General features: G+C 36.5%; 56 protein-coding genes and 1 riboswitch (2 of these 57 cut by a window edge). Of the genes, 27 read left to right on the forward strand and 29 right to left on the reverse strand.

Features of this window, described 5'->3' with window-relative positions:
- From R2Q77_RS07890 to R2Q77_RS07905, 4 genes are all read right to left on the reverse strand, one after another.
- Positions 1-830, reverse strand: the 5' portion of a protein-coding gene (locus R2Q77_RS07890) for an ABC transporter permease (protein WP_316803176.1). The gene continues 373 nt to the left of window position 1, outside the view; 830 of the gene's 1,203 nt are visible here — the first part of the coding sequence; the start codon lies at positions 828-830; the stop codon falls past the left edge of the window.
- Positions 830-1,456, reverse strand: a complete 627-nt coding sequence (locus R2Q77_RS07895; protein WP_316803177.1) for an ABC transporter ATP-binding protein — start codon at positions 1,454-1,456, stop codon at positions 830-832. Before R2Q77_RS07895 ends, R2Q77_RS07890 begins: the two co-directional genes overlap by 1 nt.
- Positions 1,453-1,623, reverse strand: a complete 171-nt coding sequence (locus R2Q77_RS07900) for a hypothetical protein (protein ID WP_316803178.1) — start codon at positions 1,621-1,623, stop codon at positions 1,453-1,455. Before R2Q77_RS07900 ends, R2Q77_RS07895 begins: the two co-directional genes overlap by 4 nt.
- Before the next feature lie 88 nt (positions 1,624-1,711).
- On the reverse strand, positions 1,712-2,104 hold the full coding sequence (locus R2Q77_RS07905) for a MerC domain-containing protein (protein WP_316803179.1): 393 nt from the start codon (positions 2,102-2,104) through the stop codon (positions 1,712-1,714).
- 88 nt (positions 2,105-2,192) lie between these two features.
- Here R2Q77_RS07905 and R2Q77_RS07910 point away from each other — a divergent pair, with 88 nt between their 5' ends.
- The 6 genes from R2Q77_RS07910 to R2Q77_RS07935 all read left to right on the forward strand — a co-directional run bounded on the left by R2Q77_RS07910 (position 2,193) and on the right by R2Q77_RS07935 (position 11,631).
- Positions 2,193-3,392: a GTP-binding protein gene (locus R2Q77_RS07910; RefSeq protein WP_316803180.1), complete on the forward strand. Its 1,200-nt coding sequence runs from the start codon at positions 2,193-2,195 to the stop codon at positions 3,390-3,392.
- A 93-nt stretch (positions 3,393-3,485) separates the two neighbouring features.
- The gene (locus R2Q77_RS07915) at positions 3,486-5,942 is read left to right on the forward strand and encodes a TonB-dependent receptor (RefSeq protein ID WP_316803181.1); all 2,457 of its coding nucleotides are present in this window, start codon (positions 3,486-3,488) and stop codon (positions 5,940-5,942) included.
- A 94-nt stretch (positions 5,943-6,036) separates the two neighbouring features.
- Complete coding sequence (locus R2Q77_RS07920) at positions 6,037-6,477, forward strand: PaaI family thioesterase (RefSeq protein WP_316803182.1); 441 nt, start codon at positions 6,037-6,039, stop codon at positions 6,475-6,477.
- 100 nt (positions 6,478-6,577) lie between these two features.
- Positions 6,578-6,820, forward strand: a complete 243-nt coding sequence (locus R2Q77_RS07925; RefSeq protein WP_316803183.1) for a hypothetical protein — start codon at positions 6,578-6,580, stop codon at positions 6,818-6,820.
- Between the two features lie 190 nt (positions 6,821-7,010).
- Positions 7,011-10,196, forward strand: coding sequence for a SusC/RagA family TonB-linked outer membrane protein (locus R2Q77_RS07930; protein ID WP_316803184.1), 3,186 nt, complete (start codon positions 7,011-7,013; stop codon positions 10,194-10,196).
- A gap of 10 nt (positions 10,197-10,206) precedes the next feature.
- Positions 10,207-11,631 carry a SusD/RagB family nutrient-binding outer membrane lipoprotein gene (locus tag R2Q77_RS07935; protein WP_316803185.1) on the forward strand — a complete coding sequence of 475 codons (1,425 nt, stop codon included), beginning with the start codon at positions 10,207-10,209 and terminating at the stop codon, positions 11,629-11,631.
- A gap of 118 nt (positions 11,632-11,749) precedes the next feature.
- Here the strand turns inward: R2Q77_RS07935 and R2Q77_RS07940 are convergent, their stop codons facing one another.
- On the reverse strand, positions 11,750-13,021 hold the full coding sequence (locus R2Q77_RS07940) for a nucleoside recognition domain-containing protein (protein ID WP_316803186.1): 1,272 nt from the start codon (positions 13,019-13,021) through the stop codon (positions 11,750-11,752).
- Positions 13,022-13,322: 301 nt separating this feature from the next.
- A riboswitch (TPP riboswitch) is annotated at positions 13,323-13,413 on the forward strand.
- 51 nt (positions 13,414-13,464) lie between these two features.
- On the opposite strand from R2Q77_RS07940, the gene thiS reads away from it, so the two are divergent.
- The 7 genes from thiS to R2Q77_RS07975 all read left to right on the forward strand — a co-directional run bounded on the left by thiS (position 13,465) and on the right by R2Q77_RS07975 (position 19,511).
- Positions 13,465-13,668, forward strand: coding sequence for a sulfur carrier protein ThiS (gene thiS / locus R2Q77_RS07945; RefSeq protein ID WP_316803187.1), 204 nt, complete (start codon positions 13,465-13,467; stop codon positions 13,666-13,668).
- 62 nt (positions 13,669-13,730) lie between these two features.
- A complete protein-coding gene (gene thiC, locus R2Q77_RS07950) occupies positions 13,731-15,566 on the forward strand; it encodes a phosphomethylpyrimidine synthase ThiC (RefSeq protein WP_316803188.1) in 1,836 nt (611 codons plus the stop codon).
- Positions 15,567-15,634: 68 nt separating this feature from the next.
- Positions 15,635-16,234, forward strand: coding sequence for a thiamine phosphate synthase (locus tag R2Q77_RS07955; protein WP_316803189.1), 600 nt, complete (start codon positions 15,635-15,637; stop codon positions 16,232-16,234).
- Positions 16,225-16,881 (forward strand): thiamine phosphate synthase, encoded by a 657-nt coding sequence (locus R2Q77_RS07960; RefSeq protein ID WP_316803190.1) that lies wholly within the window; start codon positions 16,225-16,227, stop codon positions 16,879-16,881. The genes R2Q77_RS07955 and R2Q77_RS07960 overlap by 10 nt, the downstream gene beginning before the upstream one ends.
- Complete coding sequence (locus R2Q77_RS07965; RefSeq protein ID WP_316803191.1) at positions 16,856-17,632, forward strand: thiazole synthase; 777 nt, start codon at positions 16,856-16,858, stop codon at positions 17,630-17,632. The genes R2Q77_RS07960 and R2Q77_RS07965 overlap by 26 nt, the downstream gene beginning before the upstream one ends.
- Complete coding sequence (gene thiH, locus R2Q77_RS07970) at positions 17,619-18,734, forward strand: 2-iminoacetate synthase ThiH (protein ID WP_316803192.1); 1,116 nt, start codon at positions 17,619-17,621, stop codon at positions 18,732-18,734. Before R2Q77_RS07965 ends, thiH begins: the two co-directional genes overlap by 14 nt.
- A 63-nt stretch (positions 18,735-18,797) precedes the next feature.
- Entirely contained in the window at positions 18,798-19,511 is a 714-nt protein-coding gene (locus R2Q77_RS07975; protein ID WP_316803193.1) for a HesA/MoeB/ThiF family protein, read from the forward strand.
- A 167-nt stretch (positions 19,512-19,678) separates the two neighbouring features.
- Here the strand turns inward: R2Q77_RS07975 and R2Q77_RS07980 are convergent, their stop codons facing one another.
- Positions 19,679-22,537 (reverse strand): prolyl oligopeptidase family serine peptidase, encoded by a 2,859-nt coding sequence (locus R2Q77_RS07980; protein WP_316803194.1) that lies wholly within the window; start codon positions 22,535-22,537, stop codon positions 19,679-19,681.
- 328 nt (positions 22,538-22,865) lie between these two features.
- Here R2Q77_RS07980 and R2Q77_RS07985 point away from each other — a divergent pair, with 328 nt between their 5' ends.
- Positions 22,866-25,379 carry a phosphatidylglycerol lysyltransferase domain-containing protein gene (locus R2Q77_RS07985; protein WP_316803607.1) on the forward strand — a complete coding sequence of 838 codons (2,514 nt, stop codon included), beginning with the start codon at positions 22,866-22,868 and terminating at the stop codon, positions 25,377-25,379.
- A 1-nt stretch (position 25,380) separates the two neighbouring features.
- Here the strand turns inward: R2Q77_RS07985 and R2Q77_RS07990 are convergent, their stop codons facing one another.
- The 7 genes from R2Q77_RS07990 to R2Q77_RS08020 all read right to left on the reverse strand — a co-directional run bounded on the left by R2Q77_RS07990 (position 25,381) and on the right by R2Q77_RS08020 (position 32,924).
- A complete protein-coding gene (locus R2Q77_RS07990; protein ID WP_316803195.1) occupies positions 25,381-26,064 on the reverse strand; it encodes an alpha/beta fold hydrolase in 684 nt (227 codons plus the stop codon).
- An 8-nt stretch (positions 26,065-26,072) separates the two neighbouring features.
- On the reverse strand, positions 26,073-26,792 hold the full coding sequence (locus R2Q77_RS07995; RefSeq protein WP_316803196.1) for an AcvB/VirJ family lysyl-phosphatidylglycerol hydrolase: 720 nt from the start codon (positions 26,790-26,792) through the stop codon (positions 26,073-26,075).
- A 10-nt stretch (positions 26,793-26,802) separates the two neighbouring features.
- Positions 26,803-27,369: an outer membrane beta-barrel protein gene (locus R2Q77_RS08000; protein WP_316803197.1), complete on the reverse strand. Its 567-nt coding sequence runs from the start codon at positions 27,367-27,369 to the stop codon at positions 26,803-26,805.
- A 93-nt stretch (positions 27,370-27,462) separates the two neighbouring features.
- Positions 27,463-29,253: a membrane protein insertase YidC gene (gene yidC / locus R2Q77_RS08005; RefSeq protein WP_316803198.1), complete on the reverse strand. Its 1,791-nt coding sequence runs from the start codon at positions 29,251-29,253 to the stop codon at positions 27,463-27,465.
- Positions 29,254-29,273: 20 nt separating this feature from the next.
- Complete coding sequence (locus tag R2Q77_RS08010) at positions 29,274-30,890, reverse strand: CTP synthase (RefSeq protein WP_316803199.1); 1,617 nt, start codon at positions 30,888-30,890, stop codon at positions 29,274-29,276.
- A 183-nt stretch (positions 30,891-31,073) separates the two neighbouring features.
- Entirely contained in the window at positions 31,074-32,342 is a 1,269-nt protein-coding gene (locus tag R2Q77_RS08015; RefSeq protein WP_316803200.1) for a hypothetical protein, read from the reverse strand.
- Positions 32,343-32,378: 36 nt separating this feature from the next.
- The gene (locus R2Q77_RS08020) at positions 32,379-32,924 is read right to left on the reverse strand and encodes a hypothetical protein (protein WP_316803201.1); all 546 of its coding nucleotides are present in this window, start codon (positions 32,922-32,924) and stop codon (positions 32,379-32,381) included.
- A 121-nt stretch (positions 32,925-33,045) separates the two neighbouring features.
- On the opposite strand from R2Q77_RS08020, the gene R2Q77_RS08025 reads away from it, so the two are divergent.
- Complete coding sequence (locus R2Q77_RS08025; protein ID WP_316803202.1) at positions 33,046-33,999, forward strand: GNAT family N-acetyltransferase; 954 nt, start codon at positions 33,046-33,048, stop codon at positions 33,997-33,999.
- A gap of 891 nt (positions 34,000-34,890) precedes the next feature.
- Here R2Q77_RS08025 and kdsB read toward each other — a convergent pair.
- The 4 genes from kdsB to trpS form a co-directional block, all read right to left on the reverse strand.
- Positions 34,891-35,616 (reverse strand): 3-deoxy-manno-octulosonate cytidylyltransferase, encoded by a 726-nt coding sequence (gene kdsB, locus R2Q77_RS08030; protein WP_316803203.1) that lies wholly within the window; start codon positions 35,614-35,616, stop codon positions 34,891-34,893.
- Positions 35,617-35,620: 4 nt separating this feature from the next.
- Complete coding sequence (locus R2Q77_RS08035) at positions 35,621-35,818, reverse strand: DUF5808 domain-containing protein (RefSeq protein ID WP_316803204.1); 198 nt, start codon at positions 35,816-35,818, stop codon at positions 35,621-35,623.
- An 11-nt stretch (positions 35,819-35,829) separates the two neighbouring features.
- A complete protein-coding gene (locus R2Q77_RS08040) occupies positions 35,830-36,444 on the reverse strand; it encodes a deoxynucleoside kinase (RefSeq protein WP_316803205.1) in 615 nt (204 codons plus the stop codon).
- 80 nt (positions 36,445-36,524) lie between these two features.
- Positions 36,525-37,523, reverse strand: a complete 999-nt coding sequence (gene trpS, locus R2Q77_RS08045; protein WP_316803206.1) for a tryptophan--tRNA ligase — start codon at positions 37,521-37,523, stop codon at positions 36,525-36,527.
- 320 nt (positions 37,524-37,843) lie between these two features.
- On the opposite strand from trpS, the gene R2Q77_RS08050 reads away from it, so the two are divergent.
- From R2Q77_RS08050 to R2Q77_RS08070, 5 genes are all read left to right on the forward strand, one after another.
- Entirely contained in the window at positions 37,844-38,572 is a 729-nt protein-coding gene (locus R2Q77_RS08050; RefSeq protein ID WP_316803207.1) for a lysophospholipid acyltransferase family protein, read from the forward strand.
- Entirely contained in the window at positions 38,572-38,862 is a 291-nt protein-coding gene (gatC, locus tag R2Q77_RS08055; RefSeq protein ID WP_316803208.1) for an Asp-tRNA(Asn)/Glu-tRNA(Gln) amidotransferase subunit GatC, read from the forward strand. The genes R2Q77_RS08050 and gatC overlap by 1 nt, the downstream gene beginning before the upstream one ends.
- 97 nt (positions 38,863-38,959) lie before the next feature.
- Positions 38,960-39,718, forward strand: a complete 759-nt coding sequence (locus R2Q77_RS08060; protein WP_316803209.1) for an ABC transporter ATP-binding protein — start codon at positions 38,960-38,962, stop codon at positions 39,716-39,718.
- Positions 39,719-39,784: 66 nt separating this feature from the next.
- The gene (locus R2Q77_RS08065; protein WP_316803210.1) at positions 39,785-40,333 is read left to right on the forward strand and encodes a cob(I)yrinic acid a,c-diamide adenosyltransferase; all 549 of its coding nucleotides are present in this window, start codon (positions 39,785-39,787) and stop codon (positions 40,331-40,333) included.
- 84 nt (positions 40,334-40,417) lie between these two features.
- Positions 40,418-40,639 carry a DUF2795 domain-containing protein gene (locus R2Q77_RS08070; protein ID WP_010603503.1) on the forward strand — a complete coding sequence of 74 codons (222 nt, stop codon included), beginning with the start codon at positions 40,418-40,420 and terminating at the stop codon, positions 40,637-40,639.
- Positions 40,640-40,709: 70 nt separating this feature from the next.
- On the opposite strand, the gene wrbA is transcribed toward R2Q77_RS08070, so the two are convergent.
- Positions 40,710-41,921 carry an NAD(P)H:quinone oxidoreductase gene (gene wrbA / locus R2Q77_RS08075; protein WP_316803211.1) on the reverse strand — a complete coding sequence of 404 codons (1,212 nt, stop codon included), beginning with the start codon at positions 41,919-41,921 and terminating at the stop codon, positions 40,710-40,712.
- 90 nt (positions 41,922-42,011) lie between these two features.
- Between wrbA and R2Q77_RS08080 the strand changes: the two genes are divergently transcribed.
- Positions 42,012-42,800, forward strand: a complete 789-nt coding sequence (locus tag R2Q77_RS08080; RefSeq protein WP_316803212.1) for an AraC family transcriptional regulator — start codon at positions 42,012-42,014, stop codon at positions 42,798-42,800.
- Positions 42,801-42,879: 79 nt separating this feature from the next.
- Complete coding sequence (locus R2Q77_RS08085; RefSeq protein ID WP_316803213.1) at positions 42,880-43,038, forward strand: lmo0937 family membrane protein; 159 nt, start codon at positions 42,880-42,882, stop codon at positions 43,036-43,038.
- 15 nt (positions 43,039-43,053) lie between these two features.
- Here R2Q77_RS08085 and R2Q77_RS08090 read toward each other — a convergent pair whose 3' ends face one another.
- Complete coding sequence (locus tag R2Q77_RS08090) at positions 43,054-43,734, reverse strand: 2-C-methyl-D-erythritol 4-phosphate cytidylyltransferase (protein WP_316803214.1); 681 nt, start codon at positions 43,732-43,734, stop codon at positions 43,054-43,056.
- A gap of 69 nt (positions 43,735-43,803) precedes the next feature.
- Positions 43,804-44,853, reverse strand: a complete 1,050-nt coding sequence (queA, locus tag R2Q77_RS08095) for a tRNA preQ1(34) S-adenosylmethionine ribosyltransferase-isomerase QueA (RefSeq protein WP_316803215.1) — start codon at positions 44,851-44,853, stop codon at positions 43,804-43,806.
- Positions 44,854-45,053: 200 nt separating this feature from the next.
- Here queA and R2Q77_RS08100 point away from each other — a divergent pair, with 200 nt between their 5' ends.
- Complete coding sequence (locus tag R2Q77_RS08100) at positions 45,054-46,298, forward strand: ABC transporter permease (protein WP_316803216.1); 1,245 nt, start codon at positions 45,054-45,056, stop codon at positions 46,296-46,298.
- A gap of 237 nt (positions 46,299-46,535) precedes the next feature.
- Here R2Q77_RS08100 and R2Q77_RS08105 read toward each other — a convergent pair whose 3' ends face one another.
- Both R2Q77_RS08105 and R2Q77_RS08110 read right to left on the reverse strand, forming a co-directional pair.
- Positions 46,536-47,081: an isochorismatase family protein gene (locus R2Q77_RS08105; RefSeq protein WP_316803217.1), complete on the reverse strand. Its 546-nt coding sequence runs from the start codon at positions 47,079-47,081 to the stop codon at positions 46,536-46,538.
- 67 nt (positions 47,082-47,148) lie between these two features.
- Positions 47,149-48,345 (reverse strand): pyridoxal phosphate-dependent aminotransferase, encoded by a 1,197-nt coding sequence (locus R2Q77_RS08110; RefSeq protein WP_316803218.1) that lies wholly within the window; start codon positions 48,343-48,345, stop codon positions 47,149-47,151.
- A 112-nt stretch (positions 48,346-48,457) separates the two neighbouring features.
- Between R2Q77_RS08110 and R2Q77_RS08115 the strand changes: the two genes are divergently transcribed.
- The 4 genes from R2Q77_RS08115 to bioA are packed head-to-tail and all read left to right on the forward strand — an operon-like array spanning position 48,458 to position 51,991.
- On the forward strand, positions 48,458-49,444 hold the full coding sequence (locus R2Q77_RS08115; protein ID WP_316803219.1) for a cation diffusion facilitator family transporter: 987 nt from the start codon (positions 48,458-48,460) through the stop codon (positions 49,442-49,444).
- Positions 49,431-49,886 (forward strand): NUDIX domain-containing protein, encoded by a 456-nt coding sequence (locus R2Q77_RS08120; protein WP_316803220.1) that lies wholly within the window; start codon positions 49,431-49,433, stop codon positions 49,884-49,886. The genes R2Q77_RS08115 and R2Q77_RS08120 overlap by 14 nt, the downstream gene beginning before the upstream one ends.
- The gene (locus tag R2Q77_RS08125; RefSeq protein WP_316803221.1) at positions 49,876-50,748 is read left to right on the forward strand and encodes a CPBP family intramembrane glutamic endopeptidase; all 873 of its coding nucleotides are present in this window, start codon (positions 49,876-49,878) and stop codon (positions 50,746-50,748) included. Before R2Q77_RS08120 ends, R2Q77_RS08125 begins: the two co-directional genes overlap by 11 nt.
- A complete protein-coding gene (gene bioA, locus R2Q77_RS08130) occupies positions 50,726-51,991 on the forward strand; it encodes an adenosylmethionine--8-amino-7-oxononanoate transaminase (protein WP_316803608.1) in 1,266 nt (421 codons plus the stop codon). The genes R2Q77_RS08125 and bioA overlap by 23 nt, the downstream gene beginning before the upstream one ends.
- Positions 51,992-52,037: 46 nt before the next feature.
- Here the strand turns inward: bioA and R2Q77_RS08135 are convergent, their stop codons facing one another.
- From R2Q77_RS08135 to R2Q77_RS08165, 7 genes are all read right to left on the reverse strand, one after another.
- Positions 52,038-52,454: a VOC family protein gene (locus R2Q77_RS08135; RefSeq protein WP_316803222.1), complete on the reverse strand. Its 417-nt coding sequence runs from the start codon at positions 52,452-52,454 to the stop codon at positions 52,038-52,040.
- Positions 52,455-52,548: 94 nt separating this feature from the next.
- Positions 52,549-53,922, reverse strand: coding sequence for an exonuclease domain-containing protein (locus R2Q77_RS08140; RefSeq protein ID WP_316803223.1), 1,374 nt, complete (start codon positions 53,920-53,922; stop codon positions 52,549-52,551).
- Between the two features lie 153 nt (positions 53,923-54,075).
- Positions 54,076-54,705: a hypothetical protein gene (locus R2Q77_RS08145; protein WP_316803224.1), complete on the reverse strand. Its 630-nt coding sequence runs from the start codon at positions 54,703-54,705 to the stop codon at positions 54,076-54,078.
- Between the two features lie 6 nt (positions 54,706-54,711).
- Entirely contained in the window at positions 54,712-55,074 is a 363-nt protein-coding gene (locus R2Q77_RS08150) for a response regulator transcription factor (protein WP_316803225.1), read from the reverse strand.
- Between the two features lie 108 nt (positions 55,075-55,182).
- A complete protein-coding gene (locus tag R2Q77_RS08155) occupies positions 55,183-55,935 on the reverse strand; it encodes a LytR/AlgR family response regulator transcription factor (RefSeq protein ID WP_316803226.1) in 753 nt (250 codons plus the stop codon).
- Positions 55,936-56,081: 146 nt separating this feature from the next.
- Positions 56,082-57,188 (reverse strand): sensor histidine kinase, encoded by a 1,107-nt coding sequence (locus R2Q77_RS08160; protein ID WP_316803227.1) that lies wholly within the window; start codon positions 57,186-57,188, stop codon positions 56,082-56,084.
- A gap of 206 nt (positions 57,189-57,394) precedes the next feature.
- On the reverse strand, positions 57,395-57,671 hold the 3' portion of the coding sequence (locus tag R2Q77_RS08165) for a LytTR family DNA-binding domain-containing protein (RefSeq protein WP_316803228.1). 464 nt of this gene lie beyond the right edge of the window; the window shows 277 of its 741 coding nt (coding positions 465-741); its start codon lies beyond the right edge, outside the window; its stop codon occupies positions 57,395-57,397.

The raw sequence follows: 57,671 nt of genomic DNA on the forward strand, positions 1-57,671 counted from the left end.
AACCATTTTAGGGTATCAATGCCCACACCAATTAAAGAAAATAACCGCGCACTTTCCATAGCAGGAGAGGCTGCCTGCATATTGGTACTTTGATTTACCATTCTTGGAAACAATACAACCGACATTGGTGAGCGGTATTGAATCAGGATAGAAGTAATTTCTTTATTGCTGATCTCCTTATTTCCGGCTGCTTCATGATGATCTTCTTCAGCAGAAGGTTCGTGCATTTTATAAACACTGCCAATATTGGTTAAAACCAGGTTATCCGTTACGTTGCCCTGTGGTGCAAGTATGCCTTTAACGGTATATGCATGTTGTTTATGTTCATCGCTTGAATCATTTAAGCCGTGTGCACCAAAAAAAGTATTGCCAACCTTTAATTTAGACTCTTTCGCCACACTATTGCCAATTGTTACCTCAAGGTCTTTATTCCAAAAACTGCCCGACGCCAGCTTTAATCCATATAAACCAACAAAAGAAGAGTCGGTACCCACAATACGGAAACCGCTGTAATTATCGCCGAGGGCCAAAGGAACCGCCCTTTTAACCATTGGGTTTTGCATCAGTTCGTAAGCATCCTTAGCCGGAATGTTTCCCGTTGGAAAGTCGATGTGGTAAATGCTGCTCAAAATTAGTTGTAGCGGACTTCCTTTCGCACCTACAACTAAATCTATATCCTTTGAATTGCTTTCTAATTTATTGCCAATTTCGGTCGAGGCTAAAAAAAGGATTGATAATATTCCTACACCAAAGGCAACCAAAGCAACATTTAAAAACGTGGTAAGCTTGTTTCTGAGCAGGTTTTTCGCGCTTATTCTAAAAATGTTCATTATAATAAATATTCCTTTTCTATATGGGTTCTTATTCTTGTATCGTGCGTAGCAATAACCAGCGAAGCGCCACTTTCTTTAGCCTGGGTAATTAACATTTCTATAACCAGCTCCGCATTCTTATCATCAAGGCTCGAAGTTGGCTCATCCGCAATTAACAATGTAGGTTTATTAATTAAAGCCCTTGCTACTGATACGCGTTGCAACTGGCCCTGACTAAGCTCATTGGGATGTTTTTTTGCTTTACCACCAAGGCCGAGAGAATCTAAAAGTGAAAAGATTTTACTTTTATCCGCTGATAAACCTGCAAAAGAGCAAGCAATTTCAATATTTTCTGATATCGTTAAACTTTGGATGAGATGGGGCTTTTGAAAAACAATACCGATATGCTGTCCCCTGAATTTGTCCATAGCTTTACTGGAAAGACTATATAAATCTGTTTCATTTATAACAACATTTCCTTGAACAGGTTTTAATAAACCTGATATGCAATTTAAAAGCGTGCTTTTCCCACTGCCCGACGAACCTATTAATAGCCATTGTTCATTATCTTCTATAGTCCAATCAGGGAAATTTAAGATTGGCCCATTGTTGTAACGATGACTAAGCGATTGTACTTTAATCATAATTTTTTCGATGCTTTAACTTTTAGTGCAGGCTGTACCGTAATATTCTTAATAGCATAACGCCTGTAAATTTCTATTCCATCATTTGTACCATGCTTACAAGCCGGGTTCATCATGGAAATAAATGCCAGTGCCGGAATAAATAGAACTTTAATTTTTATCTGCATAATACAAATATATAATCCTTTATTTAATTGCAACAATGTTGTGTTATGAATGATACAATTAGGGTTAAACTTATTTTGAATAGTTGGTTTAATGGGCTTGGTGCTGGCAGGTTTTGGTATACTTTAAATTGATAAAGTGCGCTGCTGCAATAGCAAAGCCTCCAATAGGGATTAAAATAGGTTCTAAAAATTCAACTCCCGAGAAATGACCAAAGCCGATACAAAAGAAACCCGAGATTAAAATAATTACCGGCAAAATTTTATGATGATGGTGTCGGTAAGATTTACTCAACGACCATACACCTAAACCTAATGAAATTGCAATCATGCTAATTTCTATAGTTGGATCGGCTAAAAATTCTAATCCCCATAATGGAAGCAACGTAAGTAAAAAGGGGAGCAGGGCACAATGTATGGCACATGCGGTAGATGCAGTAATGCCCAGTTTATCCAGGTTAAAGGTAATTCTTGTTGATTTCATATAGCTAAAATTTACAGTTGCAAATATAAATGCAATTTTGTTGCATTTAAAGAAATGAATAATATATTTGCAACTTAATTGCATTTGTATGATAAAGAAATTACCGGTAACGGTTTTAAGTGGTTTTTTAGGAAGTGGTAAAACAACATTGCTTAATGCCATTCTTAAAAACAGGGAAGGACTAAAAGTAGCAGTGATTGTAAACGATATGAGTGAAGTGAACATTGATGCTGCATTGGTTAAAAATGAAAACATGCTTTCCAAAACGGAAGAAAAACTGGTCGAAATGAGCAATGGTTGCATTTGCTGTACTTTACGTGAAGATTTAATGATTGAAGTAGAAAAATTAGCCAAAGAAAACCGGTTTGATTATTTACCGATTGAAAGTACAGGCATTTCTGAACCCATTCCTGTTGCACAAACTTTTTCTTTTGTTGATGAAGTTTCGGGCATAGATTTAAGCAGGTTTAGCCAGTTGGATACCATGGTAACTGTGGTAGATGGTTTTAATTTTATGAAAGATTTTGGTACAGCAGAACGCCTGGCCGACCGCCAATTGGTAGATGATACGGCAGATAAGCGAACGATTGTTAACCTGTTGACCGATCAGATTGAATTTGCCAATGTTATTTTGCTCAACAAAATGGATCTGATTTCTACAAACGACGCCAATTTGATTGAAGCCTTAATTAAGAAGTTAAATCCGGCAGCAAAATGCTATAGAACAACTTTTGGCAATGTACAACCAGAATTATTGCTGAATACCGGTTTATTCGATTTTAATTCGGCCGCTGAAGGTGCCGGGTGGAAAAAAGAACTTGAAACGGTTCATCAACCCGAAACTGAAGAATACGGGATAGTTTCTACGGTGTTCAGATCTGAAAAACCTTTCCATCCGCAAAGATTCTGGACTTATTTAAACCACGATTTCCAATCTAATATTATCCGCTCGAAAGGGATTTTCTGGTTAGCTGCCATGCCCGATACGGCCATTAATTTCTCTCAGGCTGGTGGTTCTTTAAGGATTGACCATGCTGGTGTTTGGTGGGCAAGTATGCCTCAGGATGAACGAAATGGCTACAACGATTATTTAGAAAATAAAGAACAAATAATGGAAAAATGGAATGCTGATTTTGGAGACCGGATAAATGAATTGGTATTTATTGGCCAGGAATTAGACATTGAACAATTAAAAAATAATTTAAATTCTTGTTTATTAACGGATAGTGAATTAATTGATTATAAGATAAATAAACATTTCGATAATCCCTTTGCAGGTTTCTTTTAAGAAAATGTATTACGGATTAAATAATTATTATTTGATAAGTTTAAAATTAAATTTAGATTTGTCTAAAAATATATTTAGATTAATATTTAAACTATGAAATCTCTAATCGTCCACCTGGTTTTCTTTTTAACTTTTTTTACGGCCTCTGCTCAAACGGGTTTAATTAAAGGCTTTGTAAAATCTGATACCAAACCAGTAGAAAATATCACGGTTAAAATATTGGGTACTGATAAATCTGCAAAAACGGATTTTTCTGGTCAATATCAAATCAGGAATATCCCAAATGGAAATTATGAACTGTTATTTTCTGGAGTTGGATATCAACCTAAGAGGCAAAAGATAGAAGTAAAGGATGCCGTAACCAGTATAAATGTGACATTAGACCAGGCAGAATCTAACCTGAACGATGTGGTGGTTACTGGTGTTAACCGCGCTACGCAATTGCGTAAAAGTCCTGTTCCTATAGCGGTACTTTCTAAAAAAACAATGGATCAAAATGTAAACACCAATTTAATTGAAGCCATCGTAAAAGGTGTTCCGGGTGTTACAGCGGTTACCACAGGACCAAATGTTTCAAAGCCTTTTATACGCGGTTTGGGTTATAATCGGGTTTTAACATTATATGATGGTTTAAGGCAGGAAGGTCAGCAATGGGGTGATGAGCATGGTATTGAAGTTGATGAATTTGGAATTAGCAGGGCTGAAGTTGTTAAAGGACCTGCCAGCTTAACTTATGGATCAGATGCTTTGGCAGGTGTAATTAATATGATCCCTTTTAATCCGAATTTTGAAAATGGGCGCTTAAAAGGAGATGTAACCATGAATTACCAAAGCAACAATGGCATGGTTGGCTCTTCTGTTGGCTTGGCTTACGTAAAAGACGATTGGAAATACAGTTTTCGCGCAAGCAGTAAAATGGCGCATAGTTACACCAATAAAATAGATGGACCGGTTTACGGCACCGCTTTTAGGGAGTATAATTTTTCGGCAAGTGCCAGGATTGATCAGAAATGGGGCTTTTCTAAAACGGCTGTAACTTACTACGATAATCTGATGGAAATTCCTGATGGAAGCCGTGATTCCGTTAGCCGAAAATTTACCCGTCAGGTTTTAGATGATGGGGATGATATTAAAAACCGGCCTATTGTACCTGAAGCCGAATTGAACAGCTATAAAATTAATCCTTTGCACCAGCACATCCAGCATACGAGGTTTTATAATACCAGTCAGTTTAAATTTGGTAACAGCGATTTAAATTTACTTATTGGAGGGCAGCAAAGCATCAGGCGAGAATTTAACCATCCAACCATAGCAAAGCAAGCAGGTTTATACGTAGTATTAAATACGCTGAATTATGATTTGAAGTATAATCTTCCCGATTGCTCCGGAATAGAAAGTACTGTGGGCATTAATGGGATGTATCAGGCCAACAGAAGTAAAAATGCCACTGATTTCCCAATTCCTGATTATAATTTGTTTGATGTTGGCGCATTCTACTTTGCTAAAAAAACCTTTGGAAAGGTTGATGTTTCCGGAGGGATAAGGGTGGATAGAAGAAATATTAAATGGAATGATTTTTACGTTGGCAATAACCCTGAAACCGGTTTCGAGAGAAAAGTAACTGCGGGTACACCAAATGCCAATCTTCAATTTCCAGCGTTTGGCAAAAATTACTACGGCGTTTCGGGTAGTATGGGTTTAACATACAATGTTTCCGAAAAATTGCTGATTAAAGCCAATATTGCAAGAGGCTACAGGGCACCTAATATAACTGAAATTGGTTCAAATGGCTTAGATCCCGGTGCTCACATTGTGTATTTAGGAAACCGGACTTTTAAACCTGAGTTTAACCTGCAGCAGGATATAGGTATTATTGCTTACCTAAAGGATGCAGATGTTAGTTTGGAGTTTTTTAACAACAACATTCAAAACTACATTTATCAATCACGGCTAAGCGATGCCAATGGAAATCCGGTCGTAATTGTTCCCGGAAATCTTACCTATCAATACCAACAGTCGAAAGCCAGGCTTTACGGTGCTGAAATTAGTGTGAACCTGCATCCGTCAGGTATAAAATGGCTAACCTTTAATAACAGTATGGCTTATGTAGTTGGTTTAAATAAAAATGAAGAATTGCTGGCAAAACATGGTCGAAATGCTCGCTATCTGCCTTTTATTCCACCGTTGCAAGTCAGAACAGAACTTAAGGCAACTGCCCCATCTGCTATTGGTATTTTTAATAAACCTTATATAAAGGTAGATGCAGCTATTTTTGCGGATCAGAACCGGTTTTATGCACTTGATCATACCGAAACCTTTACCAGTGGTTATACTTTGTTAAATGCGGGTATAGGATCATCTATTCAAAATGGCTCCGGAAAAACTTTATTTGATGTTTTTATTCAATGCGATAATATTTTAAATTCAGCATACCAATCGGCTTTAAACAGACTTAAATATTTCGAATATTATGAATCCTCGCCCAATGGGCGTTCAGGAATTTACAATATGGGCCGGAACCTGAGCTTTAAAGTAATTGTTCCATTTTAACAGTTATGGAGTAATTAGAAACAGGTTGTCTAAATGAATTCTTCATTTTTCTTCTTTCCTCTAAACTTCTTTCATTTTATTTATATTTACCTGTATGGAAGAATCATTAAGTGAAAAGCGGTTAAACATATTAAGACAGTCAATAGGAGAGGTTATTAAGGCATCGCCATCAAACTTTATGAACTGGCTGGCACCTGTAATGATTAAAGCCGAAAACGGAGTTTTAGTTTGTCGCTATACCATTCGTAAAGAAATGACAAATCCGTATGGAATTTTGCATGGCGGGGTAACGGCAGGTATTATAGACGATTTAATTGGCGCTACGGTTTATACAATGGGTTTAAATGATCGTTATACAACAGTTAATAATTACATAGACTATTTTGCCCCTGCAAGTGAAGGCGATGAGATTGTTGCCGAAACCGCTATTGTAAAACGTGGGAAAACCATATTAAATTTGCAGTGCGAGATATTTTTGCCGGCAAAAAAACGTTTAATAGCTAAAGGCTATTCCAATATGTTAAACATAGGTTAAGCTAATATTTAAAATCGTCAAATTATTTATTAATTCCTTTAAATTAACAAAACATTCTCATAAAGATATTGTTGTAGTTTTACTTAAAACCCTATGAGCCATGTTAACCAATTATTCAACCCTTCAATTTATTGTTAGAGGCAAAACCTTTAAAGGTTTTTGCATGAGAATCCAGGATGATTTCCACGAAACATATGCAGTTGTATTAGATGGCTATCATTCATTTTGCATCTGGCTCGATGATAAGTCGTCGCAATGGTGTGCATCCAAGCATGTAGCCATAGAGCGCGATGCAATTGATGAAATTATCAATAGAATTTCCCTTCCGCAGCAAACTTCTTAGTTGAGCTGTAGCAATATTGTTGCAGAGTAGGTATCCGGTTTCGGTTTGCGGGTTTATGCTGTATCCTGCCGTTTTTTAACCTGTTTTTTGCGTATTTGCCTTTCCCAGTGCTATTTTAGTGAATAATGATTTAGTTAAAATTTGTATTTTAACAGGAACTTAACAAATCCGGAAACAAAATCTAATCATTATGAACAGAAAATCTTTACTAATTTTATTAGGGATTTTGACCTGCTATGTGGTTTCCTATGCTCAAACTACTGTAAAGGGCAAGGTTACCGACGATAACAAGGTTGGAATACCCGGTGTTAGTGTATTGCTAAAAGGGAGTACCACAGGAACTTCTACAAACGGAGATGGTACTTACAGCATCACCATTCCTTCCAATGCGGGTACACTGGTTTTTAAATCAATAGGTTTTACCAGCCAGGAAGCGGTTATCGGCAGCCGAACCCAAATTGATATTCAATTGAGCGCCGATGCAGAAAACCTATCAGAAGTAGTGGTTACAGCTTTAGGAATTAAGCGTTCACAAAAGTCTATTGGTTATGCTACCCAGCAGGTTAACGGAGATAACCTAACATTAACCAAAGAACAAAATGTTATTGGTTCCTTAGCCGGCAAGGTAGCAGGCGTGCAGGTAACAGGTTCTTCGGGAGCCAGCATGGGCGGAACGCAAAAAATTAAAATAAGAGGTGTAAATGCCATTGATGGTAGCGGACAGCCTTTAATGGTAATTGATGGTACGCCAACCAGTCAGGATAATTTTAGTGGCACTGCAAATGGTGTAGATTATGGAAATGTTTCTCAGGATATTAACCCCGAGGATATTGAAAGCATAAATGTATTAAAAGGCCCTGCAGCATCTGCCCTGTATGGTATAAGAGGCCAGTACGGTGTAATTTTAATTACCACTAAAAAAGGAATAAAGGGCCCAAAGAATGTTAGTGTTAGTTTAAACTCTGCGTTCTCTATTGAAAAAGTTGGAAATTTTCTTCCACTTCAGAATACTTATGGAGTAGGTAATAATCAAACCTTTTTAACCCTTGCTAACGGGCAAAAATATATTAATGGAAATGATGAAAGCTGGGGCCCGGCCATGGATGGTACGCCGGTAAGGATGTATTACAGTTTTTATCCGCAAGATCCTCAGTTTGGACAGCTTACCCCATTTGTTCCACAGCCAGATAACATTAAAGATTTTTACGAAACGGGTTACAACCTCAACAATGGTGTTTCACTAACAGGTGGCAGTGAAAATATGAATTACAGGATGGGGTATACCAATGCCTATATTAATGGTACGTATCCAAATACCTGGCTAAAACGTAATAATTTAAGTTTGAGTGCTTCGCTTGATGTAACCAAAAAATTTACTGTTGGGGCCAATGTAAACTATGCCAATAATAAAGGGCAGCGTCCTACACAGGGGTATCAAGGTTCTTTTACAGGTGCTTCACAATGGTTTCAACGAAATATCGACATTAACCGGTTAAGGGATTATCAGTATGCAGATGGAACCATTTTAAACTGGAATGTAAACCCAAATACCACAACCGGAATTATAACCAATAACCGGCCGAGCGATTGGAATAATCCTTTCTTTGATGCTTATGAAGTTTTAAACAACGACAGTAGAGACCGCCTATTTGGTGATGTAAATGCATCATATCAAGTATTACCAGAATTAAAGTTGAGTGGTTTTGTACGTTCTGATATGTATACGCAAAGCATTACCCATAAAGAAGGATTAGGTGGTAGACTGGTAGATGGCTATCAAATTGGTAAATATCAGAATACAGAGAATAACTACGAATTTTTAGGGCAATACAATAAAACCTTTAGCGATCTTTCGGTGAATGTAAATGTAGGGGCAAATTTATATACGCTCGATTATTCGGGCCAATATCAGGCTACAGTTGGCGGATTATCCAGTCCGGGTTGGTATTCGGCCGCAGCTTCTGTAGATCGCCCGGTCAGTAATTCTGAAATCAAGAAAAAACAAATCAGAAGTGTTTATGCAATGGGCTCTTTCGGATACAAGGATATTTACTTCTTAGATGCCTCCATCCGGAATGATGTTTCTTCGGCTTTGCCTGATAATAATAACTCTTACTGGTATCCATCGGTTTCGGGAAGCTTTTTGTTTAGCGAACTTACCAAATGGAAAGCACTATCTTTTGGTAAGGTAAGGGCAAGTTTTGCCGTTGCCGGATCTGATTTAAAAGTATACCAAACCACTAATACTTTTGGCCCGGGCACCAGTTATAATGCTGCAACAGGTGCAATAAATACCATTTTGGTTCCTGATAAACTTAAAAATCCTTTTATAAAACCATCTTTTGCAAACTCCTTTGAACTTGGTTTAGATTTAAAATTCCTGAAAAACAGAATTGGTGCAGAAATCACTTATTATTCGCAGAAAAATAAAGACCAGATTTTAGATTTATCAGTTTCTGGCGCCAGTGGGTATGATCAATACGTAATTAATGCTGGCTTAATTCAAAATAAAGGTGTTGAATTATCCTTAACAAGCCGCCCGGTTCAATCTAAATTATTTACCTGGGACGCGACATTTAATTTTGCCCGTAACAAAAACAAAATTATAGAATTGTATCCTGGTATTCCTGTACTGCAAAACGACGTTGCCAACTATTCCAGTCAGAATATCTACCTGAATTCAACAGAAGGACAATCATTTGGTAATTTAGTAGGGCCAGGATATAAAATAGATGCAGCAACAGGCAAAGTTTTGTTAGGAACCGATAATATGCCTTTGTTTGATGCCGCAAAAGATTTCGGGAGTGTATTGCCTCAATTTACTGGCGGTTTGCAAAATACGTTCAGGATTGGAAATTTTACACTTGCTGCAATGATTGATTTTCAAAAAGGTGGACAGTTTTTCAGTTGGTCAAAAATGCTTTCAGCCAAATCTGGTCAGGCTGCAGAAACAGCCGCAATAAATGATAAAGGTTTTAATGTACGCGATCCTTTAACCAGTGGCGGTGGATTTAAAATAAACGGTATTTCTCAGGCAACAGGACAAGAGGTAACCGCTTATGTAGATGCAAGAACTTATTACCGTACAAATTTGGGCACCCGCATTTACGATGAATGGATTTATTCGGCTTCTTATATTAAGTTACGCGAAGTAAGTTTAGGGTATAATTTAAGCTCAAAATTATTGACTAAAACCCCTTTTAAAGCGGCTAAATTTGCTGTAATTGCCCGTAACCCGGTTATGATTTGGCAAAAAGCACCAAAAGGATTGGATCCTTCTGAACTTTCTTCGGGTAGTGCAGACATTAGCTGGATAGAAAAAGGAGAATTGCAAACGGTAAGATCTTTCGGCTTTAACTTAAGCCTAACCTTTTAATTTTAAGCATATGAAAATTACATATAAAAACATATATATCGCGCTTTTAACAATTTCTGTATTAGGTGCTTGTAAAAAGTTTGATGATTCGGTAACAATTGACCCTAACAATCCAACCAAAGCAGGTACACAACTTATTGCCAATGCAGAATTATCTTTACCGGGCTTAAGTTCATCGCCTTACGGAGTACATTATCCTCAGTATTTATCCAATACTTCCTTTTCGGATAACAGTAGGTATGTAACCATTAATTTTAATTTTTATTCTTTGTATAATGGACCTTTAATCAATTTAGAAACGGTAATTAACAGTAAAACATTGGATGCCAATGAAGGCCCGGTGGTCAACCAGATTGCGGTTGCTAAAATTTTAAAAGCTTATTTCTTTTGGCATATGACAGATAGGTGGGGCGATATTCCTTACACAGATGCTTTAAAAGGAAATGAAAATTTTATCCCAAAATATGATAAACAACAGGCTATTTACAACAGTTTGTTTACTTTACTTGATGAGGCCAACGCAGCGATGATTTCTGGCAACATAAAAAACGATATTATTTATGGAGGAGACGTTGCCAAATGGAAGAGAGCAGGTAATACAATACACGCACTGATGGCTTTAAGACTTTCTAAAATTGATCCTGCAAAAGGTGGTGTGGAATTTAACAAGGCGGTGGCAAACGGTATGATGACAGATAATACGGATAACCTTACTTTTCAGCATTTGGCTAACGCAACTAACGAAAATTACTGGTACAATTCATTTACTACTTTAGGTAGAAACTGGTTTGCCGTAAGTAAACCAGTAGTTGATTATATGCAACCTTTAAACGATCCTCGCTTACCAGTTTATGCGAATAAAAATACAGCAGGCAATTATGTTGGTTTGGATTATGGTTTGCCTGGGTCGGTTACGGTAGTCATTAACAATTATTCTTTATTGGGTTCTGGTTTAAGACAGCAAAATTCTCCTGTTGCTTTGGTTACCTATGCACAATCGCTGTTTGCGATGGCAGAAGCTGCAAAAATTACCTGGATTAATGGGGGAGATGCAGTCGCAAAAGCAAATTATGATAGAGCAATAGAATACTCAATCCGTCAGTGGAAAAGTAACGACGTTAGCGGATTAGCCACTTACATGGCCAACGCCGATGTAGCTTATGACCCAACAGATGCATTAAGAAAAATTGGCAACCAGCGGTGGATTCACTTGTTTTTGCATGGTTATGAAGGCTGGGCAGAATGGAGAAGAACGGGTTTCCCTAACTTTATTAGTCCTGCGCCAAATAATAATGGTGCTCAAATTCCAAGAAGAGAAGGTTATCCAACACAAGAAAGATCTTTAAATGCAGCCAATTATAAGGCTGCTGTTGCAGGTTTTCCTTATGGAGGGGCCGATGATTTAAATGCAAGGATTTGGTGGGATAAACCATAACCAGGTTATGCTAAAAAAAACCCTGTTCATATTTTGGACAGGGATTTTTTTTTGATGTTTACAAGTTCTTATTTCCAATAAAGCACTTGAAAATCATGCAGCCGAGTTCTTTTCCTGGTTATCCAAAAAATAAATAACAAAGACCAATTGCGGTACAAACACCAACTAAATCTGCAAGTAGCATGGAACCGATGGCGTATCTTGTGTTTTTAACGCTAACCGATCCGAAATATACCGCTATCACATAAAAAGTGGTATCAGATGCACCTTGAAATATTCCGGAAAGCCTGCTTGCGAATGAATCTGCGCCATAAGTTTCCATAGTGCTTACCATCATTCCTCTGGCAGCACCGCCACTTAAAGGCCTGATTAATGCCGTTGGCAGGCCTTCAACAAATCTTGTATCGGCACCCATCCAGGCGAAGAAAGTTTTTATTCCACTAATTACAACATCAAATGTTCCACTGGTGCGTAACATACTAATGGCAACCAGCATACCTACCAGGTAGGGAATAATTTTTATAGCCGTATCGAAACCGTTTTTTGCCCCCTCAATAAAAGCATCAAAAACATCAATTTTCTTATACAGGGCACCTATAATTATTAAAAGAAAAACCAGCAAAATTAAGCCATTACTTAATACACCAGAAAAAGATTTTATGCCCTCCGCATTTAACGATGTAATGTATAAAACCAAGCCGGCTATAATGATGGATAAGCCTAAAATCCAGCCAATTACAACGGGTTGCAGTAAGTTTATTTTTTGTTTAAAGGAAACAATAAGCATGGCTGCAATCGTACCTACAAAAGTTACAATTAAGCAGGGGATAAAAATATCTGTAGGATTACTTGCATTTTGCGATGCACGAATGGCAATAACACTAACGGGAATTAAATTAAGCCCTGCAGCGTGAAGACACAGGAACATAATTTGCGAATTGGACGCAGTATCTTTGCTTGGATTTAATTCCTGCAAACTTTCCATTGCTTTTAACCCGAAAGGCGTAGCCGCATTATCCAAACCCAACAGGTTGGCAGAAAAGTTCATAATCATATGCCCCATAGAAGGGTGGCCCTTTGGGATTTCAGGAAAAAGCTTAGAAAAAAATGGTCCAACAATTCTGGATAATAAACGGATACCACCTGCTTTTTCTGCAATACTCATTAAGCCCATAAATAAGGCCAGTATACCCACCAGTTTAAAGCAAAGCTCTACCGATACCCAGCAGGTTTGGATTATCCCATCTAACTTTAAAGGATTTGCGGCATCATCAGCTTTGCCAATAACCATCCAGTTAAAAAGATCGGTTTGCCCGAAGAAAAAACACTTAATACCCGCTACTACTATAGCAACAATAATAAATGCTGACCAAATTCTACTTAATGCCATTGGGGTTGTTTAGTTATGTTGATTTTGAACCCGCAAAATACCATTTTAAAATAAAAAATGAATGTTCAGTATTAAAATAAAAGCTTTGCTTATTCTTTCCTTTGCAGCGTTTAAAAAAGATTTATTTATTTTCAAATTAGTAACATTTAAGGTAACATTCCACTTTCTGAAAATCAAATAGTCATCAAAATATCAGTCAATTTTTTATTTATATAACCATTTTAATTGGTTGATATATAGTTATTAGTGTTTTTTTATTTATTTATTTAAAAATGTAAGGCAAAATTTTATATATGTTTGTAATCAACTTTAGGGGTGCCATTGCGGCTGAGATTATACCCTACGAACCTGATGCAGTTAGTACTGCCGAAGGGAAAAGTAGAACATACTTCTGTGTGCGTTTTTGCGCCCATTCCTAAAGTTATATTTAATTTTTATACGGAATGGAAATTACATTTAACAAGCAAAAACAGTCGGTTGAGGCACAAACCTCGGTTCAAAGTTTACTTAAAGAAAAATTTGGTGATAAGCAAAATGGAATTGCTGTAGCCATTAACCAAAACATTGTACCCAAAAAACTCTGGGTTACATACGTGTTACAGCCAAATGATCAGGTTTTAGTAATTACCGCCACTCAGGGCGGGTAACCTTTATCTGCTTTCCATAGCTAATGCATCATTGAATCAACCACCAAGAAAACACAACCAGTATGAAAAAGAATGAAAATACCCCGGAACAGGCCATCATTTCCTGCGCACCATTTACAGGCTCAAAGAAAATTTATCTGAACGGAACACTGTTTCCTCAAATTAAGGTAGCTATGCGATCAGTATCACTGTCGGATACCAAGCTAAGTAATGGCGGAACAGAACAAAACGCTGCGGTTACCATTTACGATACCAGCGGAGCCTATACCGATGAAAATATTAAAACAGATATAAAGAAAGGCTTGCCACGTTTGCGCGAGCAGTGGATATTGGATCGCAACGATGTAGATCAGCTAAATTCAGTTTCATCTGCGTACGGAAGAGAAAGGAAGGAAGATGATACATTAAATCACCTTCGTTTTGAACATGTGAAAAATCCGTTGAAGGCAAAAAACGGCAAAACCGTTACACAATTACATTACGCCAAAATGGGTGTCATCACACCCGAAATGGAATATATTGCCATCAGGGAAAATCAGCGTAATATCGAATTGGATTTAAATTCGGCTATAAACCACCAACATCCAGGGTACAGTTTTGGTGCAAACACCCCCAAAAATCACATCACTCCAGAATTTGTAAGGAATGAAATTGCACTGGGACGAGCTATTATCCCAGCCAATATCAATCACCCTGAGTTGGAACCTATGATTATTGGACGAAACTTCCTGGTTAAAATTAATGCAAACATTGGCAATTCAGCTATAAGTTCTTCCATTGACGAAGAGGTAGAAAAAGCCGTTTGGGCCTGCCGCTGGGGAGCGGATAACATTATGGATTTATCTACAGGTAAAAATATCCACGAAACACGCGAATGGGTTATCAGAAATTCTCCTGTCCCTATTGGTACGGTTCCAATTTACCAGGCGCTTGAAAAGGTGAATGGCAAAGCCGAAGATTTAACCTGGGAGATTTTTAAGGATACCATTATTGAGCAGGCCGAGCAAGGTGTTGATTATTTTACCATTCACGCTGGCGTATTGCTGCGGTATATTCCTTTAACGGCCAAACGTTTAACAGGTATTGTATCACGCGGTGGATCAATTATGGCCAAGTGGTGCCTGGCACACCATAAGGAAAATTTCCTTTACACACATTTTGAAGAGCTTTGCCTGATTATGAAACAATATGATGTCTCATTTTCACTTGGTGATGGTTTGCGTCCGGGTTGTATTGCGGACGCAAATGATGAAGCCCAGTTTTCTGAATTAAAAACACAGGGAGAATTAAATCGTATTGCCTGGAAACATGATGTGCAGGTGATGAACGAGGGCCCCGGACATATTCCAATGCATTTAATTAAGGAGAATATGGAAAAACAACTTGAGTATTGCGCAGAAGCGCCTTTTTATACTTTAGGTCCGCTAACAACTGATATTGCTCCTGGCTATGACCACATTACGTCTGCCATTGGCGCTGCAATGATTGGCTGGTACGGTACCGCCATGCTTTGTTACGTAACACCAAAGGAGCATTTAGGCTTACCGAATAAAAAAGATGTTAAGGATGGTGTAATTACCTATAAAATTGCCGCACATGCAGCCGATTTAGCTAAAGGACACCCGGGCGCGCAATACCGCGACAATGCCTTAAGTAAAGCCCGTTTTGAATTTCGCTGGGAAGACCAGTTTAATCTTTCTTTAGATCCGGATACAGCGCGCGAATTTCATGATGAAACCCTGCCAGCTGATGGCGCTAAGATTGCACATTTCTGCTCTATGTGCGGACCAAAATTCTGTTCGATGAAAATTACGCAGGAAATCAGGGATATGGCAGAACAGGGAATGCTGGAACAGGCAACTTTTTTTACAGAAAAAGGTAGTGAAATTTATCTGTAGAATACATAAATATCATGAAGAAGCAATCCTATTTTATAAGGTCCATTATTTTATAATTTCAATAACAGATGCTGGTTGTAATTTCAAATCCTGTTCAAATTGAAGAAGAAGCCCGGTACATTAATGGCCTGTTTAAGGCTGGTTTGCAGTTTTTTCACCTCCGTAAGCCAGGATGTTCAATAAAGGAAACAGAATATTTGCTCGATTGTATTGACCGGGAGCATCATTCGAAAATTGCATTGCACCAGCATCATCAAATATCAGATAAACGAGGAATAAAGCGACTGCATTTTACGGAACACTTAAGAAAAGAAACCAATCCTAAAATGCTAAGCCGGTATGCAGACGAGGGCTTTATATTATCTACTTCTATACACCATATGGAAGCCTATAATACATTGCATCATTCTTTCAGTTATTGCTTTATTGGGCCATTATTTAATTCAATTTCCAAAATTAATTATCAGGCAAATTCTAAGTTAATGCGGATAGTTCAAAAAGAAACCAGCAATAACCCTAAACGGATCGCCATTGGTGGCATAGATGGTTCTAAAATAACGGAAGTAAAAGCTTTAGGTTATGGCGGAGCGGCAATTCTTGGTGCCATTTGGAGCAAGCCTGCGCAGTCAGTTTCAACATTTAAAAAAATACAGGATTTATGGATTTAAGTCATTATCATAAACTACAATACATTTCACAAGGCGATACTGTAGCCATCCAAGCCAGAAATATTAATGCCGCGCTTGATGCAGGGTGCAAATGGATTCAGGTTAGGTTTAAAAATGCAGATCAGGCACAGGTTTTAGCTTTAATAGACGTTGTAAAGCCCCTTTGTATAAGTTATGCAGCTATTTTAATTATTAACGACTATCCCGAATTGGCTAAAATAACTGATGTTGATGGGGTACACCTGGGTTTGGATGACCTTGGTATTAAACAGGCAAGGGAAATTTTAGGCAAGCATAAAATCATTGGCGGTACGGCAAATACAATACACGATGTAAAACAAAGAGTTTTTGAGGGCTGCAATTATATCGGTTTAGGTCCGCTTCGCTTTACACCTACAAAAGTTAAGCTCAGTCCGGTTTTAGGATTTGAAGGCTACAAAAATATTATTGATGAGCTAAAAAACATCGATGCAGAAATTCCGCTGTATGCAATAGGCGGACTAACGCTGAATGATATTCCGGCACTTATGGACATTGGAATTTATGGAGCTGCTGTATCCGGAGTGATTACCGCACACCCAAATAAACAACAACTAATTCAAGCATTTAATGAAGCCTTATATGAAAAAGTTAACTATAGCCGATAAAACGTTCTCCTCGAGGTTGTTTTTAGGAACGGGTAAGTTTGGCTCGGCTACCCAAATGGAAGAAGCCGTTTTAGCATCCGGGTCTGAACTGGTCACGGTTGCCCTTAAACGCATTGATTTAGAAACGGAAACGGATGATTTATTGCAGCATTTGCAGGGACCATCCATCAATTTATTGCCCAATACTTCAGGGGTCCGCAATGCAAAAGAGGCGGTGTTTGCAGCTCAATTGGCGCGCGAAGCTTTAGAAACCAACTGGGTAAAGCTTGAAATCCATCCCGATCCCCGGTATTTGTTACCCGACCCAATTGAAACGCTTAAAGCCACCGAGGAATTGGCGAAACTGGGTTTTGTAGTATTGCCTTACATTCACGCAGATCCGGTTTTATGTAAAAGACTTGAAAATGCTGGTACAGCTGCAGTTATGCCTTTGGGGTCGCCCATTGGAAGCAATAAAGGATTGAAAACTATTGATTTTCTGGAAATTATTTTGGAGCAGAGTAATGTTCCTGTTGTTGTTGATGCAGGTATAGGTGCACCTTCTGATGCCGCTTTAGCGATGGAATTGGGGGCTGATGCAGTGCTGGTAAATACAGCCATTGCCATTGCGGGCAATCCGGTTGCCATGGCCTTAGCATTTAAATTGGCCGTTGAGGCCGGCAGGTTGGCCTATGAAAGTAAAATGGGCGCAAAAGTTAAGTTTGGAATGGCTACAAGCCCTTTAACCCAATTTTTAGATGACGAATTTTAAAGAGGTATTTGATCAGTTTGGCTGGGATGAAGTTAAAATATCCATCCTGAATAAAAAAAAGGAAGATGTTGAAACGGCCCTCGCAAAATCTAAAAGAAATCTTGAGGATTTTAAAGCGCTGATTTCTCCTGCAGCACAGCCTTACCTGGAACAAATGGCCCAGTTGAGCCATCAAATTACCCAAAAACGTTTTGGTAAAACCATTCAAATGTTTGCACCTATGTATTTAAGTAATGAGTGCAATAATATTTGTACGTATTGCGGCTTTAGTATGGAGCACGGCATTAAAAGAAAAACGTTATCGGGAGCCGAAATTCTGCAGGAAATTAACGTAATTAAAAAACTGGGCTTTGATCATGTTTTGCTGGTTACCGGCGAGGCAAACCATACAGTACATGTGGATTATTTTTTGGAAGCCTTAAAAGTTATTAAACCTCATTTTTCTAATGTATCGATAGAGGTGCAGCCTTTAGATCAGCCTGAATATGAGGTGTTACAGCAGGCAGGCGTAAATGCGGTAATGGTTTACCAGGAAACCTACCACCGAGAAAAGTATAAGGACTATCATCCGAAAGGTAAAAAATCTAATTTTTATTACCGTTTAGATACGCCAGATCGTATTGGTAAAGCCAAAATGCATAAAATAGGCTTAGGGGTATTATTGGGGCTTGAAGACTGGCGGACGGATTCCTTTTTCTGTGCTTTACATTTAGAATACTTGCAGAAAAATTATTGGCAAACTAAATATTCGGTCGCTTTCCCAAGGATTAGGCCAGCCGAAGGCGTTGATATTTCTAATTATTCTATTCAGGATAAGGAATTGGTGCAACTCATTTGTGCTTACCGATTATTTAACGAAGAGGTTGAAATCTCAATTTCTACCCGCGAAACGGAAATCTTCAGGGATAACTTAATTAAACTGGGGGTTACAACCATGAGTGCAGGTTCCAAAACAAATCCTGGTGGTTACTGTGCCGATGAACAATCGCTAGCCCAGTTCGAAATTAGTGATGAAAGAAAACCCTATGAATTTGAAAAGGTAATTACTGAAAAAGGTTATACCGCAGTTTGGAAAGACTGGGATAAAACTTTTAATGATTGAATGATCGAATGGGTTTAATTGTTTCAGCGTTACTCATTATTGCCTTCAAAATTAATTTATGATATGGAAAAGTTTAATAAAGATGAGCTGCACAGATATAGCCGTCATTTTATGCTCGACGACATCTGTGTAAATGGCCAGTTTAAATTTAAAAAAGCAAAAGTTTTGGTAATTGGAGCCGGAGGTTTGGGATGTCCTGTTATTCAGTATTTAGCTGCTGCTGGTGTTGGTACGCTTGGTATTGTTGATTTTGATACCATTGAAATTCACAATTTGCACCGGCAGATATTATACGGAACTGCAGATGTAGGCAAAGCAAAAGTACAGGTTGCTGCAGAAAAGGTTGCAGCTTCTAACCCACATGTAAACTGCGTAACGTATACAATAAAGCTGGACGAAAACAATGCTGAAAAAATTATTGAACGGTATGATTTGGTTATAGATGGTACTGATAATTTTGCCGCCAGGTATTTGGTTAACGATGTTTGCATGGCGTTAAATAAACCTGTGGTTTACGGCAGCATTCTCAATTACGAAGCCCAACTGGCCGTATTTAATTATAAAAATGGTAAAAATTTAAGGGATATTTATCCCGAACCACCTCATGCAAGCGATTCACCGTCTTGCAGTTTGAATGGTGTATTGGGTATAGTACCGGGTTTGTTAGGTTTGTATATGGTTAATGTGGCTTTGCAAGTTATATTGGGATCTTACAGGCAAAAAGGACTTATGGTACTTGATTTTAAAAATTTTGATGTTTTGAAGCTTAATTTTTAAATCAGATCAGGCTTCGGTAGTCCTTAATCATTTACAACTCTCTTTCTGCTATTAATTACACATTTTATATTAGCATAAAAGCCAGCTATAGGCTGGCTTTTATGCTAAATTATTTAACCAAGGCGCTGTTGAACGATTGTTCAACGGAGCTGGGTTTTAAATCTTAATTAAGGTTTTTCATCTGTTAATTCGAAGCCCCAGGTTTTACCTTTTTCTGTAGCAGGAATACCTGTCGACATCCATACCGGTGCTTTTGCACCTTTAAGGTAATAATCAAAAAACTGTTGCTCGCGAATTTGAATGTCCTTACGGTTCTGACGCTGAACTAAGTTATGCGCTTCGCCATTGTAGTTTAACATCCATACTGGTTTACCTAAACGGCGCAGGCCGGTAAACATTTCAATTCCCTGGTACCAAGGCACAGCTCCATCCGCATCGTTCGCCATAATTACTACAGGTGTATTTACTTTAGGAAGCATAAATAAAGGCGAGTTTTCGATGTACAATTCTGGTTTTTCCCAAAGTGTAGCACCAATTCTGCTTTGTGTTTTTTCATACTGGAACTGGCGGTTCATTCCACTTTCCCAACGAATACCTCCATAAGCAGAAGTCATGTTGGCAACAGGTGCACCAGCCCATGCTGCAGCATACATGTTATTTTGTGTAATTAAATAAGCAACCTGATAACCACCCCAGCTTTGACCCTGGATACCGATTTTGCTGCCATCAACCCAGCTGTTTTTCTTTAAACTTTCTACACCCGAATTAATATATTCAACAGCAGATTGCCCCGGATGCCCGGTTTCATAACTAATATCCGGTGCAAAAACCAAATAGCCGTTACTTACAAAGAAAGAAATATTTAAACGGGATGGTGTAGGGGCAGGCGCCTGGTAACCATATAATCCATCAGATAATTTTTCATAGAAATAGGCAATCATCGGATATTTTTTATTCGGATCAAAATTTTCAGGTTTGTATAAAATCCCTTCAGCAGCGTGTCCTTTTGGAGTGGTCCACTTAACCAGCTCGGCTGTTCCCCAGTTGTAATTTTGTTGTTGAGGATTGGTGTTGGTTAATTTAGTTTCGGTTTTAAAATCCGTTGTTACGTAAACATTTGGCGATTCCACATAACTGCCTTTATCGTAAATATAAATATCTGCATCTTTAGCTTTAACCAAATTAGAATATTTTGCTTTAGACATGATAACCAAATCAGGATTTTTAACCGTTCCTGCACTTTTGCGGTAGAAACCATTTTCTTTAGTCGCATTATTAAAACCATCCAACCAAAGCAATTCATTTGCTTTTACAAATTTATCCGCACTGTTTCTATCAAACCTGTTCGGTTGTTCCGTTCTTTCATATCTGAAAGTGATTTTGTTTTGTCTGCCAAAACCATTGGTAATGTTTTTAGGCTGAGATTTTCCATCCGGAGAAAACGACCAGATGTCGTACCTGTCATTAATTAAAACAGCTTTATCATCTTCAGTCCAGGTGGCTATACCATAAGCACCCGGTAAATCAGGAACATCATTTTCCTCATCAACAAATTTTACGTTTAAACCACTGTTTAAAATCACACTTTTTCCAGTTGCCACACTATAAGAAGACCAGTTACCGGTTTTTCTATCAAATGACAAAATATAATTTCCAGCAGGAGAGGCGGTAGCATAACCATTTAAGTTATCGATAATTTTTTTGCGCTGTCCGTTTTTAGTATCAACAATATAGTAATCTTTTGAAGTAGAACCACTCCATTGCGTTTCAATTCTGCGGCCGTAATCCGTTGAAGCCAACACGAAATTTGAGTTTCCGTCATTAACTATACTGGCTTCTGGTAAGGTTAAATCCGTTAGCGGAATGGCTTTCGGATCGCTACTGTACACATCGATAACAGATAAATAACTTCTTTTATTCTCTCTGTCTGCATTTTTTAACTGTGCAGGCTGCAAATAATCATCTTTGTAATTCCAAATATCTACCTTGGCTACTTCAAAATCAACAATGGTTGTATCTTTAGGTTTCTTAATAGGGGCAATACCGAAAAACAATTTCTTGCCATCTTTACTGAAAGTCACTTTTCCATCGCCACTAACAGACCATTTTGCAGGTAAACCCGGCATATCGTAATCTACAATGGTTTGAGCAGTATCTAAAGTTAAAGAGTTATAATAGATGTTGTAATCTTTAATTTCTTGTTTTTCAGGACTTTGCTCGCCTACAAAAGCAACATGCTCATTTTCATCATCAAAAGCGAAATTTTTAAAACTTCCTTTGCCTTTAACCAAAGTTTTAAGCGTTCCTTTTTCAGTGTTTAAAAGAAATACGCCCTGCGGCGCTGTTTTATCTTTTTTAGATCCGCTACAAGCAAAAACAAGCTGCTTGCCATCTTTACTAAAAGCATAATCTGTTACATATTTATAATTTTTATCAATGCCTGTTAAAAGATTTTTGACGATTAGATCTGTTCCTTCCTCATTTTTTTTTGCGCCAGATCCTGGTTCATCATCTGCGAAATCTATATCCGAATCTTTTTTGCCCGCTGGAGTTGCCTTTTTAGCCGTATCCAGCTTGTCCAGTTGGTAAGCCAAAAAGCCTGAGCCATCTTCAGGTAATTTATACGACTTTACCCTGGCTACCTTATTGATTGCATTTGTGGTGAGATTTGCAATTCCTAAGGAATCTTTAGGCATATCATCTGGTTTTTTCTTTTTAATTTTTGCCTGACGCAAATCTTTATTAAACGGACGGATGCTAAATACCGCAAATTTAGAGTCATTGCTAAATTGTGCATTCGTACCACGAGGTACCGTCAGTTTTGCGTTGGTTTTTAAATTACTTAAAAAAAGGTTTGCATCACCTTCTTGCTGTAATATACTGTACATGGACCATTGTCCGTTATTAGATAGTTGTTTTGTGCCAACAGATTCCCACATGTCATAAACAGTATGGTCTAAAGGTTTTTTTTGGGCGTAAACAAAATTTACAACTATGAGAAGTAAAAACGTAAATCTTTTGTGCATTAGTAAGGGTTAAATAATTTGTGGTTGATTCAATCTTTAAAAATTGGAAAATTTTAGCTTAATTCGAAAAATGTACGCCAAATTTTACAAAAAGAGGTTACTTATTTTTTTCTTTTAAGTTAATAAATAAGATGTGTAACATTTTTGTAACTTAGGCGTCAACAATACACACACAATTGTAACTAATCATTTAAATTAAGGCTTCTAATTTGAAATTTTTTTTCAGGTTATAGGTCTGTTGTCCCTAATTAAAATGTACCGAGCGAAGTATTTTTTATCGAAATTAATTTATAATAAATTTTTCTGGCAATTCTTTCTGGCAATTTTTATGCTGGGCATGGCTGTTTTCTTTATACGGGAGCAACATGTAGAAGTTGTGCAAATTAAAAACCAGTTGGGTACCGCCGTACCTGAATATATAGCGCTGGGAATTTTATTAACCATAGCATACATTTTGGCACAGGGGCAAATGTATGTACATAGCTTCAGGGCACTCAATGTAAAGCTGAGTTTGAAAAAAGCTGTAATCCTGTTTTTAAAACGCAATTTAATTAGTGTTTTTTTACCTGCAGGCGGCTTTTCATCACTGGCTTTTTTTACCGGCGATATTGAAGAAAATGGCGTATCCAAATCTAAAATCCACCTGGCTTCCACGCTGTTTGGTTTCTGTGGCATTCTGTCTGTCGTTATCGTAGCCATTCCTGTATTAGGCATAGCTTTATTGACTACGAAATTTGGAAATGTAGAAATTTTCAGCTTTTTATTTTTACTGCTCCTAACTATTTTCTTAATTCTGGTCATCTATTCTATTTCCAGAAAGGGAAAGGCATATAAATGGTTATCTAAAATAAGGCCTACGCTAACAACCTTATTGGATGATATGGTTGATGAAAAAGTGCGTAAAAAAGAATTTTGGTTAACCCTGCTCGTATCTGTAGGTATAGAAATTATTGGTATAGTGCATTTATACATTTGCATGCTTGCCCTGGGTTTTGAAGCCAGCATACCTGCAGCCATTATCGGTTATATTGTAATGGTAATTTTATTAATTGCTTCCCCTTTTTTACGTGGCTTAGGAACCATAGAAGTATCGCTAACCTTTATTTTACAGCAATTTGGTTTTCCCATTATTGCAGCGGCAACCATTACTTTATTATTCAGGTTCTTTGAATTCTGGCTGCCTTTAATTGGTGGTATCATCAGTTTTGTGACCAAAAAAGATAGTATTTTACTCCGGATTTTGCCAGCATTTATTATCCTTATTCTGGGGGTTGTTAATATTGTTTCCTCTATAAGCCCATCTATACCGGCACGTTTGAGGTTGGTTAAAAATATTTTACCGGATGATGTTATTGTAACCAGTAATGCGCTGGTCCTTATTTTTGGGTTGATTTTGGTTATGATTAGCATCTTTCTGCTCCAGGGATCAAAAAGAGCCTGGTACATTGCACTTGCATTAACCATTTTTTCTGTAGTCGGCCATTTATTAAAAGCTGCAGATTATGAAGAAGCACTTTTAGCACTTGTTGCAGGGTCATCGTTATATTACACGCGCCAAAACTATAAATTAAGGCCGCATCCAAGGTTTGTACATTTTGGCTTTAAGGTTTATTTTTATGCCATTGCGGCCGTTTTTGCTTACGGTGTTCTTGGTTTTTATTGCATAGATAAAAGGCATTTCGGAACTGATTTTACCTTTTTAAATTCTGTTAAAGCGGTATTAAAGGTTGTATTTTTTATCGATGATAAAGCACTTGATCCACGAACCAAATTTGGTTTGCACTTTGAACAATCTATTTATTTTGCCAGTGGTGCAGTAATCCTTTTTATTATTTTTAGCTTATTGAAGCCATATTTTTCTAAATCATATAATACCGAGAGTGATTTTACAGATGCCGAAAACCTGGTTAAAAAGTTCGGACATTCGGCACTTGACTATTTTAAAACCTATCCTGATAAATTTATCTTCTTTAACGAAAGCCGAACGGCTTTTATCAGCTTTAAAATTACACGTCATTTTGTTTTGGTGCTAGAAGATCCTGTTGCTGAACACCAGCAGGAGAAATTAGACATGATTAAAAAGTTTGAAGAACGTTGTAAGGATAATGGTTTTATTACGGCTTATTATCGCGTACCCGAAGAATCACTTAGCTTTTATAAATCATTAGGTAAAAAGTTTATTCCAATAGGAGAAGAAGCCGTTTTAGATTTAACCACATTTACCACTGATGGCGGGAAAATGAAAACAACCCGTAGCGCAATCAACAGGCTTACTTCGGAAGGTTATGTTTTTAAGGTTTATGAAGGACAGCAAAAAGAAGGATTGCTTCAGAAATTAAAGCAGGTATCCGACAATTGGTTAAGAGATCTGAATCAAAAGGAAGTGGCTTTTACTCAGGGTATTTTTGATAAGAATATTTTGAAAAACCAAACGATTTTAACGATTGAGGATCAGGAAGAAAAAGTATATGCTTTTCTTAACCTGGTTGAAGATTATGCACCCGGGGAGGCTACCTACGATCTCATCAGGAAAGAAACCGATGCACCAAATGGTGTTTTGGATATGTTGCTGGCTAAAACCTTTCTGCATTTAAAAGATCAGGGGTTTACGGCCGTAAATATGGGATTAGCACCACTTTCGGGTATTGATGGGGTAAACATAACTCAAAAAACCATTAAATATGCTTACGATAACTTAAAAGCATTTGCCCAGTTTAAAGGTTTAAGAAAATACAAAGAAAAGTTTTTCCCTCAATGGAAAAAGAAGTATTTGGTTTATAACCACAATTATCACTTATTGCAGGTTCCAAATGCATTAAAAAGAATATCGGAAGGAAGTTAGTTTACAAGCCTTTTTCTATCGCGGCAACGAGCTTTTTAATGTCGTTGTCGTATTTATGAGAGCCTGGGATTTGGATTTTTTCCAGATCCTTTTTTTCTTTTAAATTTTTATAAAAATCGCTGTCCTCATCTTTACCGAAGATGCACAGCACAGGCACTTGGATTTTATTGAGCTCAGGGATGGTTTTATATTTACCCTCTTTACTTCCAAAACCTAATAAATCACTCACCTTCACGGTAAAATCAGTAGAGGTGGAAGGAGAAAGTAAAACCGCTGATTTAAATTTTTGCTGTAAATTTTTAGTTAAACGCGTTGAAAAAAAAATGGCGGCATCTGCACCGAAAGAATAACCAAGTAAAGAAAACTCGGCTTTGTTGAAGTGCTTCAAATAATAGTCTAAAACTTCTGCCGCATCCTGGCTTAACTTGTCAGGTGTTTTTACATCCCAAAAATATTTTCTGGTGTCTAAAGTGATTACCGTATAATTTTTTTGTGCCAGTTCCTCGCACACCTTTTGCGAAAAACTATTCAGGCCGCCATCTCCCGTAAAGTAAAAGATAAGATTTTTATGGCCATTTTTATTAAACAGCGTTAGCGGTAACTTTGATATATCTGTTTTAGGTTGCGCCATAATAGCGGATGAAAGGCAAAGTGTTGTAAAAAACACAAAAAAAATCTTCAACATAAATCTCTTTATTTTTTTGCGTTGCTTAAAGCTGCAACAATTTTATCAAACTCGGATGGATCGTAATGATGGTCGCCCTTTAAAATATTAACATGAAAATTGCTCATTTTTAAACCTTTGAGCGATTGGTCTTCCTCATCAATGCCGTAAAAGCAAAAGGTTGTGGCCGTAACTTTTTCAAGTTCTTTATCTACTTTGTAATGTTTATGGTCTCCGGCTAAGTTTGTCAAATCAGAAAGTTTTACTTTAAAATCGGTGGTAGAGTAGGGAGAAAGCATTTCTAAGGCCACAAGGTGTTTTTTTGCTTTAGGCGGCAAGCGGTTATAGATAAACGGAATTACATCAGCACCAAAAGAGTAGCCACAAATATAAAGCTGTTTTGAACCATATATTTTAACATATTTCTTAATCAGCTGAACAATATCTGCTTCAGTTTGCTCAGGTGTTTTTTTCTCCCAGAAATAACTTCTTGAATTAATTCCGATGGTATTAAAACCTTGCTCTGCAAATTTTAAAGATAAATCATCTTCAAATTCAATCCAGCCACCATCACCCGAAAGAAAAATTAATAGCTTTTTGCTGGAAGGGATCTTAGATGGATATAGGAATATGGGTAAGTTAAATTCATTTTTTTCGATCCCGTTATGGTCATGCACCCGATTTCTTTTGAAAAGCGCACAACTGCTTAAACTAAAGCAGAACAAAATTAATACGGCGATCTTATTCATAGGCTGTTGCTTAGAAAAATGTAAATCCCAACATGAACGATAAACCGTGAGGGTTAATGTCCAGGTCGTTTGTACTCATTTTATATCCTTTTAAACCAATCCCTGCAAAAATATTTATTTTATTGGATAAAGCATATTTAGCGCCACCACCACCGTAAACAAAAAAACCTTCTTCCGTAGTCCGTGATTTATTTTCTGGCGTACGTTCATCGGCAATATCGTATTTGTTAAATGAAATACCCAATGAAGTTTCTACATAAGGTTTTATTTTATGGCTGGTTTTAAAATTATACTTTAGATTACCATAAACCGGAAGAAAATGTACTTTATATAAAATAAAGGCATTATCATAATGTATCGGCGTAGCAGCATATTCAATCCCAATTCCCGGTTCAAGGCCATTGGCAAAAAGATAGTTAGCTTTTAAAGATGGACCATAAAAAGCATTTCCATGCGTAGACCTTAGCAATTCGAATGCTGGCGATACTGAAAATGTTTTGAGAGGTGCTGGTTTGGTTTGTGCAAACAATAATACAGGAAAAAATAAGAGAGAGAGAATCGCTTTTAAATGCTTCATTAGGGATGTTATTTCTATTCTATCCAAAAGTAACGAATAGATTGTGAATAATAAATGAAGTAAACAAAAAAGCACCGTTTCCGGTGCTTTTCGTTATTTTTTAGTTTGTTGCTGTTGACGCATGTAATCGTCTAAACGTTGCTGAAACTTAGATTTTTTCTTTTTCTCATCCGCAGGTCTTGCTTTATTTTGTTGAATTAAAGCGTGGATTTTATCGTCATCAACCATTTTACGAATCAGGAACTGCTGACCAAAAGTCATTAAGTTGGCTAAGAAGTAATAATAGTTTAAGCCCGATGGGTAGCTATTTAAAACGCCAAGGAAAATTACAGGCATAATATAACCGATGTATTTCATCTGGCCTGTAGCACCCGATACCTGATTGTTGAAATAAGTCATAATTAAGGTAGAGATGGTCATCAATACACACATTAAACTTAAGTGATCACCAATAAAAGGTAATTTCACACCGAAACGGATAAACTCATCGTAAGTTGATAAATCTTTCATCCAAAGGAAACTTTCTCCACGTAGCTCAAATAAGTTAGGGAAGAAGAAGAAAAAGGCCATAACCAAGGGCAATTGCAGTACCATAGGCAAACAACCACCGAGGGGATTAACACCCGCTTTCTTATATAATTTTAAATATTCCTGTTGAACCAATGTTGGGTTATCTTCGCCTACTTTAGCTTTAATTTCATCCATTTCTGGTTTTAAAACCCTCATTTTAGCCATTGATAAGTACGACTTGTAGGTAAGTGGTGATAAAGCTAATTTTAAAAGAATGGTTAATGCAAAAATAATTAAGCCGTAACCCCAATTAAAACGCTCTAAAAGATTGAAAACAGGCAATACAATAAAACGGTTTACATATTTTAAAGGCCAGTAACCTAAATCTACTTGTTTTTCAAGCTCATAACCCTGATCCTGTAAAGTAGAAAACTTATTGGTTCCAAAATAGAATTCCATATCATAACTCTGCGCAGCTAAATGGCTGTATGGCAATTGCATGTTGGCAGCATAAAATTTAACCTGCCCTGGAGTAGTTGGGATTTTAACTTCTAAATTTCCTTTTTCGAAACCGTTTTTGTCAATTAAGGCAGCAGAGAAAAAGTGTTGTTTAAACGAAAACCACTGAATTTTTCCTTTGGCAAGGTCTTCTTTCTCTTCCTTAGATACACTTAAGTGGTCAACATCGCCATTTACATATTTGTAATAAGGAGCGGAGTAACGGTGTTCACTCTCAATTGATTTTTCTTGTTGCAATAAAGTAGCTTCCCAGTTTAAACCAATGTTATTGCCAGTGATAATCTGCTGTAAGCCTACTAAATTAATTTTGAAACCAACTTTGTTGCTTAACGCTTTTAAATCGTAAATGTACTCTACATACTGATTAGAGCCATAATTGGCGCGCATGGTTAAACTATTGCCCGTTTTGGTTGCCGTAAAGAACAAATCATTTGTGTTAATTACTTTACCAGCAGCATTTAAGTTTAAGCCAAATTTATTCTGGTTGCCATCAAATAAAATTAATGGTTTACCATTAAAAGTTTTTTGGCCTTTAACCTGTACGGAAGATATTTTACCCCCTTTATTACTAAAAGTGATTAATAAGTTTTCGTTTTCTAATACAGAATTAGCTACTGTACCGGTTAATGCAGTTCCAAAAGGGCCTTTAAGTGCCAGCGAATCTACAGTTGGTGCAACAACGGCGGCTGCCACCGTATCTTTTTGAGCTGGTAATGTTCCAGCTTTTTTCAAAGAATCTAAATGTTCTTTTTCTTGTGCTTTTTTTATTTCAACCTCGCTCGGTTTTAAAAAATAGAATGATCCTGCCAAAATGATCATAATCAGGAACAGTCCTGTGAAGGTATTTCTATCCATTATTGTTGTTTATACTGCTTTTAATTGGTTTTCTTCTTCGCATACTCCATTGCAGCGGCCACAAATTTAACAAAAAGTGGGTGAGGATTAGCAACTGTTGATTTTAATTCAGGGTGAAACTGTCCGCCAACGAAAAAAGGATGATTTTTCAACTCCACAATTTCCACTAAATTCGATTCAGGATTCATTCCAGAGGCAATCATACCCGCCTCTTCATATTGTTTTAAATAATCATTATTAAATTCATAACGGTGGCGGTGACGTTCGTTAATGTGCTGCTTGCCATAAATAGAAAAAGCTTTTGTGCCTTTTTTAATGTCACAAGGGTATGAGCCCAAACGCATGGTTCCACCTTTATTTGTAATTTTTTTCTGCTCTTCCATCATGTTAATTACCGGGTTTGCAGCATTTTCTTCAATTTCAGTAGTATGTGCATCTTTTAAGCCCAATACATTACGGCCAAATTCAATAACAGCACACTGCATACCCAAACAAATGCCAAAGAAAGGAATATTATTTTCCCTAACATATTTAATGGTATCAATTTTACCTTCGATGCCGCGGCTACCAAAGCCTGGAGCAACTAAAACACCATGTAAATGCCCTAATTTTTCTTTTACGTTATCAGGGAAAATGCCTTCAGAGTGAATATATTCAACCTTTACTTTACACTCGTTTTTAGAACCTGCATGTATAAAAGATTCGATAATTGATTTGTAAGCATCAGGTAATTCAACATATTTACCAACCAGGCCAATTCTAACCTCAGCTGTAGGGTTTTTTAACCTGCCTAAAAAGTCTTTCCAGTTTTCAAGGTTGGGTTCATTTTTAGTTGGTAATTTTAATTTTGCTAAAACCGTTTTATCCAATTGCTCTTTTAACATTAACAATGGTACATCATAAATAGTAGCTGCATCCATTGATTCGACTACGGCATTGATGTTAACGTTACAAAATAAGGCAATTTTTTTTCTGATTTCCGGACTAATGTGATGTTCTGTTCTGCAAACCAGGATATCCGGCTGAATTCCGTATTCTAATAGTGCTTTAACAGAGTGTTGTGTAGGTTTGGTTTTTAATTCGCCGGCTGCCGCTAAATAAGGCACTAAAGTTAAGTGGATTACAATAGCATTGCTGCTGCCTTCTTCCCATTTAAACTGACGAACAGCCTCAATAAAAGGAAGCGACTCAATATCGCCGACAGTACCACCCAACTCAGTAATTACGATATCATACTCGCCACTTTCGCCTAAAATGCGCATGTTGCGTTTAATCTCGTCGGTAATATGGGGTACAACCTGAACCGTTTTCCCCAAATATTCGCCTTTACGTTCTTTATTAATTACGTTTTGGTAAATCCGTCCGGTGGTAATGTTGTTTGCCTGAGAAGTTGGAACATTTAAGAAACGCTCATAGTGACCAAGATCTAAATCGGTTTCAGCACCATCTTCAGTAACAAAACATTCGCCGTGTTCGTAAGGGTTTAAAGTTCCCGGATCAATATTGATATACGGATCGAACTTTTGAATGGTTACACGGTAGCCACGTGCCTGTAAAAGTTTAGCTAAAGAAGCGGAAATGATGCCCTTGCCTAATGAGGAAGTAACACCGCCCGTAACAAAAATATACTTAGTCATGATTGTGATTTTTTACAGCAGATGTAAAAATTGCTGCTTTTTGTACGGGATACAAAGGTAAGAAAATTCCTCGCTTCTGAGTGGTAAAAAAAGAAGATATTTTAAATATGATAAAGTGATGTGATTCAGAAAATTAGATTATTTCTGATTTAAATAGTAAGCCAATTAGGTCTCCTTGTTTTTTTATTCGCAACGAACTACGGCAACAGATGTTAGTTTATTGTCTTTATCATAAGAATAAGTTTTCGAAGAACCATCTTTAGAAGTATAGGTAACAGACCTGAAATTTTGATTTTCCATGCCGTCCCGTCCAATAAAAGTCTGCTTATTTTTTTCTCTGAAAATTTGATTATTTAAAATCATTTTCTTTGGATTTAAATCATAAGATCTGAAACCGGAAAAGAACATATCCTGATCAGATTTATATTCATAAATCATTTCACTATCAACTTTTCCTTCTCTAACCAAACGCCCAAACTTATCATAAATATAAGTAATATCCCAAACCACAGATTGATCGTTGTTTTTGGAAAGCCTGCGAACACATTGCATCTGATCGTTTAAGAAAAATGTTTCTAAACCATATAATGCACCTTTAGATTTACTGATGGTGTGGTATTTATCTTTTTCGTAGATAAAAAAAGTGGTATCTGCACTTTTTAGGTCCCCTCCAATAATCATTTCAATCAGCCCGTTTTTGTTCCTCACATATTTTGAAAAACTGGCATCTTTTCCATCAATGGTATTGATGAGGCCAATCATTTCGTTGTTTTTGTTGTACTGGTATTTGGCACCGTAATTAGATTTTTGAGTGAGCAGGCTATCGGCAAATACTTCAAAAATACGATCATTGCAATTCATCTTGTAACCACCGTCATCATAAGGTTTTGAGTAATGAACCGTATTTGAGTTTTTAATTAGTTTATCTGCGTAATCTTTACCAGGTTCAAATTTTAGCTTCAAAATTTGCTCCATTTCCCGCTGAGCGGCTTTCTCATCTCTTTTAGCTAATGTTTTCGGAATCAAATCATCTGCACTGCTGATGTTTAAATATACTTTTATGGTTTTTAAATAATTATCAGGACTATTCACGATTACCGGTTGAGTATTGCCGTTGGATATTACCATTCCAAATGTTTTTTTTGAAGTGGGTTTAAAAAAGTAATATTTACTCGTTTTGTTTTGGTATTCTACTAATTTTCCATCTCCGATATTAAAGATTGGAAAGACAGCATAAACGGGTCCGAAATAATTATTAATAATACTTATATTCTTTTTGTGTTTCTGGAAAGCAGCACTGCCATCATCAGTACCAAAGAAAATAATGCTGGAAGTAGGTTCTGAAAATGCAACATCAGCTTTAACGTTTTGTGGTTTGCTTCTTAAAAATACCTGAGCAAATGAAGAATGGCATAGAAACAAAAAGCAAATAATAAAGATGTTTTTTTTCATGAGCGTTCGTTAAAATAATGAAAATTGATTATGCCTTTAACAACAATTGTAATAAATTTTTACTTTCTGTTCTTTTTCACTCCAGGCAATATAAATGTTGTTTTCTTTACCTAGGCGATATTTAAAGCCGTTTAGCTGCGATTTTTTTAGTTCTTCATAAAGGGCTTTGTCCGGAGTATATTTATCCGCTTTATCATCAGGCATTACGGCAGGTTCTAAAAAGTTATCTTCACTGAAAAAATCGTTCGCTATGGTTTTTAAGAAAATTACCTGGTCTTTTTCTTTTGATAAATCAATATTAGGGTCGGTATTGCTAACTAAATCGGTTCCTTTTATTTTAACATTATAAATCACTTTTCCTTCAGCAGTGGTGATGCTAAAATTTAAAACCATATCCTCAGGTTTTCTACCCGTTAGTTCAATTTTAAAAGAATCAAGGGTTTTTAAACTAGAAAAAGACTGCGCTATGCTCGAATTGACATTTTTAAATTCGATAGCATCGGTTTTTCCTCCTTTATTGTTATTGGTGCAGGCAGAAAATATGGAAATTGAAAGAAATAGAAATAGGGCAGTGTTTTTCATAAAAAGGCTTAATAAGCCTAAAATAGTAATTTTTTATGGTGGAAATAATTTTGAAATAAAAAATTGGTGATTTGATAAATATAAATATATTTGCGTAATCAGTTACGTAATTAATTTTGTTATGAATTTTTTTGAACAAACAGGTAAGGTTGCTTTAGGAAGCAGGTTAAGGATGTTAACCGATAAGGTAACAGAAGATGGAAAACAGATTTATAAAATGTACGATATAGATATGCAGCCAAAATGGTTTCCTGTTTTTTATTCGCTTTCAAAAGGAGAGGAGAAAACAATTACAGAGATTGCCAAGTCTATTGGACATTCACATCCTTCGGTCAGTAAAATAATTGGAGAAATGCTTAAAAAAGGCTACGTAAAGGAAAAGAAGGACCAGGCCGACGGACGAAAAAATATTGTAGTACTATCCAGTCTGGGCAATAAAATATTAGAGAAACTGGAAGACCAGTTAATCGATGTAAATGCGGCTGTAGATGAGCTAAGCAAGCAAACGCAAAATAATTTATGGGAAGCCATAGGCGAGTGGGAGTTTTTATTGGAACAGAAAAATTTGTTAAGAAGAGTAATGGAAAAAAAGAAAGAAAGAGAAGGTGATAAAGTAGAAATTGTTAATTATTCGCCTAAATATCAGGAAACCTTTAAAAGTTTAAATGAAGAATGGATTTCTACTTATTTTGTAATGGAAGAAACCGATTACAAAGCTTTAGATAATCCGAAAGGCTATATTTTGGATAAAGGGGGGTATATTTTAGTGGCATTGTACGAAGGAGAACCCTTAGGTGTTTGTGCGCTTATTAAAATGAATGAGGAAGAGCATGATTACGAACTGGCCAAAATGGCGGTATCCCCAAAAGCGCAGGGAAAAAATATTGGCTTTTTGCTGGCATCCGCTATTGTTGAAAAAGCAAAATCACTTGGAGCTTCAAAGTTGTATTTAGAAAGCAATACCATTTTAAAACCAGCGATTAACTTGTACCATAAATTAGGGTTTCAGAAGATAGCAGGTAAGCCTACTCCTTATACGCGTTGCAACATACAAATGGAATTAATATTGGCTTAAAGCAGTTAAGAAAAGTTTCATCGTTATCTAATTCTATTATGCTTTAAGACCTTGAAATGAATTCAGGGTGACGGCATAGGGCTAACAATGTATTTTTATACAAAACTTTCACTCTTAAACCTGATTGAAGCGGTATCCCGGCTATTTCAGTCGGATAAAGCGTAAAGCAGGGCCACACTATCAAAAAAGCATAGAACCCTGCTTTACAAATAATTGAATTTTAGTTTGGAAATGAGTGTTTGTATTTGATGGCTCATCAGCCCTTTTCCGTTTCAATTTTATCACGTCCTGCTGAATTTATTTCAGCATCTATCACGCTTTAAAGACCCTGAAATGAATTCAGGGTGACGACACAGGGCTAACAATGTGTGCTTATACAAAATTTTCATTCTTAAACCTGATTGAAGCGGTATCCCGGCTATTTCAGCCGGATAAAGCGTAAAGCAGGGCCACACCATCAAAAAAGCAAGGAACCTTGCTTTACAAATATTGAATTTCATTAGGAAATGAGCTTCAATATTTGATGGCTCAATTAGCCTCACGTCCTACTGAATTTATTTCAGCATCTATCACGCTTTAAAGACTCTGAAATGAATTCAGGGTGACGGCACGGGTCTTTCATTATTAAACCTGATTGAAGCGGTATCCCGACTATTTCAGTCGGATAAAGCGTAAAGCAGAGCTACACCATCAAAAAAGTGCAGAACCTTGCTTTACGAATAATTGAATTTTAATTAGGAAATGAGCTTCAATATTTGATGGCTCAATCAGCCTCACGTCCTGCTGAATTTAAAGACTCTGAAATGAATTCAGGGTGACGGCAAAAGGGTTTTCCCTTACAGTAAGGTTTACTCAATAATGGTTTATGCAATAAATTCTTTGAAATAACCATTACACAATTTTTAACAGATCCTCTGGCGTATCAATAGCTAAGGTTTCTATGTGTGTGATTTTGGTCTGGATTTTATAACCATTTTCTATCCACCGCAATTGCTCAAGACTTTCAGCAGTTTCCAGCCCTGATGGAGGGAGTTTGGTGATTTCTTGCAAAACAGAAGTACGATAACCATAAATACCAATATGTTTAAAAAAATCATATCGGTTAATCCATTCATTTTCTTCAGCATTTCGAATATAAGGAATAGGGTGCCTGCTGAAATAAATGGCTTCGCCCGCCTCGTTAATCACCACCTTAGGGCTATTGGTATTAAATAGCTCTTCTGTTTGCTTAATGGGCTTAATTAAGGTCGCCAACTGGCTATTATTCGAATCAAAACAAGAAATTAAAAGATCGATTTGTGCAGGATCAATAAAAGGTTCATCACCCTGGATATTAATCGCCACATCATAATCAGGATATTGCGCTGCAACTTCAGCACAACGATCAGTACCGCTTTGATGCGTAGATTTTGTTAAAACATATTCACCGCCAAACTTTACAACTTCAGCTATAATGCGTTCATCATCAGTGGCTATTACAATTTTGTTTAAACCGGTTGATTTAAGCGCCTGCTCATAAACCCTTTGAATCATGCTTTTTCCATCAATTATAACCAATGGTTTACCCGGAAAGCGGCTGGAAGCATAACGGGCAGGAATAATGCCTATAATTTTCATGCCATTAAACTAAGAAGCTCCACACAAGAGGTATAATTATAATCAGAGCTAATACTACAAAAGAAATTGGATGAGCAAAGTTAAAGGTCCAGCCTAAAGATTCAGCCTGTTTGCGTACAATGAATCTGGAGTCTTTTTTATTGAAATAAAAAATGCCCCATTTCCAGTTGGCTGGATTATCGTGTTCAAAATCTTTGTTCATAATTGCGTATTTTAGAAAAGTCCGTTTATTTCGGCTTCAATAGCCTGTATTACAGTACCTAAATCTTCAGGGTTATTGGTGAAATCTAACTTATCTTTATCCAAGATCAGTAATTTCCCTAAATTATATCCTTTAATCCAGGCTTCATATTTTTCATTAAGTTTAGAAAGATAATCAATTCTGATTCCCGCTTCATATTCTCTTCCACGGCGTTGAATGTTATTAACTAAAGTAGGTACCGATGCACGTAAATAAACCAGCAAATCAGGCGGTTTAATAAAGGAAGTTACGTTTTGAAAAATTGCACGGTAATTATCGTGGTCGCGGGTCGTCATTAATGCCATATCGTGCAAATTTTCTGCAAAAATATGGGCATCTTCATAAATCGTTCTGTCTTGAATAACATTGCGATTGCTTTTTTCAATTTCAGTAATCTGCTGAAAACGGCTGTTCAGAAAGTAAATCTGCAAGTTAAAACTCCAGCGCTTCATGTCACTGTAAAAATCTTCCAGATAAGGATTGTTGTCAACAGCTTCATATAGAGCTTCCCAACCATAATTCTTTGCCAGTAAGCCCGTTAATGTGGTTTTACCAGCGCCTATATTGCCAACTATTGCTATGTGCATATTCTTTTGATGTAAGATTCAGAAGCTAAAATGAGGTGAGGTTCAACTCAAATTTAGCATTATAGAATCTATTTAACTAATTAAAAACTTTTAAAACCGATTAAACTGCGTACCTCTCTGATTGTTTTTTGAGCGCTTTCGCGTGCTTTTAAAGCACCATGTTTAGCAACCTGTCTTAAATAGGTATCATCTTTTGACAGGTCTTCAATGCGTTCCCTAATCGGCGTATTAAATACAATCATATCTTCCGCCAGCTGTTTCTTCATGTCGCCGTAACGAATCTGCATTTTATTGTATAAACCATCAAAATGTTGAATGGTATCAGCAGATGAAACTATTTTCATCAAATCAAATAAATTCTGAATTGCTTCCGGTTTCGCCTGGTTTTCTTCGGTCGGGCCACTATCGCTTACTGCCCTTGCAACTTTTTTACGGATTACTTCAGGACTATCGGCTAAGTAGATACAGTTGCCATCTCCGTCTGATTTACTCATTTTGCCCTTGCCTTCCAAACCGGGTACCTTAACCAGGTTTTCCGCATAATTAAAAGCAAAAGATTCAGGGAAATAATCTGTATTGTATAATCTGTTAAAACGATTGCTAAATGTACGGGTCATTTCCAGGTGCTGCTCCTGATCTTTACCAACCGGAACCTTATTTGCCCTGTGGATTAAAATATCAGCAGCCATTAAGGTTGGGTAAGTTAATAAACCTGCATTCACATTATCCGGATGCGAGCGGATTTTATCTTTAAAAGAAGCGCTGCGCTCCAGCTCTCCTAAATAAGCATTCATATTCAGGTATAAGTACAATTCTGAAACCTCAGGAACGTCAGATTGGATATAAATTGTAGTCTCTTCAGGGTTTATGCCACAAGCCAAATATTCCACCAATACATGTTTCACATAACCATGCAAATCAGCTGGGGTAGGGTGTGTGGTTAAAGAGTGAAGATCTGCAATAAAAAAATAGCAGTTGTAATCGTACTGCATCTTTACAAAATTGGTTACAGCACCAAAATAATTTCCTAAATGTAGCTTTCCTGTCGGCCTGATGCCGCTTACCACCGTTTCTTTCATAATGGCCGAAATTAAAAATAAATTACGAGCAAAATGTATTTTACATTCAACTTTATCTCATCAATTTTCTAAAAGCAATTGCAATTTTAGTCCTAAGCATTCACAAGGCCGAAGAATAATTGCTGAAGTAACAGGTGTTAATGATTAGAAAAGCAGTTTTCTGCATTTCATCGCTTCCTAAAGTCCCGATAAAAAAATCGGGCGCTGCCACTTCTGTCGGGTTTAAAGAAATAAGTCCGTTTTTCAAAACGCTCTGCTACAATAAAAAAATAGTTACTGCAATTAAAAAATGTCGCTCTATTTTATACTTTTGAAAGACAATGATAAAATTTTTGCGGCAAATACACCGGGTGTGGTTTTTATTCTGGATATTGTTTTTCTTTTTATTGTTTTATCCAATATATTTTCTGACTTCCCGAAGCCCGAAATATTATGGTATTTTAAATTTTTTCAGAAAAGCCAACAGTTTTTTATGCAGTCTTTTTTCAGGCGTGTTTTTTAATTATCATTTCGAAGAAAAATTAGATTCAAAGCAAACCTATATTTATTGCGCAAACCACAGTTCGAACCTCGATATTATGGTTTTCTGTATTCTTGCCAAAGGAAAATATCATTTTATGGGTAAAGATGAGCTGTTAAACAACCCGGTATTGGGGTTGTTTTTTAAAACGATAGACATTTCGGTAAACCGCGATAGTAAAATTTCTGCTTTCAGGGCTTTTAAAAAGGCCGGAGAAAACTTAGAAAAGGGGATGAGCCTGATCATTTTTCCGGAAGGTAAAATAGATGACCATTACCCGCCCAAACTTGGCGAATTTAAAAACGGGCCATTTCGACTGGCCATCGATAAAAATATACCGCTGATACCGGTAAGTATTGCCAATGTTTGGCAAATTAACTGGGATGATGGAGCAAAGTATGGAAGTAAGCCCGGAATTTGCGATATTTACGTCCACAAACCTATTAATACAACAGGATTAACTTCAAATGATGCTGATGCCTTGAAAGAACAGGTTTTTAAATTAATTGATCGTAAATTAATAAAGTAATGAATTTAGACGCAAAAACCATTTATAAAATTGCTGATCTGGCGAGAATTCATATCGACGAAAAAGAGGTTGATACGCTGATTCCGGAGATGAATAAGATTTTATCCTTTATGGAAAAGTTAAATGAATTGGATACTTCTTCGGTTAAGCCCCTGGTGTACATGAACGAAAACCCGAATGTTTGGAGAGAGGATGTTGTGAAACAAGAAATTTCTACAATCGATGGTTTGAAAAATGCAGCAAAACATACGGAACAATTCTTTATGGTACCTAAAATTATTGAAAAATAAAGATCATCAACTTGTTTATCAGGCGGGTTTAATCTATTTTTAAAATCATTGTAACATAAGTACCCCCGGCAGTGTCTAAAAAAATAAAAGAACAAACATGCAGAAACCACTTATTACGATAAAGGAAATTGGACGTAAATATGTTATTGGCACAGAAGTAATTCATGCTTTAAAATCGGTTTCTTTAGATATAAATAAAGGAGAGTTTGTAGCCTTAATGGGCCCATCGGGCTCAGGTAAATCTACTTTAATGAATATTTTAGGCTGTTTGGATACACCTACAAGCGGAACTTATATTTTAAATGATAAAGATGTAAGCCACATGACAGATGATGCGCTTGCAGAAGTTCGTAACAAGGAAATTGGTTTCGTTTTTCAAACATTTAACCTATTGCCGCGCTCTACCTCGCTGGATAATGTAGCTTTGCCGCTTATTTATGCTGGCAATAGTAAAAAAGACCGGGATGCGCGTGCCAAAAGAGCTTTGGAGAATGTAGGTCTGGGCAATCGTATGGATCACAAACCAAATGAATTATCAGGTGGACAGCGTCAGCGTGTTGCTGTTGCAAGAGCTTTAATCAATGATCCTTCCATTATCTTAGCCGATGAACCTACGGGTAACCTGGACACCAAAACGTCAATAGAAATTATGGGCCTCTTAGAAGAAATCCATAGTAAAGGAAATACCATTATTTTAGTTACCCACGAGGAAGATATCGCGCAACATGCGCATCGTATTGTACGTATGCGGGATGGTTTGATTGAGAATGATTACGTTAATACCGATGTTAAAAATGTTTCGCCAAGATTGCAGGCTTTAAAAGATAGCGGCAGTGACTGGGAAAAAATGAATTAGAGGCAGAAGGCGCAAGGTTTAAGACGTTTAAAATCGAAAACCTTATGTCTTCTTTAACCTTAGAAAATGAAAATCTACACTAAAACAGGTGATAAAGGACAAACTTCCTTAATTGGAGGTACAAGAGTTCCAAAATATCATTTACGCATCGAAACTTATGGTACTGTTGATGAATTAAATTCCTATCTGGGTTTAATCATGTGCCAGGACATCGATAAACACCATCAGCAACTGCTTAAGGAAATACAGGACCGCTTATTTACAATAGGCGCATCTCTTGCTGCCGATCCGGAAAAATCAAAAATGAAAATTCCTGACCTGCATGATGCAGATATAACTTTGCTGGAAAACGAAATGGATACTATGAACGAAGTTTTACCAGCTTTAAAACATTTTGTTTTACCAGGTGGCAATACTATTGTATCTTATTGTCATATTGCCAGGTGTGTTTGCAGACGGGCAGAACGTTTAACTGTAGAACTGGCACAGGATAGTTTTGTGGAAGAAAAAGTAACGATTTACTTAAACCGTTTAAGTGACTATTTATTTGTTTTGGCACGAAAACTGACTATGGATTTCAGGGCAGAAGAAAACATTTGGATTCCGCGTGTATAATAGTGGAAAAATAAGTTTGTTTTGCTCAAAAATTTTAATATACTTTGCGAAATATTAAAAATAAGAATTTAATTGAATTGATATATGTATTGGACACTAGAATTAGCATCGCACTTGGAAGACGCTCCATGGCCTGCAACTAAAGACGAATTAATCGATTATGGTATCCGTTCAGGTGCCCCTGTAGAAGTTATTGAAAACTTACAGGCATTGGAGGATGATGGTGAGCCTTATGAAACTATTGAAGAAATTTGGCCTGATTATCCAACTAAAGAAGATTTCTTCTTTAACGAGGACGAATACTAAAATCAATAATGTATAAAATCCCTTTTGATACTTTCAAAAGGGATTTTTTGTTTTGCTGGGGTATTAAATTCTATTTCAGTTCAAATATGGCCTGGATTTCGACCGGCGAATCCATGGGTAGTGATGATGCGCCAATAGTTGCCCGGGTATGTAATCCGGCATCCCCCATAATGGTTGCCAATAAATTAGAAGCTTCGTTCATTAACATAGCATGTTTAGTGTATCCATTTGCGGTATAAAAATACCCAGTTAACTGTACAGCTTGTTTCACCTGGTTTAAATCTCCTCCGGCAGCGTCTTTTAATACCGCTAAAATATTAAGTAAGGTTTGTTTTGTGGCAAGTTTAGCTTGTTCTTCAGTCACCTCTTTACCAATTAAACCCGGATATTCAACTTTACCATTTTTTAAGGCGATTTGATTAATGAAAACTAACTTTCCAACAATTTTATAAGGTTTATAACTACCTACAGGGGCGGGGGCTATTGGAAGTGTAATGTCTAATTTTTTTAGATTTAAATTATAATCTGCAGTCTTTTCATCATTTGGTACTTCATTTAATGTATTATTGGCTTGAATCGTTTGATTTTTTAAGGTTTTTAAAGCCTTGGCAGCTTTGGCTAAGGCAAAGCCTTGTAAAGCTGCAATATGGAGCTCGCCTTTGCTTGGACGCTCGGTGGTTTTATTTGAAGCGAGTGATGAAGCACCGAAAACCGTATTTCCTTGCGGAATGGTTTTGTCGATTTCATTTGTTCCCATAATTCCGGTTGGAACAAGGATCATTCCATGTACTGCAAGGGTACTCCAAAAGGACAGGATGGCCGCTTCTGCACCGGCACCGCTTCCGCCAGACATAAATACGGTGGCGGGCATACCTTCAAGTTTGTGTTTTGTCCAAATTTCTACAGATTGGTTTAAAAAATACCGCATATCGGCACTCATATTGCCAAAATTTACGGGCGAACCAAAAGCAATTCCATCATAGCCGGGCAGTTCTTCTATAGTTGCATAGGGGAGATCAGACCATGGTGTTTTGACATTATTCTCTTTTTGCTTTATTACAGGAATTTGCTTTAAAACTGCTTTTGTACCTTTTAAAGATTCAATGCCTTCTGCAATCGATTTTGCCATTTTGTATGTTCCGCCACTGGCAGAATTAAATAAAACTAAAACGGTTGTTTCTGACTGCATTTCCATTTTCTTTTGAGCTTTTAAAAGGTTTGTGCTAACGAATAACAAGAGAATTAATGTTGTTAATGTAATTTTTCCGGGTAATTTGATCATGATTTTAAATTTGTTTTACAAAAGTCTTAAAATCACTTTGTCTATTAATATTTATATTTGTCAATCGCATGTTATTATGCGACAAATGAAATGGATAACAGATCGAGATTTTGCCATCTAACCGTTGATAGCGTAACGAAGCCGGCCTATGTATGGCACGAAAAAAACTGGAAGTTTACGGATGAAGTGCATGCACATAAAATGGGCCAGTTGATTTTTGTAGAGAAAGGATTACAGTATTTACACACTGAAAACACCCAGTATTTATTGCCTACATTTCATTGTGCCTGGATTCCGCCAGGAATGGTTCATAAAACAACATCGCCTTTGGAGGAAGTTTTTTTGCGCTGTATTTTTTTTGAGCATGTGCCCGATCATCCGTTTTTTAAATCCATAAATGTTTTCAATACACCTGCCGTACTTCGGGAAATGATTTTGTTTACCGAGCAATGGTCTCGGTTGGATGAATTTGATGAAACGGAAGCCGCTTTTGTAAATGCTTTAATCCAGATTTTGCCTTCAACATTTCATAATTCGCTGCCATTGGTTTTGCCTGTGCCTAAAAATCCAAGGCTTGCCGGTATTGTAGATTTTATGGTCGAAAATTTATTGGAAGGCATTACCGTACCAAGAATTGCGAAGCAGTTTAATGTGTCTTCAAGAACCATAGAGCGTTTATTTAAAGATGATATTGGACTAACAGTAGCCGGTTATGTTAAACTGCTTAAAATGATTAAATCGGTAGAATTGTTGTCTGCTCAAGGCGCTGGTGTTAAGCAAGTTGCCATGCAGGTAGGCTATAACAGCATTTCCACATTCAGCAATACTTTTTTTCAGGTTTTGGGTATAAGACCCCAGGATATGATGCTTAAAGCTTAAAAATATTTTACATTTTTTAAACAAAGTCAAAACATGTGTGTTAATACCTCAACATTTAATTACTAAAAAAATTAACACTATGGGAAATTTATTGTATTTAGTCGCAGTCGTATTGGTTATATTATGGATTATAGGCTTTGTATTTCATGGCTTTGGCGACGTAGGTGGCATTATCCACGTTTTATTGGTTATTGCAGTAATTGCAATCTTACTTAAGGTAATAGGAAGAGCATCATAAAAGAAATCCTCCTGGCTATGGCCGGGAGGACTTTTTTTGAAGAACCATTTCTGCAAAATCCAGGTCTGTAGGATAAGTAATTTTGATATTATTTCTTTCGCCCTCCGCAATATTTATAGCGTATCCGGCAGCTTCAACTACGCTTGCATCATCGGTAAAAGCAAGGTTATAATCCTGTTTATAAGCTGTTTTAAGTGTTTCTAAGTTAAAGGTTTGTGGCGTTTGTACTAAGTATACCTCATCACGCTTTACAGCACTTGTTTTTCCATCTTTTAATATTCTAACACTATCATTTGATGGAAGTGCAGCAATAATGTTCCCAACTTTCTCTGCTTCTTCAAAGCAACGGTCAATTAGTTGCTTGGTGCATAATGGACGAACTGCATCATGTATGGCTACAAAGCCTTCGCCATCAATGGAGTCAATTGCATTTTTTACAGAATAAAAACGTTCGTTTCCACCCGCAATAACCTGATGTTTGGTTTTAAAATTAAAATCTGTACAAAGCTTTGCCCAGTAAGGGTGCTGATCTTTATTTAATACGACTAAGATTTTTGGATTATAATCGCTTTGAGAAAAAGCAATTATGGTATGCATTAAAACCGGAAGGTTTTGTAATAAAAGAAATTGTTTTGGAATTTCGGTTTGCATCCGGCTTCCCGAACCACCGGCAACTATAACGGCGTAGTGTTTCATAATAAGTATCAGAATTTAAGAGTAACAAGTATTAAAAAATACTTTTAATACTTGTTACTTGATACTAAATTATATAATTAGCATGGCATCGCCATAGCTGTAGAATTTATATTTTTCTTTAACGGCCACTTCATAAGCATTCATTACATTTTCGTAACCACCAAATGCACTTACCATCATCAATAAAGTAGATTCGGGTGTGTGGAAATTGGTAATCATTGAGTTTGCAATGCTGAAATCGTATGGAGGGAAAATAAATTTACTTGTCCAGTCGTTGGCTGCTTTTAACGTCCGGTTTGCTGATACAGCAGATTCTATAGCACGCATAGAAGTTGTACCCACTGCACAGATTTTTCTTTTTTCTTCCAAAGCTTTATTTACAATGCCGGCATCTTTCGGCTCAATAATAAACTGCTCCGAATCCATTTTGTGTTTGGTTAAATCTTCAACCTCCACGGTTCTGAAAGTACCTAAGCCAACATGTAAAGTAACTTCGGCAAAGTTAATGCCTTTAAGTTCTAAACGTTTCATTAACTCACGGCTAAAGTGCAAACCTGCGGTTGGGGCTGCAACAGCACCCTCATGTTTAGCGAAGATGGTTTGATAACGTTCTTTATCTTCAGCTGTAGCTTTACGTTTAATGTATTTTGGAAGCGGGGTTTCGCCTAAAATTTCAACATTTCTTCTAAACTCCTCATCAGTACCTTCAAATAAGAAACGGATGGTACGGCCACGTGAAGTGGTATTGTCTACAACTTCAGCAACTAATAAATCATCATCGCCAAAGTAAAGTTTATTACCTACACGGATTTTACGGGCCGGGTCTACTAAAACATCCCAAAGACGTAATTCTTTATTTAACTCGCGCAATAAAAACACTTCGATTGTAGCACCTGTTTTTTCCTTATTGCCGTATAAACGAGCCGGGAAAACTTTAGTGTTATTTAATATCATAACATCCTGGTCATCGAAATAACCTAAAACGTCTTTAAATATTTTATGTTCAATTTTACCGCTGTCTTTATGTAAAACCATTAAACGAGCTTCATCACGTTGTTCGGCCGGATTATTGGCTACAAGAGATTCAGGTAAGTTGAATTTGAATTGTGATAATTTCATTCCTGATGAATTTTTTGAGGTGCAAAAATACGAATTTAATTTTTCTTTTTCGTATTTAACAACGCTTTTGCACTTATTTAAGTTTTATGTTAAATTTATTACTTCAACATTGTTTTAATTTGGAGTTTACTTCTACAAAATTAATTAGTTTTGAAAATGAGCTGTAACCTTTTTAACCTTGTTGTGTCTAATCCATAATTATGATAATTTTTAGGCTGATAGGCGAGAGTTTCCGATTTGCATTTGATGCACTGCGCCAAAATAAGTTACGTACAATGTTATCGCTTTTAGCCATAACTATTGGTATTTTTACCATTATTGCAGTATTTTCTGCTGTAGATACCTTTCGTAATAAATTGCAGGCCAGTGTGGATAAGCTGGGGTCTAACACCATTTATCTTCAAAAATGGCCCTGGAGTTTTGGTGATAATTATCCCTGGTGGAAATACATGAACCGTCCACAGCCTTCTCTTCGTGATTTTGCTGCATTGAGAGAAAGAATGGAAAATGCTGATGGCATTACATTTGAAATTTCGACCAGCAACAGAACCATAAAATACAGAAGCAATTCGGTAGAAGGCATTACGGTTTCTGCTGCTTCGCAGGATTTTAATAAAACATGGAATTTTGAACTTCAGGCCGGTCGTTACTTTACTGAAAATGAAAGTAAAAACGGAACACCCATTTGCCTGATCGGGGCAGACATAGCCGATGGCTTATTTGGAGGCGACGAACCCATCGGAAAGCAGATTCAAATATTAGGCAGAAGGGTTACCGTGGTTGGAGTATTTAAGAAAGAAGGAGAGGATATGCTCGGTACTTCTTTAGATAAAAGCGTAAATATCCCGATAAACTTTGCAAAAGGCATTTTAGATATACAAAATGAGCGTTATGGACCGCAAATAACTGTAAGAGGTTCTGATAAGGTTTCTTTAGAAGAGGTTGAAAGTGAATTACAAGGATTAATGCGCTCAATTCACCGGATAAAACCCGGACAGGAAGATGATTTTGCCTTAAATAAAACAACCATCTTGTCTAATCAGCTGGGCAAAATGTTTGATATGGTTAACGTGGCGGGATGGGTAATTGGTGGTTTTTCTATCCTTGTAGGTGGTTTTAGTATTGCCAATATCATGTTCGTATCTGTAAAAGAACGCACAAATATTATCGGTATCCAGAAATCTTTAGGCGCAAAAAGATACTTTATACTGCTGCAATTTATTTTTGAGTCGATATCGCTTTGTATTTTAGGTGGTTTATTGGGCTTGCTGCTTGTATACCTCTTTTCATTACTCATAGGTGCAGTTTTCGATTTCCACATTATTTTAGGCTTGGATAATATTATACTTGGAATCAGTATTTCTGTAATTATCGGAACGATATCGGGATTCTGGCCAGCTTATTCAGCTTCAAGGTTAGATCCTGTAGAAGCCATAAGGAGTTAAAACATTAGATTGAATTTTTAAAAGAGCAGGATTGGGTTAACCAATCCTGCTCTTTTGTTTGGGATAAATTTGAGGTGTTTGTAAAGCTGCAGCGCTTTCTGCACTATTGATGGTAAAAAAAATAATACGGTTGCAATCCGTCCGTTTCTACTCCCTTAACAGAAATGGTTCGTAACGAAAAGATGAACTGATTTGAAACGATAAAAGCCTGAATTTTGTTCTCCAATTAAAAAGCTTTTATTGACCTGAAATTGGAATTAATTTTTCCGTATTCATAACCTCAATTTTATGCTTTGTAGGGGTGGTTTCACTCCACAGCCAGTTGTAGTGTTTAATTAAGGTTAAAGCGTCTGCATGCGGTCTGTTGGCTGTTGTATGTGCATCGCCAACAACGGTAACATTGTAATCTTTTGTTAATGCAGATTTAACTGTAGAATCAACACAAAAATCTGTAGCACAACCAGTAATTACTACATCGTTAATGTGGTTTTCAGCTAATATTTCCTGAAGATTGGTTTGGTAAAATGAATCATTAGCGGTTTTATTTAGATATAAGTCGCTGTTTGACTGTTCCAGTTCAGGTAGTAATTGCCATTCGTTACTATTTGGTAAGAAACAATTTTTCCTGGTTCCATCGTGCTGAATAAAAATTATCAGATCACCATTACTCCTGAAAGCACTGGCGAGCAGGTTAATGTTTTTGATTACGTTATAGGTATTATACCGGGAGGAATAAGGTATAAAACTCCCAATTTGCATATCAATAATTAATAAAGCTTTCATCTGTAGTCTATAAAAAAGAAAACCCCCATCAATAACTTGGTGGGGGTTTTCTATATGTTTTAATGCATTAGTTAAGTTTAGCTAAAGCTTCTTTAATTCTCCTTAATGCCTCAACTAAGCTTTCGTCTGATGCTGCATAGGATAAACGGATGTAGTTGTTATTGCCAAAAGAGTCGCCCCCAACCGTTGCTACATGGCCAACATTTAATAAATATAGCGCTAAATCAGACGAATCCTTAATCTCATTACCTTCTGCATCTTTTTTGCCGAAGAAAGAACTGATTTCTGGGAAAAAGTAAAAGGCACCATCAGGAAGATTGGTTTTTACACCAGGAATATCATTTAGTAAGTTATAAACCAATTCTCTGCGGCGTAAAAAAGCTTCCTTCATTTCTAAAACACTTGCCAAACCTTGTTCGTAAGCTACAATACCAGCCCTTTGAGCAATTGAGCAGGTGCCTGATGTAGTTTGCCCCTGTAATTTATCATTGGCGGCAGCTATTTCTTTACTTGCGGCAATATAACCTAATCTCCATCCAGTCATGGCAAATGCTTTAGAAAAACCATTCACAATAATAACACGGTCTTTAATACCCTCAAACTGAGCAATCGATTCGTGTTTGTCTACAAAGTTAATGTGCTCATAAATCTCATCAGATAAAATAAAGATATTCGGATATTTTTCGAATACCTTAACCAGTGCCGCTAATTCTTCTTTACTGTAAACTGATCCGGTAGGGTTGCAGGGAGAAGAAAACATGAAAAGTTTTGTTTTCGGCGTAATGGCTGCTTCGAGTTGTGCCGGTGTAATCTTGAAATTACTTTCAATATCTGTATTAATAAAAACCGATTTTCCTTCTGCAAGCACCACCATTTCTGAATATGAAACCCAATATGGTGTAGGAATAATTACTTCATCATCCGGATCTATTAGGGTAAGGATAACATTAGAAAGTGATTGTTTCGCACCTGTTGAAACCACAATTTGAGAAATATCATAATCCAAATTGTTTTCCGTTTTAAGCTTGTTAACAATAGCCTGGCGTAATTCAGGGTAACCCGGAACCGGAGAGTAGCGGGTAAAGTTATCGTCTAACGCTTTTTTAGCTGCATTTTTTACATGCTCAGGCGTGTTAAAATCGGGTTCGCCAACACTTAAACTAATGATGTTAATGCCTTTAGAAGCTAATTCGCGCCCTAATTTGGTCATTTTTAGTGTTGCAGATTCGGATAGATTATTGATTCTTTTGGATAAGGTGGTCATGGTTAATTACTTTGATCGCAAATATATAAACCAAATATTATTCTGCACTAAAAAAGACATAGTTTTTCTCATTTAATTTAACTGATAAGCGTATTTTTGAAAAAAAATCTTTGTGACAGTTAAAAAAAAGGCAATTATTTTATCGTTGGCGGTCAGTATTATTTTAATGCTGGCCAAGTTCGTGGCTTATTTTATTACAGGTTCAAATGCCATTTTAACTGATGCCGCCGAAAGTATTGTAAATGTAATTGCCGGAAGCTTTGCTTTTTACAGTATTTACCTGAGTACCCGGCCAAAAGATGAAAACCATCCTTATGGACATGGAAAGGTAGAATTTTTCTCTGCTTTTGTAGAGGGAATCCTTATTCTTTTAGCTGGAGTTATCATCATTTTTAAATCTTCTTATAACCTTATTTACCCACATGCTGTATCCAAATTATTGGAAGGTACTTTAATAATTGGCGTAACCGGCTTAATTAATATGGTAGTAGGGTTATACCTGATCAAGGTTGGGGAAAAAGAACATTCTGTTACTTTAAAAGCAGATGGAAAACATTTACTAACCGATACCTATACCAGTGCGGCAATTGTAGTTGGTTTAATTTTAATTCAGGTAACCGGTATTATCTGGCTGGATAGCTTGCTATCCGTACTCGTTGGTTTTTATATCGTATACTCCGGATATCAGCTTACGCGAGGCTCAGTTGGTGGCTTAATGGACGAAAGTGACTTTACGCTGGTAGAAGAAGTTGTAAGCGTTTTACAGGAAAACCGGCATAATCCATGGATTGATGTGCACAATTTGCGCACACAGCAATATGGCCCCGAATTTCATATCGATTGCCATGTTACATTGCCTTATTACTTTGATTTAAACCAGGTGCACCGGGAGATATCACAAATTGATGAGTTGATTAATAAAAACGGATTGAGGCGGGCTGAACTCTTTATTCATGCCGACCCATGTTTGCCTGAATGCTGCCACTATTGCCACATGAGCGAATGCAAGGTTAGGGCAGAGGCGTTTAGGAATGAAATTGTATGGACACCGGAAATTGTTATAAAAAATAAAAAACACTTCGATAATGAGTTATTTTAATGTAAGGGTTTACGGTTTATTAATTAACCAGAATGGCGAGGTTTTGGTAAGCGATGAGCAGGAATATGGCGTACGCTTCAGTAAATTTCCTGGCGGTGGCTTAGAGTTTGGAGAAGGTTTGATAGATGGACTTAAACGAGAGTTTATAGAAGAGTGTGAGGCCGAGGTTGAGGTGATTTCTCATTTTTATACTACAGATTTTTACGAAAAGTCTTCCTTTAATGATAGCCAGGTAATTAGTGTTTATTATTTAGTTAAAGAAAAAGCACCTTTACAACTGGCTTTTAAAACAAAAATATACGATTTTGATGGAGAGGGAGACCTTTTGCAGGCTTTCCGATGGGTGAAAATTGAAGATTTATCTCTTGACGAAATTACCTTTAAAACAGATAAAACAGTGGTAATATTATTGAAAAATCAATTACAGGCAAATGGAAAATAGGTTTCTTTATTACTTAAAGCCTGTTTTCAGCGTTATTTTATTCGGTTTTTTAATTTTTATATGGGGCATTCCTTTCGGCATCCTTGATCATATGAAGGTTTTTAAATTTGCTGAAGGAAGTTTCTCCAGTAATTTATTTAACGAATTTTCTTTAATCATTATGACCTTAGGTGCACTAATGATGATTTTTAAAATGTTTCCTACACGAAGTTTTTCAGGTGTATTTATCTCCTCACATAACGTTTTATCAAGCTTTTTAAAAGGAACCTTAATTGGTTTTGTATTAATTACCTGTTGCACTGCAGTTATTTATGCCAGTGGAAATGTTGTTTTCTTTAAGTCAGAGATTGCATTAACTTCTATTTTAGCTTATTTGGTATTCTTTATTTTAGTGGGCATTTCGGAAGAATTTGTTTTCAGGACTTTTCCATTAGTGGTATTTTCTGAACGTTATTTAATTCCGGTGGCCATTGTTATAAATGGATTATTATTTGGGTTGATTCATTTTTCGAACCCCAACTTTTCGGTTGTTCCTATGATCAATATTGCTTTAAGTGGCATTTTGTTTTCAATTGTTACCTTACAAAAACGAAATATATGGTGGGCTGTAGGGATACATTTTGGCTGGAATTTTTGCCAGGGAACATTATTAGGTTTTAAAGTGAGCGGTTTGGATGCTCCAGGATTAATGGTGGCTAAACCAGTTGGAAATCCTTTGTTTTCTGGCGGTTTATTTGGTGCAGAAGGTTCTTTGCTATGTACCATAATTTTAGTGGTTTATATTGTTTGGTTATTAATTAAAGGCAAAATAGAGCCTGTTGAAGAAATATTTAGAAATGATGAGCTTATCGGAGAGAGATAAAAAAGTAATTTGGCACCCTTATACACAAATGAAAAATGCTTTACCGCATATTCCAATTGTAAGGGGAGAAGGTGTATATGTTTTTGATGAGAATGGAAAACGCTATATTGATGCCGTGTCGTCATGGTGGGTAAATATCCACGGACATTCGCACCCTCATATTGCACAAAAGGTATCAGAACAGTTAAATACTTTAGAACATGTTATTTTTGCGGGTTTTACACACGAACCCGCCGTTTTGCTTGCAGAGCGATTATTGCCTCTTTTACCCGGAAAACAGGATAAGGTCTTTTATACAGACAATGGCTCTACAGCCGTAGAGGTTGCCCTTAAAATGTGTCTTCAATATTGGGATAATCTCGGTAAACCAAAAACTAAAATTCTTGCCTTTAAAAACGCTTACCACGGCGATACATTTGGGGCCATGTCTGTAAGTGGAAGAAGTATTTTTACTGATCCGTTTAATAGCCTTTTGTTCGATGTAGAATTTATCGATTTACCAAACGAAGAGAACCTTTCTGCCCTTCAGGAAAGAATATCGGAACTGAAATCTGAAATTGCCTGTTTCATTTTTGAACCACTCATTTTAGGTGCAGGAGGAATGCTAATGTACGAAGCTAAGCACCTCGATGCACTTTTAACGATCTGTAAGGCAAATGATATCTTGTTAATCGCCGATGAAGTAATGACAGGTTTTGGTCGTACGGGAACCTATTTTGCCTGTGAAAAATTGGAGAACAGACCAGACATTTTTTGCTTAAGTAAGGGCTTAACCGGTGGAACCATGCCACTGGGTGTTACCACCTGTACAGATAAAATTTTTGATGCTTTTTTAAGTGATGATAAACTTAAAACATTGTATCATGGACACTCATTTACGGCCAATCCAATTGCATGCGTAGCCTCTTTGGCCAGTATGGATATTTTATTGGAAAGCAAAACACTCGAAAATATTAAGCGGATAGAACAAAAGCACAAGGTATTTTTAAATGAAATAAAGGATCATAAAAAGGTTAAAACGGCAAGGCATACCGGAACAATTATTGTAATTGAGTGGGAAACCGGAAATGAAACTTCTTATTTAAGTAACCTAAGAAACCTGCTTTATGCTTACTTTTTAGATAAAGGAATTATTTTAAGACCGCTTGGAAATATCATTTATATTCTTCCCCCTTACATTATAAGTAACGAAGATCTGGATTATATTTATGAAGCCATCAAGTCTGCTTTAGAAGAGATTTAAGTTGATTAAGCCTAGTGTTAAGTATAATTTAACACCAGGTTTACTGTTATCCTAAAGGCATTTTTGTCATATCCATATGCAAAACATTCCAGCGATGACCGTCTAAATCCTGAAAAGCACAACCATACATCCAGCCTTGATTTTCCTGTGGCTCACTAAAAATTGTACCACCAGCATCGGTTACTTTTTTAGCAATCTCATTAACCTCTTCGGGGCTTTCCGCATCAATAGAAAACATAACTTCGCTACCGGATTTAGGATCAGGCACATCTGCATTAATCAAACTTGTAAACAGGTTTTCTTCAAAAAGCATAACCACAAAATTGCTTTCGCCTACTAAAAAGCAAGCAGAATCTTCGCGGCTTCCATATTGCAAGTTTAATTTAAAGCCCAGTTGAGTAAAAAAAACTTTTGATTTGTTAACATCCTTTACAGGAAGATTAATCCAAAGTGATTTAGTCATATTTTTATTTTAGTTAATGATTAGTTATCATAAAGGTACAAATAATAACGGAAAGATAAATTGGTAGCACAGGCATGAAGTTAACGGATTACACCTAAAGTTTATACAGTTTACCTGGATACTGCTCCGCATGGTGCAAAATTAAATTTAAAATATAACTGTTGGATTGGTAAGTAGGGAGATCAGTTTTAACGGCGGATAAACCTTCTTCCAGGTAGTGTTTATCTGTAAAATAACCCATGCCGTAAAACTTTCCATTTTCTACAATCAAGCAACTTAATTCTTCATTTTCACGGCCTTCATCTACCAGGGCAAAACTGGGCTGAAGATTTGAAAGCTCCTGTAAAGCATTATTTAGCCTTTTATTATAAACCGCAACAGTTTCTATACCACTGCAAGCTCCAAAACATTGTCCGTTTTCATGTGCCATGCATTTAGTTTTGGTTTTTTGTAAATAACATAACCGGGCACATAGCTGGTGCTTTTCTACCAGTTGATTTAAAAAGTTATATCCTTCCAGTAAATTATTAAAACTCTGTAAAGCATGGTTGTTCTTTTTATGCTTATCTATTGCTAAACGTAAATAACCATTTTGATCTTCAAAAACATACAGATCATATTTGTGTTCATAACGTTTCATAGCCCTGTTATTTTCTGGCCATAAGCGTTTAATTTCGTTGGCTTCTAAAATCAGTGCCATCAGTTCAGTTCCGCACACTACATAATCTACATGATGAATGGTTCTCATAAAATCCTGCCGCTGGCGGTTGGGTTTATTTCCTGAAAAATGACTCGTTACCCGTTTTTTTAAATCCTTTGCTTTTCCAACATAAATAATTTTGCCTTTACTATCTTTAAAGTAATAAACGCCAGGTTTATTTGGAAGGTTAAGGATGTGTTTTTTATCTAAATGTGGAGGTAAAACCTGTTCTTTAGAGGTCTTTTTTAGCATTTCTGTAATAACACCATCGGCATCATTTTCTAAAAGTAAATTAAACAGAATGCTTGTTGCATCCGCATCTCCTGCAGCCCGGTGCCGGTTTTGGATTGGTATTTCGAGTACCGTACATAATTTGCCCAGACTATAAGATGCCTTACCCGGAAAAAGCTTGCGACTCAATCTAACCGTACAAAGTTTTTTACATTGTAAGTCGTAACCCGAGTGCGACAGATGATGTTTTATAAAAGAATAATCGAAGTTTACATTATGGGCTACAAAAACCTTATCATTTAACAGCTGATAAATTTGTAAGGCTACATCTTCAAAAGCAGGTGCATCAACCACCATTTTGTTGTCAATACCAGTCAGCGCCGTTATATAGTCAGGGATATCCTGCTTTGGGTTAATTAAAGTATTGTAAGATTCTATAATTTCCTGGCCGTTATGAATGTTTATGGCAATTTCAGTAATTCCATTTGCCGATGCATGTCCTCCGGTGGTCTCTATATCTACAACTGCGTATAACATTTATGCTTAATTATAAACACAAATCTATGCTAAAATATTTAGTAAAAAAAACTTTTAAATTTTATTTTTCTTCACTTTGTTGCAAATGTTTTTAGTTTTAAACACGAAAAGCGATTGTATAGCTATACAATCGCCTCTATTAGGTTTTTTAACCTATAATTTACTCAGTAACTTACTTAAATTCGGTTTTATACCAATGGATATAGGAACAGTATTAAATACTCTATTTTGTATTTTGCTAAAGCCGTACATGTAACTTGCTTCCACAAATAAGTTAGCGCCGCCAAGGTTATATTCTATACCCGCTCCTCCTTCGGCAATTCCTGTTCCAATAGACTTGTTGTCCATAAGCACCTGCATGTTTGCCTGGTTTACCATTGCTCTTGGTGTTAGGATAAATCCTCCACCAGCACCAGCAAAACCATAAAAGGCCCATTTATCTACTATTTTTCTATAACCCAGCGCTACGTTTAGCAGATAAGTAGTGGATCGTCCTTTCTGCAGGGTATAATTATATCCGGCATCCGGCGTTATTTCATTAAAAGTAAAAGCATGTAAACTAACCTTGGGGTATAAAAATAACCCCCCATCGCCAAGCCCCAGATTAATTCCTAAGGAGGTTGAGAATTTAGGTTTTAAATAATCGGCCGTTTCTCCCATAGGAAAAGTAAAACCAATCCCGCTCATTGTGTACAATTTATCAGGTCGGCTTGTTTGGGCCTGTGCATTTATCGATGTCGCTAACAGGAAGAGTGCAATAGGTACAAGTTGTTTAAAATTCATCTTTTTTTAATTATTGGTCAAAGCATTTACTTTTTGAAGCATATCTGCCATATTAAATGGTTTCTCAAGGTAAAAATCGGGATGATATTTTTGCGATACGATATAATCTTCATCATATCTCGCAGAAGCCATAATGATGGGTATACCTAATGTTTCGGGGTTTAACTTCAATTCTTTAAAAACGGCTCTGCCATCCATTCCGTTTAGCATAATATCGAGAATAATTAAATCCGGGTTAAACTCTTTCACGGTTTTAAAAATATATCTCGGCGATAATAACGGATAAACTTTGTAATTTTCGGCTTCTAAAGCAATTTGAAAGACCTCCAAAATATCAGGATCATCATCTACAACCAGTACTCTTTTCAAGGGATAATTAATTTTAATAATCAAACGATCCTCTTTAATACAAAATATTCTGAAAAAAGTTTTAATTGTTTATGCTGAAATTATGGACAAAGTAAAAAGCGGCAGGCGTTATTGGGCCATTTTTGACTTGCCCGGCAATAAAAGATTCTGTTTAATGAAATCTGAAAAAGATTCTTTAAATGGAGCTTCAAGCCGGTAAGACAGGTTTTCCTTCAGGAAAATTTGATCACCAATTATACTTTTAATGTATTGTTTTGATACAATTGCCCTTGGATTAATCTGTATGAATGAAGGATGCATGTTAAGCATTTTCATGACCTTTAAAAAGTTCAGTTTAACAGTTAAATGCGTGCTTTTGATTGTTTTAAAGTATATTTCATCCTTTAAATTTTCTACTGCAACCAATTCATTTAAGTCTATTTGGGCTAAATTCCCTTCCTGGGTTTGAAGTGGAATGTAGAAATGATTTTCTGAAATGGAAAAGGGTACAGGTTGCTTCTTTTCAGGCGGGTAAAGATTATTTATTGTTTTAGCAAAATGCAGAATTGAGTAAGGCTTTAATAAATAAGCATCCGCATCAACTTTAAATGCATCTATGGCATATTTAGCATGTGCAGTTGTAAAAATAAGGTGTTTTGTTTTTTGCCTTAATAATTCAGCAAGTTCAATACCCGAAATTGCAGGCATTTCCACATCCATAAATATTATATCAACAGGATTTGATACAGAAATTTCTTCAAGGGCTTTTAAAGGTTCCGTAAAGCTTTTAACCAGATTTAAATCGGGTAATTTGCTCATGTAGGCCTTTAAATTTTCTAATGAACCAGGATCATCGTCAATCGCGATGCAACTTATTGACATTTTTAAGGTTTTTGATAACGCAAATTACAATAAGGATGTTTAATATGAAAAAAAAAACTTTTTAAAACGGATTTAATATCACTCGTAACGGATTTATAGCTTTTAATCAAGGAAAATGAATTTGGAAATTCGGTGAAACGGATTTTTTATTGGGTGGTTAATGCGTTTATTCCTTTTATTTTTAATGATACGATAAAATTATTTTTCTCATTCGTAAAAAAATTAAATGAAACCCGAGTTCCGTAAGCATAATTTAAACGTTTCCTGATATTTTCCATCCCGGAGTTTAATCCATTGCTATTTTGTATGCTGTTAACAAGATTTGAGGTTTCCAGAATCAACTCATCTGAACGTAATTCCAGGTTAATAGAGGCAGGTTGAGATTGATGACTTAAATCGCCATGTTTAAAAATATTCTCAACCAGTGTGATTAAAACCAGCGGAATAATTTTTTGAGACCTTATTTCATCATCATAATCAAAATGGATTTGTAATGAATGGTTCTGTCTCAACTGATGTAAGTTAATCAGGTTTTCTACCTGGTCAATTTCATCGCCCAGGGTTATAAATTCTCCTTCAGAGTCGCTATCCACGGCATAACGCATCATATCTGCCAAAGAGAGTATGGTTTCTGCAGCCACTGGCGAAGATTCTCTCGCATTGTGGTAAATAAAATCAAGCGTATTAAATAAAAAGTGTGGGTTAATCTGCGCCTTTAAAAAAGCATTTTCTGACTTTGCGATTTGGATTAAGTTATTTAAACGCTGTTTTTCAAGTTCTTCAGTTTTCTTTCTCTCCTGTATAAAATTAAGAATGTAAAAATAACCAACCGAGAAACCGATAAAATACGAACATCTGTATAAAGGACCAGCAAAATATTTTAAGCTGAATTCAAATTTATCTATGCTTTTAAAATTATTGAAGTTAACCATTACATATTCTATAAAATAGATTGCAACGAGGTATACTATTATCTCAATGATCACTAATAAAGGTATTCTCCAAATTGCTTGTTTAGGATGTTTAAGCGAGCCAATTAGGGCTATATGTGCATTGAAATAAAATAATGAAATATTGAGTGCGTAGTGAATGGCGTAATCAGTTAAAGAACCAAACCTACCACTCAACAAGCCAATAATAATAGCTTCATAAAGAATGAAAATTGCCCAGGCAATAAAGTGTCTTTTTTTATTAATGATCCGATTTAGAAAATTGGATTTTTGGGGAAAAGAGTTATCCGTGTAGGATTTCATATTATCAGTGTAAGGTTTTTTTAGACGATTTAAAAGGCGGCTAAGTTTCAGAAAAAAAAAACATGAAACAGCAAGCTAAAATTATCAAAAAAACAATTTTTGTATTTAAATCAAATTTAACTAAAAGAGATTTTAACACAGATCCAACAGTTACCATGTTAACGACTATTTCTCATCTTATTTAAAATAGTGATTGTACCCAGCCGTTATGTACGGCTGGTTTTAATGGTTTTCTCTCTGATGTATTGCAGTATCTCTTCACGGAAACGAATACCAATCGTGACGGTTAAATTATTCGTCATTTTTAGTGTATAACCTTCTATCTGTTCTATGTATTTTTTCGCTATAATAAATGACCTGTGGGCTTGTATGAAATAGGGTAAATCTTTAAGGATTATTTTGATTTCTGACAAGGCAATATAAGTTACAACAGTTTCGTCAACGGTATATATTCTAATGTAATTCTGCAGGCTTTCTACAGCA

Origin of the sequence: Pedobacter nototheniae (assembly GCF_032678625.1) — a bacterium.
GTDB lineage: Bacteria > Bacteroidota > Bacteroidia > Sphingobacteriales > Sphingobacteriaceae > Pedobacter > Pedobacter nototheniae_A.

Bases quoted from the DNA above. Each gene is read 5' to 3' on its own strand.
- R2Q77_RS08110 (WP_316803218.1), bottom strand. From the start codon at position 48,345: ATGACCACCTTATCCAAAAGAATCAATAATCTATCCGAATCTGCAACA.
- R2Q77_RS07915 (WP_316803181.1), top strand. From the start codon at position 3,486: ATGAAATCTCTAATCGTCCACCTGGTTTTCTTTTTAACTTTTTTTACG.
- R2Q77_RS08065 (WP_316803210.1), top strand. From the start codon at position 39,785: ATGAAAATCTACACTAAAACAGGTGATAAAGGACAAACTTCCTTAATT.
- R2Q77_RS08010 (WP_316803199.1), bottom strand. From the start codon at position 30,890: ATGACTAAGTATATTTTTGTTACGGGCGGTGTTACTTCCTCATTAGGC.
- R2Q77_RS08090 (WP_316803214.1), bottom strand. From the start codon at position 43,734: ATGAAACACTACGCCGTTATAGTTGCCGGTGGTTCGGGAAGCCGGATG.
- R2Q77_RS08135 (WP_316803222.1), bottom strand. From the start codon at position 52,454: ATGACTAAATCACTTTGGATTAATCTTCCTGTAAAGGATGTTAACAAA.
- R2Q77_RS08085 (WP_316803213.1), top strand. From the start codon at position 42,880: ATGGGAAATTTATTGTATTTAGTCGCAGTCGTATTGGTTATATTATGG.
- R2Q77_RS08070 (WP_010603503.1), top strand. From the start codon at position 40,418: ATGTATTGGACACTAGAATTAGCATCGCACTTGGAAGACGCTCCATGG.
- R2Q77_RS07975 (WP_316803193.1), top strand. From the start codon at position 18,798: ATGGAAAAGTTTAATAAAGATGAGCTGCACAGATATAGCCGTCATTTT.
- R2Q77_RS07980 (WP_316803194.1), bottom strand. From the start codon at position 22,537: ATGCACAAAAGATTTACGTTTTTACTTCTCATAGTTGTAAATTTTGTT.
- wrbA (WP_316803211.1), bottom strand. From the start codon at position 41,921: ATGATCAAATTACCCGGAAAAATTACATTAACAACATTAATTCTCTTG.
- bioA (WP_316803608.1), top strand. From the start codon at position 50,726: ATGAGCTTATCGGAGAGAGATAAAAAAGTAATTTGGCACCCTTATACA.
- R2Q77_RS07925 (WP_316803183.1), top strand. From the start codon at position 6,578: ATGTTAACCAATTATTCAACCCTTCAATTTATTGTTAGAGGCAAAACC.
- R2Q77_RS08020 (WP_316803201.1), bottom strand. From the start codon at position 32,924: ATGAAAAACACTGCCCTATTTCTATTTCTTTCAATTTCCATATTTTCT.
- R2Q77_RS07960 (WP_316803190.1), top strand. From the start codon at position 16,225: ATGGATTTAAGTCATTATCATAAACTACAATACATTTCACAAGGCGAT.
- R2Q77_RS07895 (WP_316803177.1), bottom strand. From the start codon at position 1,456: ATGATTAAAGTACAATCGCTTAGTCATCGTTACAACAATGGGCCAATC.
- thiH (WP_316803192.1), top strand. From the start codon at position 17,619: ATGACGAATTTTAAAGAGGTATTTGATCAGTTTGGCTGGGATGAAGTT.
- queA (WP_316803215.1), bottom strand. From the start codon at position 44,853: ATGAAATTATCACAATTCAAATTCAACTTACCTGAATCTCTTGTAGCC.
- R2Q77_RS07930 (WP_316803184.1), top strand. From the start codon at position 7,011: ATGAACAGAAAATCTTTACTAATTTTATTAGGGATTTTGACCTGCTAT.
- R2Q77_RS07910 (WP_316803180.1), top strand. From the start codon at position 2,193: ATGATAAAGAAATTACCGGTAACGGTTTTAAGTGGTTTTTTAGGAAGT.
- R2Q77_RS07985 (WP_316803607.1), top strand. From the start codon at position 22,866: ATGCTGGGCATGGCTGTTTTCTTTATACGGGAGCAACATGTAGAAGTT.
- R2Q77_RS07900 (WP_316803178.1), bottom strand. From the start codon at position 1,623: ATGCAGATAAAAATTAAAGTTCTATTTATTCCGGCACTGGCATTTATT.
- R2Q77_RS08100 (WP_316803216.1), top strand. From the start codon at position 45,054: ATGATAATTTTTAGGCTGATAGGCGAGAGTTTCCGATTTGCATTTGAT.
- R2Q77_RS08060 (WP_316803209.1), top strand. From the start codon at position 38,960: ATGCAGAAACCACTTATTACGATAAAGGAAATTGGACGTAAATATGTT.
- R2Q77_RS08155 (WP_316803226.1), bottom strand. From the start codon at position 55,935: ATGTCAATAAGTTGCATCGCGATTGACGATGATCCTGGTTCATTAGAA.
- R2Q77_RS08015 (WP_316803200.1), bottom strand. From the start codon at position 32,342: ATGAAAAAAAACATCTTTATTATTTGCTTTTTGTTTCTATGCCATTCT.
- R2Q77_RS08025 (WP_316803202.1), top strand. From the start codon at position 33,046: ATGAATTTTTTTGAACAAACAGGTAAGGTTGCTTTAGGAAGCAGGTTA.
- R2Q77_RS08125 (WP_316803221.1), top strand. From the start codon at position 49,876: ATGGAAAATAGGTTTCTTTATTACTTAAAGCCTGTTTTCAGCGTTATT.
- trpS (WP_316803206.1), bottom strand. From the start codon at position 37,523: ATGAAAGAAACGGTGGTAAGCGGCATCAGGCCGACAGGAAAGCTACAT.
- thiS (WP_316803187.1), top strand. From the start codon at position 13,465: ATGGAAATTACATTTAACAAGCAAAAACAGTCGGTTGAGGCACAAACC.
- R2Q77_RS08040 (WP_316803205.1), bottom strand. From the start codon at position 36,444: ATGCACATAGCAATAGTTGGCAATATAGGCGCTGGTAAAACCACATTA.
- R2Q77_RS07995 (WP_316803196.1), bottom strand. From the start codon at position 26,792: ATGAATAAGATCGCCGTATTAATTTTGTTCTGCTTTAGTTTAAGCAGT.
- R2Q77_RS08160 (WP_316803227.1), bottom strand. From the start codon at position 57,188: ATGAAATCCTACACGGATAACTCTTTTCCCCAAAAATCCAATTTTCTA.
- thiC (WP_316803188.1), top strand. From the start codon at position 13,731: ATGAAAAAGAATGAAAATACCCCGGAACAGGCCATCATTTCCTGCGCA.
- R2Q77_RS07965 (WP_316803191.1), top strand. From the start codon at position 16,856: ATGAAAAAGTTAACTATAGCCGATAAAACGTTCTCCTCGAGGTTGTTT.
- R2Q77_RS08105 (WP_316803217.1), bottom strand. From the start codon at position 47,081: ATGAAAGCTTTATTAATTATTGATATGCAAATTGGGAGTTTTATACCT.
- R2Q77_RS07920 (WP_316803182.1), top strand. From the start codon at position 6,037: ATGGAAGAATCATTAAGTGAAAAGCGGTTAAACATATTAAGACAGTCA.
- yidC (WP_316803198.1), bottom strand. From the start codon at position 29,253: ATGGATAGAAATACCTTCACAGGACTGTTCCTGATTATGATCATTTTG.
- R2Q77_RS07955 (WP_316803189.1), top strand. From the start codon at position 15,635: ATGCTGGTTGTAATTTCAAATCCTGTTCAAATTGAAGAAGAAGCCCGG.
- R2Q77_RS07935 (WP_316803185.1), top strand. From the start codon at position 10,207: ATGAAAATTACATATAAAAACATATATATCGCGCTTTTAACAATTTCT.
- R2Q77_RS07990 (WP_316803195.1), bottom strand. From the start codon at position 26,064: ATGTTGAAGATTTTTTTTGTGTTTTTTACAACACTTTGCCTTTCATCC.
- gatC (WP_316803208.1), top strand. From the start codon at position 38,572: ATGAATTTAGACGCAAAAACCATTTATAAAATTGCTGATCTGGCGAGA.
- R2Q77_RS08120 (WP_316803220.1), top strand. From the start codon at position 49,431: ATGAGTTATTTTAATGTAAGGGTTTACGGTTTATTAATTAACCAGAAT.
- R2Q77_RS07940 (WP_316803186.1), bottom strand. From the start codon at position 13,021: ATGGCATTAAGTAGAATTTGGTCAGCATTTATTATTGTTGCTATAGTA.
- kdsB (WP_316803203.1), bottom strand. From the start codon at position 35,616: ATGAAAATTATAGGCATTATTCCTGCCCGTTATGCTTCCAGCCGCTTT.
- R2Q77_RS08050 (WP_316803207.1), top strand. From the start codon at position 37,844: ATGATAAAATTTTTGCGGCAAATACACCGGGTGTGGTTTTTATTCTGG.
- R2Q77_RS08035 (WP_316803204.1), bottom strand. From the start codon at position 35,818: ATGAACAAAGATTTTGAACACGATAATCCAGCCAACTGGAAATGGGGC.
- R2Q77_RS08000 (WP_316803197.1), bottom strand. From the start codon at position 27,369: ATGAAGCATTTAAAAGCGATTCTCTCTCTCTTATTTTTTCCTGTATTA.
- R2Q77_RS08080 (WP_316803212.1), top strand. From the start codon at position 42,012: ATGGATAACAGATCGAGATTTTGCCATCTAACCGTTGATAGCGTAACG.
- R2Q77_RS08140 (WP_316803223.1), bottom strand. From the start codon at position 53,922: ATGTTATACGCAGTTGTAGATATAGAGACCACCGGAGGACATGCATCG.
- R2Q77_RS07905 (WP_316803179.1), bottom strand. From the start codon at position 2,104: ATGAAATCAACAAGAATTACCTTTAACCTGGATAAACTGGGCATTACT.
- R2Q77_RS08145 (WP_316803224.1), bottom strand. From the start codon at position 54,705: ATGAATTTTAAACAACTTGTACCTATTGCACTCTTCCTGTTAGCGACA.